The 57,671-nt window shown below is 38.2% G+C and carries 37 protein-coding genes (2 of these 37 running past the window's edge); 13 read left to right on the top strand and 24 right to left on the bottom strand.

From position 1 onward, the window contains the following. Positions 1–145, bottom strand: the start of a protein-coding gene (locus ACTJKN_RS16985; protein ID WP_055903221.1) for a MarR family winged helix-turn-helix transcriptional regulator. Its footprint begins 290 nt before the window's first position; 145 of the gene's 435 nt are visible here — the first part of the coding sequence; it begins with the start codon at positions 143–145; its stop codon lies beyond the left edge, outside the window. Positions 146–255: 110 nt separating this feature from the next. Here ACTJKN_RS16985 and ACTJKN_RS16980 point away from each other — a divergent pair, with 110 nt between their 5' ends. Then, on the top strand, positions 256–1,233 hold the full coding sequence (locus tag ACTJKN_RS16980) for a hypothetical protein (protein WP_440826850.1): 978 nt from the start codon (positions 256–258) through the stop codon (positions 1,231–1,233). A gap of 246 nt (positions 1,234–1,479) precedes the next feature. Here ACTJKN_RS16980 and ACTJKN_RS16975 read toward each other — a convergent pair whose 3' ends face one another. From ACTJKN_RS16975 to ACTJKN_RS16950, 6 genes are all read right to left on the bottom strand, one after another. After that, complete coding sequence (locus ACTJKN_RS16975) at positions 1,480–2,802, bottom strand: DUF6089 family protein (protein WP_440826848.1); 1,323 nt, start codon at positions 2,800–2,802, stop codon at positions 1,480–1,482. Positions 2,803–3,207: 405 nt separating this feature from the next. Next, on the bottom strand, positions 3,208–4,917 hold the full coding sequence (locus ACTJKN_RS16970; RefSeq protein WP_440826846.1) for a DUF885 family protein: 1,710 nt from the start codon (positions 4,915–4,917) through the stop codon (positions 3,208–3,210). Positions 4,918–5,033: 116 nt separating this feature from the next. Next, positions 5,034–7,370 (bottom strand): GAF domain-containing protein, encoded by a 2,337-nt coding sequence (locus tag ACTJKN_RS16965; protein ID WP_440826844.1) that lies wholly within the window; start codon positions 7,368–7,370, stop codon positions 5,034–5,036. Between the two features lie 79 nt (positions 7,371–7,449). Next, a complete protein-coding gene (ggt, locus tag ACTJKN_RS16960) occupies positions 7,450–9,171 on the bottom strand; it encodes a gamma-glutamyltransferase (protein WP_440826842.1) in 1,722 nt (573 codons plus the stop codon). 92 nt (positions 9,172–9,263) lie between these two features. Next, entirely contained in the window at positions 9,264–10,685 is a 1,422-nt protein-coding gene (locus ACTJKN_RS16955) for a TlpA family protein disulfide reductase (protein ID WP_440826841.1), read from the bottom strand. A 55-nt stretch (positions 10,686–10,740) separates the two neighbouring features. Beyond that, positions 10,741–12,510 (bottom strand): AMP-dependent synthetase/ligase, encoded by a 1,770-nt coding sequence (locus tag ACTJKN_RS16950; RefSeq protein ID WP_440826839.1) that lies wholly within the window; start codon positions 12,508–12,510, stop codon positions 10,741–10,743. A 253-nt stretch (positions 12,511–12,763) separates the two neighbouring features. On the opposite strand from ACTJKN_RS16950, the gene ACTJKN_RS16945 reads away from it, so the two are divergent. Beyond that, positions 12,764–13,228 (top strand): hypothetical protein, encoded by a 465-nt coding sequence (locus ACTJKN_RS16945; protein WP_057933119.1) that lies wholly within the window; start codon positions 12,764–12,766, stop codon positions 13,226–13,228. Between the two features lie 126 nt (positions 13,229–13,354). On the opposite strand, the gene ACTJKN_RS16940 is transcribed toward ACTJKN_RS16945, so the two are convergent. Next, a complete protein-coding gene (locus tag ACTJKN_RS16940; protein WP_440826837.1) occupies positions 13,355–13,792 on the bottom strand; it encodes a hypothetical protein in 438 nt (145 codons plus the stop codon). 120 nt (positions 13,793–13,912) lie between these two features. Beyond that, a complete protein-coding gene (locus tag ACTJKN_RS16935; RefSeq protein WP_440826835.1) occupies positions 13,913–15,691 on the bottom strand; it encodes a M61 family metallopeptidase in 1,779 nt (592 codons plus the stop codon). Positions 15,692–16,118: 427 nt separating this feature from the next. Between ACTJKN_RS16935 and ACTJKN_RS16930 the strand changes: the two genes are divergently transcribed. The 6 genes from ACTJKN_RS16930 to htpG all read left to right on the top strand — a co-directional run bounded on the left by ACTJKN_RS16930 (position 16,119) and on the right by htpG (position 25,759). Next, entirely contained in the window at positions 16,119–17,216 is a 1,098-nt protein-coding gene (locus tag ACTJKN_RS16930; RefSeq protein ID WP_440826833.1) for an efflux RND transporter periplasmic adaptor subunit, read from the top strand. Between the two features lie 2 nt (positions 17,217–17,218). Further along, the gene (locus tag ACTJKN_RS16925; protein WP_440826831.1) at positions 17,219–20,329 is read left to right on the top strand and encodes an efflux RND transporter permease subunit; all 3,111 of its coding nucleotides are present in this window, start codon (positions 17,219–17,221) and stop codon (positions 20,327–20,329) included. A gap of 1 nt (position 20,330) precedes the next feature. Further along, complete coding sequence (locus ACTJKN_RS16920) at positions 20,331–21,641, top strand: TolC family protein (protein ID WP_440826829.1); 1,311 nt, start codon at positions 20,331–20,333, stop codon at positions 21,639–21,641. Between the two features lie 17 nt (positions 21,642–21,658). Further along, positions 21,659–22,522 (top strand): N-acetylglucosamine kinase, encoded by an 864-nt coding sequence (locus ACTJKN_RS16915; protein ID WP_440826827.1) that lies wholly within the window; start codon positions 21,659–21,661, stop codon positions 22,520–22,522. A 116-nt stretch (positions 22,523–22,638) separates the two neighbouring features. Further along, positions 22,639–23,031: a response regulator gene (locus ACTJKN_RS16910; RefSeq protein ID WP_230144492.1), complete on the top strand. Its 393-nt coding sequence runs from the start codon at positions 22,639–22,641 to the stop codon at positions 23,029–23,031. Positions 23,032–23,872: 841 nt separating this feature from the next. Further along, a complete protein-coding gene (gene htpG / locus ACTJKN_RS16905; RefSeq protein WP_440826825.1) occupies positions 23,873–25,759 on the top strand; it encodes a molecular chaperone HtpG in 1,887 nt (628 codons plus the stop codon). A gap of 146 nt (positions 25,760–25,905) precedes the next feature. Here the strand turns inward: htpG and ACTJKN_RS16900 are convergent, their stop codons facing one another. Further along, complete coding sequence (locus ACTJKN_RS16900; RefSeq protein ID WP_057933126.1) at positions 25,906–26,400, bottom strand: type I restriction enzyme HsdR N-terminal domain-containing protein; 495 nt, start codon at positions 26,398–26,400, stop codon at positions 25,906–25,908. Between the two features lie 21 nt (positions 26,401–26,421). Further along, the gene (locus tag ACTJKN_RS16895; protein WP_440826824.1) at positions 26,422–26,796 is read right to left on the bottom strand and encodes a hypothetical protein; all 375 of its coding nucleotides are present in this window, start codon (positions 26,794–26,796) and stop codon (positions 26,422–26,424) included. Positions 26,797–27,174: 378 nt separating this feature from the next. Here ACTJKN_RS16895 and ACTJKN_RS16890 point away from each other — a divergent pair, with 378 nt between their 5' ends. After that, on the top strand, positions 27,175–27,918 hold the full coding sequence (locus tag ACTJKN_RS16890) for a LytR/AlgR family response regulator transcription factor (protein ID WP_440826823.1): 744 nt from the start codon (positions 27,175–27,177) through the stop codon (positions 27,916–27,918). A 49-nt stretch (positions 27,919–27,967) separates the two neighbouring features. Here the strand turns inward: ACTJKN_RS16890 and ACTJKN_RS16885 are convergent, their stop codons facing one another. Then, a complete protein-coding gene (locus tag ACTJKN_RS16885; protein WP_440826822.1) occupies positions 27,968–28,108 on the bottom strand; it encodes a hypothetical protein in 141 nt (46 codons plus the stop codon). A 52-nt stretch (positions 28,109–28,160) separates the two neighbouring features. Further along, complete coding sequence (locus ACTJKN_RS16880; protein WP_440826820.1) at positions 28,161–28,310, bottom strand: hypothetical protein; 150 nt, start codon at positions 28,308–28,310, stop codon at positions 28,161–28,163. 146 nt (positions 28,311–28,456) lie between these two features. Between ACTJKN_RS16880 and ACTJKN_RS16875 the strand changes: the two genes are divergently transcribed. Beyond that, on the top strand, positions 28,457–29,572 hold the full coding sequence (locus tag ACTJKN_RS16875; protein WP_440826818.1) for a sensor histidine kinase: 1,116 nt from the start codon (positions 28,457–28,459) through the stop codon (positions 29,570–29,572). Here ACTJKN_RS16875 and ACTJKN_RS16870 read toward each other — a convergent pair. The 4 genes from ACTJKN_RS16870 to ACTJKN_RS16855 all read right to left on the bottom strand — a co-directional run bounded on the left by ACTJKN_RS16870 (position 29,569) and on the right by ACTJKN_RS16855 (position 49,089). Beyond that, positions 29,569–32,367 (bottom strand): thiopeptide-type bacteriocin biosynthesis protein, encoded by a 2,799-nt coding sequence (locus ACTJKN_RS16870; RefSeq protein ID WP_440826817.1) that lies wholly within the window; start codon positions 32,365–32,367, stop codon positions 29,569–29,571. The genes ACTJKN_RS16875 and ACTJKN_RS16870 overlap by 4 nt on opposite strands. Before the next feature lie 210 nt (positions 32,368–32,577). After that, positions 32,578–34,578, bottom strand: coding sequence for an OmpA family protein (locus ACTJKN_RS16865; protein ID WP_440826815.1), 2,001 nt, complete (start codon positions 34,576–34,578; stop codon positions 32,578–32,580). An 8-nt stretch (positions 34,579–34,586) separates the two neighbouring features. Continuing rightward, positions 34,587–35,588, bottom strand: a complete 1,002-nt coding sequence (locus tag ACTJKN_RS16860) for a PorP/SprF family type IX secretion system membrane protein (protein ID WP_440826813.1) — start codon at positions 35,586–35,588, stop codon at positions 34,587–34,589. 37 nt (positions 35,589–35,625) lie between these two features. Beyond that, the gene (locus tag ACTJKN_RS16855) at positions 35,626–49,089 is read right to left on the bottom strand and encodes a putative Ig domain-containing protein (protein WP_440826811.1); all 13,464 of its coding nucleotides are present in this window, start codon (positions 49,087–49,089) and stop codon (positions 35,626–35,628) included. A 240-nt stretch (positions 49,090–49,329) separates the two neighbouring features. Between ACTJKN_RS16855 and ACTJKN_RS16850 the strand changes: the two genes are divergently transcribed. The 3 genes from ACTJKN_RS16850 (at position 49,330) to ACTJKN_RS16840 (ending at position 52,469) form a co-directional block, all read left to right on the top strand. After that, positions 49,330–51,921 carry a hypothetical protein gene (locus ACTJKN_RS16850; protein ID WP_440826809.1) on the top strand — a complete coding sequence of 864 codons (2,592 nt, stop codon included), beginning with the start codon at positions 49,330–49,332 and terminating at the stop codon, positions 51,919–51,921. 74 nt (positions 51,922–51,995) lie between these two features. Then, positions 51,996–52,259 (top strand): hypothetical protein, encoded by a 264-nt coding sequence (locus ACTJKN_RS16845; protein ID WP_440826807.1) that lies wholly within the window; start codon positions 51,996–51,998, stop codon positions 52,257–52,259. A gap of 45 nt (positions 52,260–52,304) precedes the next feature. Beyond that, entirely contained in the window at positions 52,305–52,469 is a 165-nt protein-coding gene (locus ACTJKN_RS16840) for a hypothetical protein (RefSeq protein ID WP_440826805.1), read from the top strand. Positions 52,470–52,650: 181 nt separating this feature from the next. Here the strand turns inward: ACTJKN_RS16840 and ACTJKN_RS16835 are convergent, their stop codons facing one another. The 7 genes from ACTJKN_RS16835 to ACTJKN_RS16805 form a co-directional block, all read right to left on the bottom strand. Beyond that, complete coding sequence (locus ACTJKN_RS16835; RefSeq protein ID WP_440826803.1) at positions 52,651–53,490, bottom strand: OmpA family protein; 840 nt, start codon at positions 53,488–53,490, stop codon at positions 52,651–52,653. A gap of 108 nt (positions 53,491–53,598) precedes the next feature. Further along, positions 53,599–54,258 carry a DUF2461 domain-containing protein gene (locus tag ACTJKN_RS16830; RefSeq protein ID WP_440826801.1) on the bottom strand — a complete coding sequence of 220 codons (660 nt, stop codon included), beginning with the start codon at positions 54,256–54,258 and terminating at the stop codon, positions 53,599–53,601. An 83-nt stretch (positions 54,259–54,341) separates the two neighbouring features. After that, positions 54,342–54,740, bottom strand: coding sequence for a DUF983 domain-containing protein (locus ACTJKN_RS16825; RefSeq protein ID WP_440826799.1), 399 nt, complete (start codon positions 54,738–54,740; stop codon positions 54,342–54,344). 4 nt (positions 54,741–54,744) lie between these two features. After that, positions 54,745–55,017 carry a hypothetical protein gene (locus ACTJKN_RS16820; RefSeq protein WP_440826797.1) on the bottom strand — a complete coding sequence of 91 codons (273 nt, stop codon included), beginning with the start codon at positions 55,015–55,017 and terminating at the stop codon, positions 54,745–54,747. Positions 55,018–55,113: 96 nt separating this feature from the next. Further along, complete coding sequence (locus tag ACTJKN_RS16815) at positions 55,114–55,941, bottom strand: hypothetical protein (RefSeq protein ID WP_440826795.1); 828 nt, start codon at positions 55,939–55,941, stop codon at positions 55,114–55,116. 80 nt (positions 55,942–56,021) lie between these two features. Beyond that, the gene (locus tag ACTJKN_RS16810) at positions 56,022–57,377 is read right to left on the bottom strand and encodes a DUF4302 domain-containing protein (protein ID WP_440826793.1); all 1,356 of its coding nucleotides are present in this window, start codon (positions 57,375–57,377) and stop codon (positions 56,022–56,024) included. Positions 57,378–57,385: 8 nt separating this feature from the next. Further along, positions 57,386–57,671, bottom strand: partial view of a substrate import-associated zinc metallohydrolase lipoprotein gene (locus ACTJKN_RS16805; RefSeq protein WP_440826791.1) — the 3' portion only. 1,091 nt of this gene lie beyond the right edge of the window; the window shows 286 of its 1,377 coding nt (coding positions 1,092–1,377); its start codon lies beyond the right edge, outside the window; the stop codon is at positions 57,386–57,388.

The raw sequence follows: 57,671 nt of genomic DNA, 5'->3' as shown, positions 1-57,671 counted from the left end.
CAGTTCCCTCGGCATCATCTATATTAATAAGCATATAACCAATGGCCTGGGTAATCCCGAAACTTGATGCCATTTGATTGTACTTATTAAACATATTTTGCCAGGCAAACTTAACGTGGTAATCTATGGTTTGTTGTTGTTTCATTTTTGCTAATTTATTATGCTTGCATAACAAAGCTAATGAATGTATTTTGTTAATGCAATAGAAAAATTCAAAATATTTGTCAAATTTTTCTTATCATAGTCATACACAAAATGAAAACACTTAATATGTTAAAAGTTAGAGGAATTCTCCTGTTTAGCCTATTTATTTTATGGGCTACAATTTGTAAAAGTCAGGTATCTTATTTCGGAGCAGCTCTTTTAAACAGTCAAAAATTAGAGACATTTAAAAAAACAACAACCTTGTTTACTTTGCAGTATGCTGATTATGCTGAGCTGGAAAAATTTGATCAGGCCATTAAAAAAAACTGGACAATTACACCTTATAAAATTATTAAACCCGAAGAGCTTGCCCGTTACGATACGCTTTCAAATTACTCTTTTTTTTATTTTGATGGTTATGCCGAAAAGCTAGACAGTACAACCAATGTAAATATCGTTTATGCGCTAAAATTAATTACGCCATCTAAAAAACCCAAGGTAAAGGAAGAAAGTATATTGGCAACAGTTACACTTTTTGCTGATCGGAACACAAATCTGCTGGTTCAAACACAGGATCAACAATATGGCACAAAAAGAAGTATAAAAAATAATATTTTATCAAACTTCTACAACAAGTCTAGTTTCCTAAACTGGTCTCCAGGCTTTTTAACGGGTTATTTAAAACAGATTAATGATGGATTGCTCGCAAACGAGAACTGTACTTTAGATTACCAATTTTACAATAAAGTACGCTTACCTGAATTAGCAAAGGAAACACTGTATGTGCCTGAATACATTAAGGAAGTGTTTTCTTCAAGACTGGCACTTTTACCACCATCAGGCATTATTGCTGAACCTTATAACTATAAACTCAAATTTGTATCATACAAGGTTCTTGATAGTTTAATTTTGAATACCGAAACGGGTATCAAGTATTTAGTTTACACTCAACGTTCTAATGATAAAATAATCAGTGTTTATGATAGCAAGGACGATAAGATTATTTATCAACGGTTTTATCCACAATCTCCAAATTTTGAAATGAATGATTTAAGCGAAATCAAAAAGGTAATTGTTGCGCTTAAATAAAATGTCTTTAAAACATCTTTGAGTAAATACTTTTGGACATTTTAACAATAGTGCCGTCACCCTGAACCGAGCCTTTGCGAGTTAACCGAAGGTAATTCATTCAGGGTCTATTTTGCAAGAAAGATGCTGATTCCGAACATTCGGGACAGCATGACGATCTAGCGAAAATATGATATAAATAAAATCTATTTAAAACAAAAAAGTCCCGATTTTCATCAGGACTTTTTAAATGTTATTAAAAACAGACTAGTAAAGGGTAAACTCTACACGACGGTTTTGTTGACGACCAGCTGCTGTTTTATTGGTAGCAATTGGTTGACCCATACCATAACCTGTAGCCTCAATACGTGATGCATTTGCGCCTTGAGAAACTAAATAAGCCTTTACAGATTCTGCTCTATCTTTCGATAAACGCAAGTTTAGTTCTTTTGAACCTGTATTATCTGTATGGCCAGCTAATTTCAAACTAAAGTTTTTCTGGATTAATAATGCAGCAACTCTGTTTAAAGAAGCATAAGATTTAGAACGGATGGTTGCTTTACCTAAATCGAATTCTAAGTTTTTAATCGCTTCGTTAACAACTTTACGATCTTCTTCTGTTACGATTACTTTTTCTACAACTTTTTCTGGGGTTTTTAACGGGCAACCAGAACCATCAACAACAGTACCTGCTGGTGTATCAGGACATTTATCCAATTTATCTGCAACACCATCACCATCCGTATCTTTTAAGATATCGTTTAGTTCTGAACGTAATTTTGCATTATCAGCTTTTTGGGCATTTAAATCAGATTTTAAACCTTCTGCAGTCTGTTTTGCTTTTAAAGCTTCATCGTAAGTTAAAGCTACCGGGTTGTGGAAAGCCAATTGTTTTCCAGTACCTAAAGCAAACTCTAAACCAGCATAAGCATAGTTGTATTTATCGTTTCCGTTTTTGTAGTAACCATCTAAGTTATCACCATCAACAAAGTTGATTGTCCAACCTAAATCTAAATTAACCGCATCAGAAATTTTAAATTTAGCACCTAATCCCACAGGAATAATTAATTCGTTGATGTTATCGCCACCACCAAATTCCGAAGTTCCTGCTGCGGTAGTAATTGTAGGTTTGTAAGCTGCAATACCAGCACCAGCAGAAGCATAAAGCTGCAAAGTGTTCTCTTTTTTAAACATATCGATATTGAACATGTTTACTACAGCGTTTAAACTTCCTGAATAAGATAACTCTGTATCGAATGCTCTTATCGGAGAGTTGTTTACTACACCGCTTTCATAAGGCTCGGTATTATCGCCCTTTAATTTACCACGAACTCCATCTAAACGAAGAGAGAAATAAGGTGTAAATTGTTTTTTAATGTAAAGGCCATAACCTAAACTTGATTTGTTATTACTGAAATCATTTTTTCCACCTAATGGTGATAATGGAGTAAGTACACCAGCATTTACACCGATAGACCATGTTCTGAACGTTGTTGTTGAAGTTGCAGGGCTTTCTTGAGCTGAAGCAACCGACCCGATGAGTAAACCAGCGAGGGCAACCGGTAGTGTTTTAAATAGTTGTAGTTTCATAAATTTTCTTTTAACGTTGAATAAGCGTTGGCACTCCTATTACAATAGCCATACCAAAAATACAAGCATGTAAAAATACTTATCAACTTTTCAACACTAATTGCCGATGCGATACACAAACAAAACTAAAAAATAAGTTATAAATAGTAAATGTGTAGCTTTTAATCCGCTTAGACCTTATTGGTCTTCCAAAATCAAAATCTTTATTTTCGGGCTTTAGTATCTGTATTTCCTGTTAACATTTACGAATGGAAGTAATTGTCAGCACTCTTCTTGTTGAAATGATCAATGCCAATTTATCAGGTTGGGCGAGTCGCTCCTGCGAATTATGGGTAAATATTTTTCATTCCTTTTTTTGATCATCTATTGCCTCATGCTGTAAGCACATCGCCAAAATAATGTACACTATTTAATTTCGCCGGCAAATTTCCACCGGGCACTGAAATTTTCAGGTAATTGCTGATTGGTTAACAAGGCCCTTGCCATTTCTACAGGCATATTATTTTCGCGGAGTATGCGACTATGAAACTCGATATTGGTCATTTTACCACTTTGTACCAGTTCTTTGTGCAATGCCCTGAACTGCAATCCACCTAACATATACCCAATTTGATATAAGGGTCCATAACCTCCGGTAAATGATCTACGTACTTCTGCTTCTGCATTGGCACGCTCAAAACCAACGCGATCTACTAAAAAATCGATACACTGCTGAGGTGTCCATTTGCCTAAATGGTAATTCATCGAAAAGATAATACGTGCACAACGGTGCATGCGCCAAAAAAGCATTCCAATTTTATCTTCCGGTGATTTTGCAAAATTCTGGTCCCATAGCAACATCTCCCAATACAATGACCAGCCTTCTGTCCAGAAAGGCGTACCAAATACCTTGCGGTAAGGTTTGTAGCGGCTTTGCATAAAATACTGAAGGTTGTGCCCGGGAATAAGCTCATGAAAAACTACAGCTCTGGAAAAATGCCTGTTATTGCCACGCAAGGTCATCATTTTGGCATCCTCGGTCATGTCTTCAGTTGGATACGCAATTAATACAGATTCACCACCCAAGAAAAACGGTGCAAACAATTGTTCCTTCGGACTTAACATGCGCATGCGCCAACCTTCTTTAGCCAGGGCTGGAATGGCGATAAGTTTATTTTTCTCTACAAAGTTTATGGCTTCATTGGCCAGTTCATAAACCAGTTCAGGCTGTTTCCCCAATTCAGGGTAATCTGTTTTTACTTTTTCCAGTGCTTTTTTCCAGTTGTTACCGAAGCCCATTTGTTGTGAAGCTTTAAGCATTTCGGCATCACACCAGGCAAATTCCCTCATGGCAATGGCCTCAATCTGCTCAGGTGTATAGGCAATCATCTCATCCTTTAAACTGCTTAATAAAGCTGTTCTTCCTATCGGATTGCCAATAATGCCACTTCCATCGTCTTTGGCATTTGACGGTTTGGCTATTTTCCCCAGCGCAGCAGCATAATCTTTTGCGGCACCTACTACATCGGGATAAACTGCCTTGGTGGCTTTGGTAAATTGTGGATCATAACCATCATAAAATTTATAGGCTTCGGTAAATACAGCCAGGTATTGGTTAACGGTTTCCTGCGCCCAGGAAGCCTGTGCTGGTGTAACTGCCAGGTCTTTGTTTTCTACCGCTTTTGTGGTTTTCTGAATAGCCTCTTTCAGTTGTTCGAATTGTTGCTGGGTGGTTTTACCATCTTGTTGCTGACCAATTCTTCGCTTTGCTTCAAAATCCAATAATATTTCGGCAAAAGGCAAAGTAAAAATGCTGCTTCTAAATTCAGCGTATTGCTGTTGCAAACTTGCCGAATCTGATCGGATATCGCGTTTAAGCAAAATATAATCTACCCTTTCATTTACAGTTAGCTTGTTAAAAGGCAATGCCTTTAATTGTTTTTGCCATTCAATATAAAAGCGTTCCATCCGCTTAAAGTATTCCCCCGATCGTTTGAGCGTATATTTACGGTTAAGCATGGTCGCGTCTGATTGATATTGATTAATCAGCGGACTTACCAGGCTGGCTTCATTAGTTTGAGCGTGTAATTGTAGGGTAACCGTTAGAAACAAAAACAGCTGGAATAGTTTGCGCATAGCGATTGGGGCATGTTTGATTAGCTAACGCAATATAGCTAAACCGCTAAGTATTTGCAGCAGGGTGCCTGTGTAACTTATTGAAGATATTAGATTAAAGGTAGCCTAATAAAATATTATAAAATGGTTAAGCGCAATGCCTTTAATCCACTTAGTCCCTGTAAATCTTCCAAATCAAGATCTTCAGTTTCAGGTTTCAGTACACCAGTTTCCTGCAGGTATTTTACAAATGGGAGGTAATCGTCAATATCTCTTTTATTGAAATAGATCAATGCCAGTTTATCGGGCTGGGTAAGGCGCTCCTGCGAATTGCGAATGAGTATTTTATCAATCCTTTTTTTGATCATCTGATACCTGATATTGTATGCACCTTCCACATCGAATTTTCGCTCGTCGATCCTAAAACTAATATCTATTGGATGGTTGTGAATAAAGATAAGTTGTGTAGTAGCCAGCTTAACGGTCAGATCGGGCTGGAGCTGCTGAACCATTTTGGCAATCTCAGCCATTGATGATAGTTGCCATAACCGTAAATTTTTAAGATGGAAGTGATTAAAAATCCGATCGGGTGCAATAGACTGTCCGATATAGATATCGTATTCAACACCATCCGTCCTGAATTTTTCGAAATAACAGGGATAAGAATCTTGCAGTTTTTCGCGTTCGCTTTCAAAATAATTGTTAATGGCTGTATTGATCAGCTGCATAGATGTTTCCAGCGCCTGACGATGTTTATACACTTCGCCATGAGGCATCGAAATGCGGTCGAGGTATTTACCGATTACCTTTTGGGTATTAGGATGCGATTGGGAAATGAGCTTTAGGTAATCGCTGGTTTCTTCTTTAAGAAAAATATTAAGGCTGTTTTCATCAGTTGTATTCAGCTCATCGCCCTGCAAAATATCACTCCATTTATTGCAGTTAAAGATAATTTCTACCAGCAAAGCATCACTATAAGTTTTGCCCAGCTCTTCCAGTGTTTCACGAAACAGGCTCAGGTGCAGGCTCAGATCGGCCTTACTGGCTACATTACGTTCAGTAGTAGAATTTCTAATATCTATTGCGCCATAAAAAGGGTAAACATCTGCAAAACTAATATCCTCGTTACGCTGCGGCAAATTCCTTTTCTTATTGTAAAGGTGATGCCAGGCTGCTTCATTAAACTTCCATTGTACAGCAGGCTGGATAGAGGTATATTTTTCTTTGATGATGTTTTCAATCTCGAGATTAAACTCATCGATATAGACCTGTAAGAGTTGAGCAATTGGTGCTAAGACGGGCTCCAATAAAGTGATTTTCTTTTCATCGAAAGTTTCTCCAACCCAGGTATGCATGCCCAGTACACCAACCAAAATTTGGTTGTGAAATACAGGTATGAGCGCCATCGATTTTACATTCAATTCCCTAAACCTGTCTAACCATGGAAACATCTCTTTGCTTTCGGCCCAGATATCAGGCGAGTAAAAGGAATTCGGATTTGCAGCATAACCTTCGGCAATCTGCCGAAAAGCTTCAGGACTTAAAGTTTCTTCACCCCACACCGAAAATAACAGGCCACTCCCTCCTTTTACATACCCATAAACCATTTTGTTGTTTACCCTTACGAAAGGAAAAAGATCGAATTGGATATTAGCATTTTGTACCAGCACTTTAAGCGATTGTATCACTTCTCCGTAAGCAACACCCTCGCTGCCCGGCACGCGGCTCAACCTTACACTTTTAATATTTTCTACGGCCTGTTTGGCAGTAACATCAGTAATGGTAAGCACCGAAATACCCCTAAGCTCAAAAAGTGTTAACGGTAGCACTTGCTGTAGCTTATCCAATCCAGATTCTTCACTCAAATATAGTTGTAACTCGCGGTAGCTAAGATCGGGCAATGGCTGCTTAGCCTTTACTTCGATAAAACTGGCATTTACACCAATATGGAAGTAACCTGGCAAGCCAGTATCAGCATTGATCCCTGAATAGTATTTTTCTTTTAAGGGTGCGTGGAACGCATATAGTTCGTTAAGAATGAATGAGTAGATAAAATGCAGGCGATCATGCTGATGTTGCTCTAGCGTTTTCGAACCGACAAAACTATTCTGATCTTTTTCTTCATATTCGAGTAATTCGTACATCAGCTCCGTTCCATAAAAAGTAATGGGCTGCATTGGTGCACAAAGCCCCCATGCCTGATGGTCTTCTGTTAAAAGTGTTGGCGAAAGACAGGCATACAGATGTTCCAACAGTAATTCGTGCTGATAAATATCTTCGATAGCGATAACCTGTTCATCAATCCCCTGTTTTTTAAATTCTTTTAAGGCATTACTATAAAGAATAGATTTTACGGTCCTTTCTTCTTTAATTTTTCGCTGCAGGTATTTAATAAAAGGGCCAAAAGAGATAGCCGAATCTACCTGGGGCGAATCTGGGTAATTTCGGGCATGATTAAATATGCGCTTCTTCATCTCCTTAAATTTTAAACCACAACTAATTGAATTGCAAAAGATTGATTAACGCTAAGATAAAAAATAGATTGAGAAATTGCTACCAGCCAATGGCCTTATCATCTCCCCTTGGGTCGGCACCGCCCTGATAATTGCCCCATTTAGTTTTTAAGATGGCATCAACCCTGCCGATTGGACCTCTGGGCACAATTTTATAGCCTTTTGCTTTTAATTTTTCTATTGATAAGCTATCGATAGCATCTTTTTCTATATACACCTCATCTGGTAACCATTGGTGATGAAACTTTTTAGCAGCTACGGCCGACTGCATCGACATGTCAAAATCGATTACATTTATAATGGTTTGAAATACGGATGTTATAATGGTTGAACCACCTGGAGTACCCACTACCATAAATAATTTTCCATCTTTCTCTACAATGCTTGGTGTCATAGAGCTTAACATTCGTTTATTGGGTGCAATTGCATTGGCTTCGCCACCAACTAAACCGTACATATTCGGTGCACCCGGTTTAACGGAAAAGTCGTCCATTTCATTGTTCAACAGAAATCCGGCTCCTTTTACGGCAACTAACGATCCATAAGAGCCATTTAAGGTGGTGGTGATAGAAACGGCATTTCCATCGCGGTCTACAATAGAGAAATGTGTAGTTTCTTCGTGCTCTGCCCCTTTTATTTCGCCGGCCAAAACAGCGCTACTTGGTGTTGCTGCTGCCCAGTTAAAGTTTGACATGCGTTTTTTATTATAATCGGTGCTCAACATTTGTTGTTGTGGAACAGCATAAAAATCAGGATCGCCTAAATGTGTTGCCCTATCGGCATACACTCTTCTTTCAGCTTCTACAATTACCTGAACTGTAGAGTCTGCATTATGCCCCCACTTTTTTAATGGAAAATTCTCTACACTTTGCAACAATTGAATCAGGGCAATACCTCCACTCGAAGTTGGCGGCATAGTAATAACCTTATAACCTCTATAATTGCCCGTTATAGGTTTACGCCAGGTGGCGTGATAATTTTTTAAATCTTCTTTTGTAATAAGTCCTTTTCCCCGCTGCATTTCTGCCACAAGCGAATCGGCCACAGCGCCTTCATAAAAACCAGCCCTACCTTTTTCCTGGATCAGTTTTAGCGTATTGCCAAGCTCTTTTTGAACCAGAAGATCATTTTCCTGCCAGGTACTTTCTAAATTTACGAAGGCCGTTCCATCGGGATTAAAATCCATGAACTTTCTATGCAAACCATTCAATTCGCTTGCCTGCCGCTTGGTAATTTTGAAACCATCTTGCGCCAAATTTATCGCAGGCTGCAATACCTGTGCCCAAGAAAGTTTGCCATACTTTTTGTGTGCCTCTACCATACCATCTACTGATCCTGGTACGCCAGCGGCTAAATGTCCATATAAACTTTTATCAACAATTGGATTACCGGCCGAATCGAGATACATATCTCTGCTGGCTGCCGCAGCTGCTTTTTCTCTAAAATCTAAAGCATTTATTTCGCCGTTTGCACCACGGTACACCATAAAACCGCCCCCACCAATATTTCCCGCATTTGGGTAAACCACAGCAAGTGCAAACTGAACAGCAACAGCTGCATCAACCGCATTTCCTCCCTTTTTTAAAATATCTATACCTACCTGCGATGCTTCCGGATGAGCAGAAACCACCATCCCATTTTTATATTCACCACTATTGTTTTTACCCAATTGTCCGGTTACGCAACCAGCTAATAACAGCAAAACACTTAGGTATATTAACGATTTTTTAATGTTATTGAGGGGCTTTATAGTTTTCTGCATCTTTATATATATTTCTGATTACCTCATTATTTTTCTAAGTAATCATTTTTTTAATTTTAATTTTCGGATAGAAAAACACTTCCTTCTGGCAGCTATAAATATTTACCAATTTGTGCATATAATTTTTCTTTATCACTTGGCCTTAAGGCATTGTCAACTACTAATTTCCCATTTTTGATAATTAAATAGCGGGGTATTCCGTAGCTCCCGTTATTTCCTAATTTATCGCTCAAATCTTTTCTCAGGGCTTGATTAGTTCGAACATGATTGCCAGAAAGTTTAAAATATTTTATCATTTCTTTCCATTGCTGCGCAGCATCATCTTTATCTATGGAGATAAAAAGCATGTCAACCTGTTTTGCTTTGAGAAATTTCGTCAGATCCTTACTATATTTAAATTCTTCTTTACATGGCCCACACCAGGTTGCCCAAATATCAACAAATACCGTTTTGTCTTTAAATTGACCGATTAAACTATCCAGGCTATTTACTTTATCGTAGTTGGCCAATATTTTTTGCTCAGGTTCAAAATCCTTCTTTACTTCGTTATGGTAGGCTATAATTTTACTGGCCATTGGTTGCAAATATGGTGTAAAATTACTTTTAGGATAACTGCTTTTAAATGAATCGAACAAATCGACCAATACTTTCTGATATCTATTTTGTAACATCTCCTCATATAGAAAAGTAGCCAGCAAAAACTCTTTCATTTTGCCTGTAAAATTATCTTCAAAGGTTTTATATATAATTTTAAAGCTAGTATTCTCATCTTTTTTAGGCAATTCAGCTCCTTTTTTTAGCGGGATATAGTAATTGAGATAAGTATTTGCGTAATATTTGGCGTGGTAATAAAAATCTGGGTAAAAAGCATCCTGAAGATTGTTCATTGAATACTTTTCATAGGCATCTGCCCACATTTTATCCAAATCGTTATTTATTTTTTGCTTTGTGCTTAAAACTATCATTGGGATAGCAGCTTGCAAAATTATCTGTTCAGTTGAAAAATACCTTTTTATTTCGTTATAAAAGTTTGCGGAAATCTTTTGTTTTGAAAATAGCTCAGTATAAGGCTTTAGTGCTTCATTCTTATCATTTTCTAGCAATTGATACAAACCAGCTGTAGTGCTATCTTTCTTATAATAATCTCTGGCTCTGTATTGATAAAAATCGGCATTCGTCTTGTTAAAAAGTAACATCCCTTCCTTATTTTTATCGCTCTGTACCAAAATACCTTTATCGAAAACTAAATGCGTAGTACCTGGCTCTATTAATACTGTATTATTGTTAATTCTTAACCAAGCAAGTTTATTAATCTTTAAAGAATAGTTTACTGTACTATCATCGCCAAATTTAATCTCTTTTTTTGCGGGATAAAACCATGTATCATCTACAGGGAACTGGATAATTACCGTATTATTTTTAGCATTTAAACTTTTAATATTAAGTTTTGCTTCTTGCGCAAAAGAGTTTATTGCACCTGTAATAAGTAAAATAAATAAAATTATGCTTTTCATAATTTTGGCTGTTATTAAGGCTATTTTTTTCACTAATCCTTACTTGGAAATCTTTCTAAGGTTTATAACCTTCCGCGTCTTTATATATCTTTTCGATTACCTCATTGTTTTTCTCGGTAATCACTTTTCTTTTCAAACTTAATTTTGGGGTAAGCTCTCCTCCATCTATGCTCCACTCTTTTGGTAACAGCGCAAATCTTTTTACCTGTTCCCATTTACCAAAACCTACATTTGCCGCTTCGATAACCTCGTTATATTTAGTGAGTACCTGTTCGTTTTTAATAATCTCTTCGTTCGAGGTAAAAGTAATGCCTTTTCTTCCAGCCCAGGTTTTTAAGGTTTCGAAATTTGGAACAATCAGTGCAGAAGGGAACTTTCTATTTTCGCCCAAAACCATAATCTGTTCAATAAAAATTGATTCTTTATATTTATTCTCCAGCATTTGTGGGGCAACATATTTACCGCCTGCTGTTTTAAACATCTCTTTTTTACGGTCAGTAATTTTTAAAAAGCGACCGTCAACCAGTTCGCCAATATCTCCGGTATGGAACCATCCCTCCTTATCCACTGCTTCATCGGTTAAATCAGGTCGGTTATAATAACCTTTCATTACCTGGTGCCCACGGGTTAAAACTTCGCCATCCTGCGCTATTTTAACTTCCACACCTTTAATTACTTCCCCAACGGTACCAAACATGGTTCCGCCGAAATGATTAACCGTAATTACAGGTGAAGTTTCAGTTAGTCCGTATCCTTCAAAAACAGGCATACCAGCGGCCCAGAAAATTCTGGCCAAACGTGGATTTAGCGCCGCTCCACCCGATACAATCACCACAATTTCACCGCCCAGTGCTTCCTGCCATTTTTTAAAAACCAGTTTACGGGCAATCCCCAGTTTGAAGTTATACCAGGCACCTGCATCAATTGTATATTTTTCGGCCAAAGCTACCGACCAAAAGAAAATCCCTTTTTTAATCCCAGTTAGTGCTTTCCCCTTCTCCATTATCTTATCGTACACTTTTTCGAGAAGCCTTGGAACGGTTGAGAACACATTGGGTTTTACATGCTGAATATCGGCTACAATGGTTTCCATACTTTCGGCATAATAAACTCCTGTATAATTAAACAGATATAAATAAATGATCATCCGCTCGAAAATGTGCGAAAGCGGCAAAAAGCTTAACCCTTTTTTAACGCCTTCAGGTATCACCACAGCCGAGTTAACAAAATTAGCTACCAAGTTATGATGCGTTAGCATTACGCCTTTTGGCGTACCCGTAGTGCCAGATGTATAAATTAGGGTCAATACGTCTTCAGGGGCAACTTTAGCACGATATTCTTCTAAATCTATATCTGTACTCACTTTGCCCGATTCAATTAATGTATTCCAGTTTTCAACTTCAGTAATTTCGTTAAAACTATATATCTTAATGGCTGGGTTAATTGCATCGGCACAAGGCTTAATTTTTTTATACAAATCTTCATCGGCTACAAAAATAATGGCGATTTCTGCATCTTTTAAGATAAACTGGATATCGTGCTCGGCCAGGGTTGGATACAAGGGAATCTGATAGGCACCGATCTGGTTGGCTGCAAAATCGGCAATATTCCACTCAGGCCGGTTGTGCGACATAACAGCAACCCTACCTCCTTTACCTATGCCCTGTTTAATTAATCCGCGGCTTAAGTTATCTACGGTAGTACAAAAATCGGTTGTACTATAATTTATCCATTTTCCGTTAATTTTTCCGCTGATGAATTCTTGCTTTGGATTTTCGAGGCTATATTTCAAAAGATCAAAAACCCGTTTAATTTCTGCCGCCATATGAATTGTTTATTATTTGGTTAAGTTAAAAAATCAAACATAAAGATTAACATCTATATGCCTTTTTAATGAAAATAATACCTCGTAGTTAATAAAACGCTGTATTTACTTTTCGTAAAAAAATATTAAATAAACTTAGTGATTACAAAATTACTATGCAAGCATTGTTTTTTATCCTTGTGGATTTTTACCAAAAAAACATAAACGGCATTAAAGTTGTTAGGCAGATAATTATTTACAAAACATTTAAATTATGAAAAAGTTATTTACAATTTTAGGATGCATTGCATTGTTTGCCCTTACTACAACAAACGTTAAAGCTCAAAACTATAAAACCGGACTAGGTTTAGGTATTGACTTTGGTGATGGTGCTACATTGGTTGGTCCTTCAGTTAGGCATCACTTTAGCCCTAAAGCCGCTCTTCAAGGTGAAGTTTTATTTGGTGGAAACTCTACTATTATCCAGGGATTTCTTCAATACAATTCATCTATCCCGGGTGCAAAAGGTTTAGACTGGTATTTAGGTGGTGGTCCGTCGATTCAATTGTATGATGGTGGTTCTAGTTTTTACCTTGTTCCGATGGTTGGTTTAGATTATAAATTCTCTGGCGCACCATTGGCATTAGCTTTAGACTGGAGACCAAGACTTTACATTGGCGACAACGATAGTGATTTTAACGCTGGAAGATTTGGCCTAGGCTTTAGATATACTTTTTAAGCGGAGGGCGTTTGGCGCTGAGCGCTGAAAGACTAAGCTAAAGTATAAAGGCATAAAAAAATCCCGTAAGAAATTAATCTTACGGGATTTTTTTATATAAACAGGTTCCAATTAGGATTTAATATCCTAATTAGTATAACACAAAGTAACCCGTGTCCGATAGCTCATTGCTACTTTTTTATGGTTACACTGTGCGGGTTCCCATTTCGGACAGGCCTTTAATAATTCTATCATGTTACGATCCAATTGTGTATAATTTTTAGCCACTTTCTGATAAATGCCTATGTTTTTAACATGGCCAGTACCATCAATTACAAAAGTTGGAAAAACAACTGATTGCAAGGGCTCTTTATCTGTTCCTTTTAATGGTACTTTAGAGATAAACTTATAAAAGTTAGCAATTCCTCCAGGGAATTCGGGCATTTCATCAACATCTGTATACACGAATAGGTGCAATTCTTTATCGTAATAGCCCTTACAAGAAGTTTGCTGTACAAAACCTTGCTTATCCTTTAAAAAAGAAAAGCTTAAAAGACATAGTATAAATCCTAAATGTTTTATCATATACTGGTTTGTAACTGAATAAATATCTTAAATAAAAAGATCCCGTAAGATTTATTACGGGATCTTTTTATGAACTTTTAAATATTAACTGCAAATTGAAAACTTTTAACTGCGAACTGCCTAAATGCCTGTCCATTTTTTTAACACTGCTTTTTGAGCTGGTGTTGCATTTTCGTTTACAGTTGCCTTTAAGCGTACACTTGGATTTTCTTTCAAGCTTAAAGAAATTTCTTTTTCAATCCCATCGCGGATTACTTTAACTGTTAGCTGATCGCCAATTTTTTTATCAGCAACGGCAGGTAAAATATCCAGCGAAAATTTCGGTTCTTTTAATTTCACATTTTTCAGTGCATCACTTAATGATAAGCCATCAATCAGTACAATTACATCGTTAACATTTAAACCACTTACCCAAGCTGCTGAGTTTCTGGTAACCGAAGTTACTTCTAGCCCTTTAGTAGCCAATTGAACTGCTGCGCCACTAACCGGTTTACCAGGTGTTGCATTTTCTGTAGAAACATCAACACCGGCATATGCGAAATATTTTACATAGTCTACATCATCTACACCGTTTACATATTTCGCCCAAAAGTTAGTAAAGCTGATTCCTGATATTTTTTCAACCATTGCTTTAAACTCTGCATCGGTATAACCACGTTTTAAGGTTTTGCACTGCAGATACATGGCTTTCATTACATCATCTAAACTTTTAGCACCTTTGGTGGCATTGATGATTTCGAGATCCATCAAAATACCGATCACTTCTCCTTTATTATAGTAAGAGATGGAATTGTTTTTTGAATTTTCATTCGGGCGGTAGCCAATAATCCATGCATCATAACTAGATGAAGCAGCCGACTGATATTTAGCACCAGGGGTATTTAAAACTGTAGCCACGCCGCCAGCCAGATCTTTCAAAAATTCGTTTACATCGGTAAAACCTGCTCTGTGCAAGTATTTATTTTCGTAATACGAAGTAAATCCTTCTGCTACCCAAAGATTGGTCGTGTAGTTTTCGTTGTCATAATCAAAAGGGCCTAATGCTACCGGACGTAAACGCTTAACATTCCAAAGGTGGTGATACTCATGTGCTACCAGTCCTAAAAAGCCTTTATAACCTTCTACAGTATTGTAAGCATTTCTTGTAGCACCTAAAGTGGTAGAGTTTAAATGCTCTAAACCGCCCCCACCTTTTAAGAAATTATGAACAATGAAGAGGTAATATTTATTGGGATTTTCGCCATAAACTGCAGTTTCTTTTTCTACAATTTTAGCCATATCTACTTTTAGTTTCTCTTTATCGTAATTACTACCGCCATACATGGCTACTTCGTGACGAACGCCAGAAGCTGTAAATTCGAAAACATCCTGATTACCCACTTCAATAGGGCTATCGTAAAGAATATCAAAATCGCTAGCTTTATAGGTGAATTGCGCTCCGGCAACAGGCGTTAAACCAGTAGAAACTTTACTCCAGGTATTAAAGGGAATAATTTTTACAGTACTTGGCGATTTGATCATGCCATCAGGATGCATAAAAATCCCTGTTGGAGATAAGAATGCATGAGATTCGTCGATAAAAGGCGTACGTACCGAGATTTCGAATGCATAAACACGGTAATTGATCTGGATATTGGCAGCCTTGGCAGAGAAAATTCTCCAGGTGTTTTTCCTTACTTTTTCAAATTTTACGGTTTTACCTGCTGCAGTAGCCTTAAATTCTTCTACACTTTTTTCAAACTCACGAACCAAATAAGAACCTGGTGTCCAAACAGGCATTTTTACATCTACATAATCTTTTGCCAAGCCAGAAATATTCATCTGAACTTCAGCATAGTGTGCCTGTGGTTCTTTAAAAGAAACCTCAAAGCCTATTTTTACCTGCGCCTTCGCTGCCATAATACACGTTAGTAGTAAAACTAAACTTAAAATTGATTTTTTGTTAAACATATTGATATTGACTGTGTTTTGTTGCAAATTTAGATTTATTGCCGGGGTTTTGGAACAAAATAGCTAAATGTGGTGTAAAATAGTTGTTTCCGTCAGATTGGTTCATGACTAATGGTTAGTGGTTTTTTAGCCAATATAACCCTAAAAATCGATTGGCTTTCTCATCTCTAACTTGGTTATGGTGATATAAAGGCTAATTATATTGTATTTTCAGGCAGATTCACTCCAAACTGAAAACTGCCAACTCCAAACTGAAAAGCTGTAACATCCTTAATACAACAAATTTAGGACTAAACTATTTGAATATTTTTACGCTCTAATTCTGGAATATTAATCTTATTTTAATGTTCGGAAGGCGCACGACACAAAAAGAAACATGAAGAAAAGGTATATTATCTATGCTGTTTTAGCTATAGGCTTGGCTTATTTGGTCTATTACAGAATTAATGCAAATAAAAAACTCGAAGGGAAAGGCGGAGCATCTGCCGGGGCAGGAAAAGGTAAAGCTGGTGGCAAAGGAGGCGCATCTGCACCATTGGTAGTTGACGGAATCATAGTAAAACCGGTATCGTTTGATAATGATCTGGAGGTAACTGGTGCTATTGATGCAAACGAATCTGTTGTATTAAAAAGTGAAGTATCAGGATTGGTTACAGGTATCTATTTTCAAGAAGGTACAACAGTATCGAAAGGAAGTGTACTGGTAAAAGTAAACGACAGAGATATCCAGGCACAATTACAGGATGCCCTAACCAAGCAAAAACTTTCGGGCACAAACGAGAACCGGGCAAAACAGCTTTTGGCCAAAGGAGCAATCAGTCAGGAAGAATATGATACAGCACTAGCCGACTTAAAATCGTTGCAGGCGCAGGCACAATTAATCAGGGCACAACTGGCTAAAACGACCATCCGCGCACCTTTTACAGGTAGAGTGGGTTTACGTAGTATTTCTGCTGGAACATATTTAACACCGGCCACCGTAATTGCCAATTTGGTGAGCACGAACCCGGTTAAAATTACATTTTCCGTTCCTGAAAAATATGCTGGGCAGATTAAACTGAATTCGGAAATTACTTTTACTACTGATGGTTCTTCTAAAGAGAATAAAGGAAAGGTTTATGCTATCGAACCTGGCATTAACGCTGCAACCAGAACATTACAGATCAGGGCTCTGGCTCCAAATACCGATAATCTTTTATTACCTGGCTCGTTCGCAAAAATTAAACTGGCTTTAAACACCCTTCAAAATGCTATTCTTATCCCTAACGAAGCAGTTGTTCCTGTTTTAAAAGGTAAGATTGTTTATATCCAAAAAGATGGAAAAGCACAAGAGGTTAAAGTAGAAGCTGGTACGCGTACCGATGAAAATATTGTAATTACCTCGGGATTAAAAGCTGGCGATACGGTGTTAACTACCGGATCGATGGCGCTAAAAAAAGATGCTCCTGTAAAAGTTCATTTGGTTAAACAATAATTATGAGCATCTCAACCACGAGTATAAAAAGACCGGTTCTGGCCATTGTGATGAACTTATTGATTGTCCTTTTCGGGATAATCGGCTATACCTTTTTGGGTGTGCGCGAGTATCCATCTATCGATCCAACAGTGGTTTCGGTAAGGACTTCCTATCCTGGTGCCAACTCAGATATTATCGAATCACAAATTACCGAACCTTTAGAAAAATCGATCAATTCAATTGATGGTATCCGAAATATTTCTTCATCAAGCAACCAGGGAACAAGCAATATCACCATAGAGTTTAACCTCGATAAAAATATAGAAGAAGCCGCGAATGATGTGCGTGATAAAGTATCGCAGGCTGCCCGTACCTTACCTAAAGATATTGACGGTTTACCGGTAGTAAGTAAGGCCGATGCAAACTCTGACCCGATTTTATCAATGACCATCCAGAGCGATAAACGTAATACACTGGAGTTAAGTGATTTCGCTGAAAACGTAATTGCTGATCGTATCCAAACCATTCCGGGTGTAAGTAGCGTACAGATCCAGGGGCAAAGGAAATATGCCATGCGTATTTGGATGGATCCGAATAAACTAAGTGCGTACGGCTTAACTTCACAAGATATTGTTACCGCTTTAGATAATGAAAACGTAGAGCTTCCATCAGGAAAAATCACTGGAGCTACTACCGAACTAACGGTTAAAACTTTAGGAAAACTGACCAACGAAAGCGAGTTTAACAACTTGATCCTGAAAACAGATAGCAACCAGGTAATCAAATTAAAAGATGTAGGTTATGCCGTTTTAGGGCCTGAAAACGAGGAAACCATTCTCCGCGAATCGGGCAGACCGATGGTGGCCATCGCCATTATCCCTCAGCCAGGAGCCAATTACCTCGATATCAGTAAAGAATTTTACAAGCGTTTTGACAAGTTAAAAGCCGATATCCCTCAAGACATTAAGCTAAAAGTTGCATTAGACAATACGCTATTTATCAAACGTTCGGTAACCGAAGTTGCCGAGACCATTGGTTTATCATTGGTACTGGTAATTTTGATCATTTACCTTTTCTTTAGAGATTGGGCTATTGCCTTTAGACCATTGATCGATATTCCGGTATCATTGATTTTCACTTTCTTTATCATGTACGCCTTCGGATTTTCAATTAACGTATTGAGCTTGCTGGCCATTGTACTCGCTACGGGATTGGTGGTAGATGATGGTATTGTGGTTACCGAAAATATCTTTAAAAAGGTAGAAGAAGGGATGTCGCCTTTCGAGGCAGCCATAAAAGGATCGAACGAAATCTTTTTTGCTGTAATTTCGATCTCCATTACCCTTGCAGCGGTATTCTTACCGGTAATTTTCTTGCAGGGATTTGTTGGCCGCTTGTTTAGAGAGTTCGGAGTGGTAATTGGTGCAGCAGTATTGGTCTCGGCCTTTGTATCGCTTACTTTAACACCAATGTTAAATGCCTACCTGATGAAAAAAGGAGGACATAAACCATCCAGGTTTTACAATTGGACCGAACCCTATTTTGTAAAATTAAATGATGCCTACGAATCGAACCTGAATAAATTTTTGGATAAAAGATGGTTATCCGTTCCAATCATTTTGGTTTGTATGGGCTTAATTTTCTTATTCTGGAAGATTTTACCAAAAGAAACCGCTCCGTATGATGATAGAAGTGCGATAAACATTAATGCGACTACTCCAGAGGGTGCATCTTTTACCTATACGGATAAGTTTATAATGAAACTGAACCAATTGGTTCTCGATTCTGTTCCCGAAAAAAATGTGAACATTACCATTACCTCGCCAGGTTTTGGTGGCTCAGGCTCGGTAAACTCTGGTTTTGTAAGGATGGGTTTAACTGATCCTGAAGATCGTGAGCGTTCGCAAAAAGACATTGCAGATATGCTTACCCGCATTACAAAGAAATATACCGAGGGCAAAACCATTGTAAATCAACAACCAACGATCTCAGTTGGTCGCCGTGGAGGGTTACCGATCAGTTATATCATCCAGGCACAAAATTTCGAAAAATTAAGGGAGAAAATTCCTTTGTTTATGGATGCCGTATCGAAAGACCCAACATTCACCGTTTCGGATGTGAACCTGAAATTTAACAAGCCTGAAATTAATTTAACCATCGACAGGGATAAAGCCAAAAATTTAGGCGTTTCCATATCTGCTATTGCCCAAACCTTAAATTTAGGTTTAAGTGGTCAAAGGTTCTCGTATTTCTTTATGAATGGAAAACAATACCAGGTAATTGGCCAGTTCGATCGTGGAGATCGGAAAGATCCATTAGATTTGAGCTCGGTTTACGTACGTAATGATAAGGGCGAATTGGTTCAGCTCGACAATGTGGTTACTGCTAAAGAAGAAAGTAGTCCGCCACAACTGTACAGGAACAACCGTTTTATCGCAGCAACTGTTTCGGCGGGTTTAGCACCGGGTAAAAGTATTGGTGAAGGTATTGATGCCATGGACGCCATTTCTAAAAAAGTATTAGATGAAACTTTCTCTACTGATTTAAGTGGAGAATCGCGGGATTTTCAAGAAAGTTCTTCAAATACCTTCTTTGCATTCGGCCTGGCCCTCCTATTGGTTTATTTAATTCTTTCAGCGCAGTTTGAGAGCTTCAAAGATCCGATTATTATCATTTTAACCGTACCTATGGCGGTTGCAGGTGCATTTTTATCGTTATGGTTATGTGGCCAAAGCTGGAATATCTTTAGCCAGATTGGTACCATTATGCTTATTGGTCTGGTAACTAAAAATGGTATTTTAATTGTTGAGTTTGCTAACCAGTTAAAAGAAAAAGGTATTCCAATCCCCGAAGCCATTCGTGAAGCTGCTGTTTCGCGTTTGCGCCCAATTTTAATGACCAGTTTGGCCATTGCCATTGGTGCCCTACCTATTGCATTGGCTTTAGGAGCTGCCGCAAAAAGTAGAATGAGTATGGGAACCGTAATTGTTGGCGGTACCTTATTCTCTTTGGTTTTAACCTTATTTGTAATCCCAGCCATTTACTCTTACTGGGCTAAACCATACAAACCGAATAAAGAGTTGAAAGAAGCCCATCGTTTTGAACAGGAAGCTTTACATATAGAAGAATAAGATGAGCAAGAAATTAAAAATATTTATCCTACTGCTAAGCTTATCCCTTTCGGGCTTTGCACAAGAACAGCTGAGCTTGCAGGAAGCCCTTACCATTGCTTTACAGAATAATTACGACATTAAAATCAGTAAAAACCAGATCGATATGGCAAAGAACAATGCCAATATCGGCAATGCGGGTATGCTGCCCAATTTAACTGGAAGTTATACCAATGGTGGAAGTATCCAGAACACCCGCCAAACTCCCGCGACTGGTCCTGACCGGGTAATTACAGGAGCAAAAAGTACCAATAACAGTTATGGAGCCGATTTAAACTGGACCATTTTTGATGGTTTTAGTATGTTCGCCAATTACGACCGCTTAAAAGAGCTGCAAAAACAGGGTGAATTAACTGCACGCTTAACCATTTTAACCACTGTAGCCGATGTAATTACCGCCTATTATGATATTGTAAGACAGCAGCAATTGGTTATAGCAGCTGATAGTGCTATGGATGTTTCGGTATTACGCACCAATATTGCCAAAACAAAACTGCAGCTTGGCCGTGGTTCTAAACTGGATGTATTAACCGCACAGGTTGATTATAATACCGATACTTCAAATTACCTACAAACTAAAAATGCCTTACAGGTAGCTAAAGTTCGATTAAACCAACTGATGGTAAGAGATATAGGCACTTCGTTTTCTGTTGTTAATAACATTGGTGTAGACAAAGGTATCCTCTTTAGCAAAATGGCCGAAATGGCCGAGCAGCAGAACCCGAATGTACAAAACGCCTTCATCAATCAGCGGATCGCTTCCCTGACCTTAAAATCAGTACGTGGGGCAAGATATCCTTCTATCAGCTTAAACTCCGGATACAGCAGGGCGAACAGTACCAGCCCTACGGGCTTTAACCAAAAGTTTGCTGCAAACGGATTCACTTATGGGGTTACGGCAAGCCTTAACTTATTTAATGGCTTTTTACAGCGTCAGCAAGAACGCAATGCAAAGATCGAGATCGACAATTCTATCCTGAATTTAAACAAAACCAAACTTGATGTAAACGCACAGTTGCTTACCGCCTATCAAAATTACAGCACCTACCTTGATCTGATTAAATTAGAGCAACGAAATGTAGATATTGCAAAAGAAAACCTGGATATTACTTTGGCAAAATACCGTTTGGGCAGCATAGCTCCTTTAGAGTTAAGAGAAGCACAACGAAATGCGATAGATGCACAGAACCGTTTCATCGAAATGCAATATCAGGCCAAAATTGCCGAAACAACACTGAAAGAAATCAGTGGAAATATAAATTTATCTAATTAATTTTTATATTTAGTCCCATGATACTTGTTGCAGATAGTGGCTCATCAAAAACCGATTGGATGGGCTATCATAATGGCGAAACCATTAAATTTAACACTCCTGGAATAAACCCTTATTTCTTAAGTGAGCAAGAAATTACCAAGTTGATTTCTAAAAATGAACCCTTATTACAATATGCGAGTGAGGTAAAAGAAATCTACTTTTTTGGAGCGGGTTGTTCTTCACCCGACAAACATGAAGTAGTCTCAAATGGCCTGTCAGCTGTGTTTGGCAATGCTTTTATTTCAGTAGATCACGATCTTCTGGGCTCGGTATATGCTACATGCGGAAATGCCGAAGGCTTAAACTGTATTTTAGGCACCGGATCGAATATCTGTTATTTCGATGGAAAGAAAATTCACGATGGCCACCATGGCTTAGGCTATGTACTTGGCGATGAAGGTTCTGGTACTTTTTTTGGAAAAAAAGTGCTTTTAAGCTACATGTACAATAAAATGCCATCCAACTTAGCGGCAGAATTTAAAAAATCTTTCCCGGCAGAAAAAGAACAGATTATTACCAATGTATATCAAAAACCTTTCCCTAATATCTATTTAGCAGGTTTTAGCCGTTTCATGGCCAGCCATACAGACCATCCCTTTATTCAGGATATTTTAAGAACTGGCTTTCAGGAATTTGTAGATACGAATGTTAAAGATTATCCTAAACATAAAAACGTTCCATGCCATTTTGTGGGCTCCATAGCTTATTATTACCAGGAAACATTAATTTCGGTGTTATTAGAAAACGGCATTGAACCTGGAAAAATACTACAGAAACCTATCGAAGAGTTATTTAATTTTATCTTAAATAAAGAAGGCATCGTACAACAAGCGAGTTAAAATCGAAGTCTAATTTTTAGCTACTATAAATTTATTGTTAAAATATCCTTAAGATTGTAAACATAACAACATAAACTTTTGTTATATTTTTTAACGGCATATAAATGCTAACACATATGAAGAGAATACTGGTAGTAGACGATGATATTGAGGTTTTAGAAACCATACAATTAATACTGGAAATCGGAGGATTTAAAGTTTCGGCACTAAATGATGGTGAAGAAATCTTTAACAGGATTGAAAAATTTAGTCCTGATTTAATCTTACTGGATATTTCTCTCGGGCATATCGATGGGCGTGTGCTTTGCGAGCAGTTAAAATCAATTGAAAGTACCTCGAAAATTCCAATTTTACTGATTTCTGGTTTATACGATCCAAAAGATTTTACGACCTTAAACTACGGTCAGGACGATTTCTTATCAAAACCATTCCAAATGGATGTATTGCTTAAAAAGATCAGTAAAATTCTTTCACTGGAAGAAGATAAACCAAGTTTTCTTTTAAATTAAGTTAATCCAACATTAAAATATTTAGCCAAGAGGATTTTTAAATCTTCTTGGCTTTTATTTTTATAAAAATCTATCTTAAAACAACATCATATTACCAGTGAAGCAAGGTTAAAATCTTTGCTTGGTAAAATATTAGCGGTGGTCTGTGAGGACACAGACCACGGAATTGAAATACAGGCTATGGAATAGGCGCTATGAGTGGAAACCCCTCCTACTGGCACAGCACAACCTGATCTAAACCCGATGGCACGAATGCCCGATCCTTCAATCGGCAGCAGGTACAGCGGGACGAACATTAATTGAAATACTGACTTTGCTTTCCAAATTATTATAACTGTGTAATTAAAGCAACTAGTGGTCAGTGAGACACAGACCATGGAACCGAATTAGCTACGTGAGGAAAAAAGGTCTTCGACTCCGCTCAGACAGACAACGACTATATTAAACTTTAACAACATAGTGGAAATACAGACTATGGAATAGACGCTATGCGTGGAAACCCCTCCTACTGGCACGGTACTACCTGATCTAAACCCGATGGCACGAATGCCCCCGATTAAGCACTGCTTTTTTATTATACTATTATGTACTTGCTTGTTTTACAGGTTTTCATCGGGGCAGCAGGTACAGCGGGACTAACACTAATTGATGTACTGGCTTTGCTTTTCAAATCATTATTTAAACTGTCTAATAATAAAAACAACCAGTGGCCCGTGAGACACAGCGTATGGATCAGAAATTGGCTTCGCAATGATGACTCACGCGGCTGTCATTTTGGCAAACAAATTCTTTTGGAACAGCCCTTGTTATGCAGGATATAGATTAAACAATTTATTTACATATGAGCATACAAGAAAAAGGAAATATCTCCATACATACCGAGAATATCTTCCCGATAATTAAGAAGTTTTTATACTCTGATAACGAAATTTTTCTTCGTGAGTTGGTTTCTAACGCAGTAGATGCAGTCCAGAAAATTAAAAGACTAGGTTCATTAGGTCAGTTTAATGGCGAAGTTGGTCAACCATTGGTGCAAGTTGCGGTTGATAAGGATGCAAAAACCATTACCATTAGCGATAATGGTTTGGGGATGACTGCGGAAGAGATTAAAAAATACATTAACCAGGTTGCCTTTTCTGGCGCAAGTGAGTTTGTAGAGAAATTTAAAGATGCTAAAGATGCCAATGAAATCATCGGTAAATTCGGTTTAGGTTTCTACTCGGCCTTTATGGTTGCAGATTTAGTTGAGATTCAAACATTATCATACCAGGATGGCGCTGAACCTGCACGTTGGGTTTGCGATGGCAGTACGGAATTTGAAATTACTGAAGGCACTAAAACTACACGTGGCACTGATATTATCCTCCATGTAAACAAAGACTCGGAAGAGTTTTTGGAAGAAAGTAAACTGCAGGAAATTCTTGATAAATACGCTAAATTTTTACCTGTTCCAATTAAGTTTGGTACTAAAACAGAATCGGTTGAAGATGGCGTAGATGAAGAAGGTAAAGCAAAGTATAACGATGTTGAGGTTGATAACATCATCAACACCACCAACCCGATCTGGACAAAAGCTCCTGCAGATTTGTCAGACGAGGATTATTTAAGCTTTTACCGCGAATTATATCCATTTAGTGAAGAACCATTATTCTGGATCCACTTAAATGTTGATTATCCTTTTAATTTAACAGGCGTACTGTATTTCCCTAAATTGAAAAACGATTTCGAAATGCAGCGCAACAAAATTAAATTGTACTCTCGCCAGGTATTTATTACCGATGAAGTTAAAGATATTGTTCCTGAGTTTTTGATGTTATTGCACGGTGTAATCGACTCTCCGGACATTCCGTTAAATGTATCGCGTAGTTTCTTACAGGCCGACAGCAACGTTAAAAAGATCAACAACTACATTACTAAAAAGGTTGCTGATAAATTAGGTGAATTATTTGCTAAAGACCGTAAAGCTTATGAAGATAAATGGAAAGATATTGGTCTTTTTGTAAAATACGGGATGATCAGTGAAGAGAAGTTTTATGATAAAACCAAAGATTTTGCTTTAGTTGGAAACACTAAAAATGAGCTTTTCACACTCCCTGAATATAAGGAGAAGGTAACCGCATTACAAACTGATAAAAACGGCACGGTGGTTTATTTATATACCAATGACGCTGCTAAACAAGATGCATTTATCCAATCGGCCAATAAAAAAGATTACGATGTTTTAGTATTGGATTCGCCAATCGACAATCACTTTATTAATCAATTGGAGCAAAAACTAGAGAAAACATCAATCAAACGTGTTGACTCGAGTGTCGCCGATAAATTAATTGAGAAAGATGAGCAGAACGAGCATGTTTTAACAGAAGATCAGGTAAAAGAAGTAACTGCTATTTTTGAAAAAGCCATTACCAAACCAGGTATGCATGTAGAAATTGTGGCTTTACATCCTGAAGAATTACCAGTTACCATTACGATGGATGAATTTATGCGCCGGATGAAAGATATGGCTGCAATGGGTGGCGGAATGGGCTTTTATGGCCAAATGCCAGACAACTATAAGGTTGCCATTAATGGAAACCATAAATTGGTAAGTAAAATTTTAAAAGCTGAAGGAGAAGAGCAGCGTAACCTGGCTAAACAAGCGGTAGATTTAGCACTTTTAGCACAAGGTATGTTAACTGGTGCAGAATTAACAGCTTTTGTAAGCAGAAGTGTAGAATTAATTTAATCTGGAAATTCTGTTATAATTTAAAGGGGAGAAATCGGATCGGTTTCTCCCCTTTTCTTTTGCGAGGGGCATAAAAAAAAGTCTTGATCAGATCAAGACTCTTAGGTAAGAATTTTCGGGAACTCTTAGATTAAAATTAATATTGTTTAGCTTGCTATTGGTGCTTGCTTTTGATCTACATTGAAGTAATCTTTATGATCTTCGATCATTTTGGCAATCGTAGCCGCTTTAGTATCAGTTATTTTAAATTCGAACAATGGCTCTTGATTTTTCTTTGATCTCACCATTTTCTCTGTGTAAAAGCGGTATACCAAACCATTGGTTAATAAACCATATTTAGCTTTTGTTTTACGGAAATACTTAGATAAGCGTGAATCATGGATATCTAAATTTTCAGCATGGTGTTTACATTCTACCAAAATTGTTGGTTCGCCATCTTTCATAATGGTGTAATCAACTTTTTTACTTTTTTTAACCCCGAAGTCTAGAACAGCTTCAGATTGAACCTCAGAAGGATCAAATCCTAAGATTTGGATAAAAGGCATAACTAACGCATTCCTGGTTAAATCTTCAGATTGAACCTGTGGAAGCATTTTCTTAATTCTTACGGCAAACTGCCCGATTTCGTCTTTCAATTCCATGATGTTATCTATTTTAGGTAGTTAGTTTTTTAAATTGTATTGATTAAATACCGAGTTTGCAGTAATAATAATTTGATCTAAACTTTGTTTATCAAAAAAATTTCTGTTTAACATATCAATCATATAAGTCAATTTATTGATATCATTTGCCCGCATGGTGAATTGAAAACTTTTCATACCATCTTTTATTGCCTGCTGAACGTAGTTACGTACAACCAGGAAAGATTTTCTGAATGCGTATTCGCCATCTAACTGGCCCTTAACAAGGTTTTGTCCATCAAGATTGCTATATTCATTTTGCATTCTCTGGTACATATCTGCGTTGATTCCTTGATTTTTCAGAATCCCCTTGTAGTAGATTTTATTAAGTAAATACTCGTATTCGTTGTGTTTCATGTGGAGGCTTGGTAGATGTAGGGGAATGTTTCTTTGCTTTTCGGTACTTTTGTTTTTTGGTTTTTAATGATCTTTAACCCAGTATTGTATGGCCTGTTTTTAATTTTATTATCTACAGGCTACACAAGATTGGGCAGGCAGATGTTTTTTACAATTAATAGTTTTCACTACTAATTATTTTGTTTTTGGCAAACAGTATAAAGATTATAAAAAGAAGGGGGCTAGCTAATTTTTTTACATCAACCACCCAGAATATTACACGAAACCTGTGTTTTTTTTAGACGAAACCTGGGATAAGTTTTTTTTAGTGCATTTGTTAATTCAATTCATTTTTATTTAACTTGCATTCAAATCAAATAAACAAACATATTTATACTCATGAATCTAAAATGCGTTGTTATAGACGACGAGCAACATGCAATTGAAGTGTTAACTGACCACATTGCAGAAATGCCTGGTTTAACAGTTTTTAAAACTTTTACCAGCCCTGTCCAAGCACTTACTGAGATCAGTATTGAGGACGAAATTGATTTATTGTTTATGGATATTGATATGCCAGGAATCAATGGATTGGAACTGGCTAAAAATATCAGAGAAAAAGCAAAATATTTGATTTTCACTACTGCTCATCCTGATTATGCCCTGCAGGCATTTGATGTACAATCAGATCAGTACTTATTAAAACCCATTTCCTTTGCAAAATTTGCACTAGGTATTGATCGGATTTTAAAAAAGGAAGCAAATAATACCAAGGTTAGTACGAAAGAAGCTGATCAGGTGGCTGCCCTTTATATAAAAGGCGACCATAAATATGCTTTTTCTAACATCGCCATTGATGAAATACTTTACATCAAAGCGCTACAGAATTATATACAGATTATTACTAAATCTGAAACCCACACTACCTACCTAACACTCAAGGAAATTGAAAAGGCCTTAGAAAACCACGCATTTATCCGTGTTAATAAATCGAACATTGTTGCTAAAGCGGCAATTAAAAAAGTAGATGGAAATATAATCCGTTTGGTAAATAATGAAATGATCCAAATTGGTGAAGGTTATAAAGAAACTTTCTTCGCCTATGTACAGAGCAGTTTACTTAAATCGAACCGGAACCAGTAATTAGAACCACATCCTTTCTCTCATTTTAGATAGTAGATTAGTTCGGAGACTAAAATTCCATAATGAAACTTGTCATTACCGTATGGCTTTGATCTCCTGTTGGATTAGTTTGATAGTTGTTTTGAACTTTGATGTTTTTATAAACAAAAACAGTTTTTTTAGAAAGTTTCGGAGTATTTTGAGTTTTCATAGTATAATTATTAAATATGAGGATAACTTATTAAAATAAATTAATTATGAAATTAAAATTCCATGATGAAACTTGTCATTACTGTGTGACTTTGATCTCCTGTTGGGTTAGTTTGATAGTTGTTTTGAGCTTTGATGTTTTTATAAACAAAAACAGTTTTTTTAGAAAGTTTAGCTGAAGTATTTGTGTGTTGAGTTTTCATAATATATTGTATTTAAATTCTTATTGTTATCGTTATTATTAATTTTCTGTAAAGATGCACCTCAAAATCAGACCCAGCCACTTTTTTACACAAACACCTACTTTTGTAAGATAAAAACCCTATTTCAATAGATTAAAAAGAAAAAAATGAACTTTTTACATATAAAAAAATTCTACGAAAAGTACAAGTTTCACTTATTGGTATGGAGTCTTTACATCATTTATGAGGTATTTATTCTTGGTTTAGCAACGCGTAGTTTCAGAGAACCCGGAGCTTATCTACTGGTTTACATTGTTAATATTTTAACATTTTACACCTATGGTTTTTTACTAAAAAAAATGATAAATACGGGATCTAATCCCATAAAAATTTTGAAGATTACGGCACTTCTTGTTGTTATGATTTTTGCATACGTAGTTTCTACATTTCTTCTTATTATCTTATTTGAAAAAATAGGTTTAATTGAAGAAAATCCATCAAGATCCTTTGATCGGGAGTTCATATTACCTTGCATCTATCGTTCAATATTATTTGTTGGTTATTCTACGGGCTATGTTTATATCATCAAATCATTTCAGGATCAAAAGAAGGTAGAAGCGCTTGAAAGACAAAACCTGGTTACCCAGATAGAGAAACAGGCACTAGAGAACAACCTGGTGCAATCGCAAAACAATTATCTACGGAGCCAGATCAATCCGCACTTTCTATTTAACACTTTAAACTTTATTTATAACGACGCCCGCAAAAAGGCACCCATGGCGGCAGATGCAATTATGAATCTGGCCGAAATGATGCGTTATGCACTAAAACGTCCTGAAGCATCAGAAATGGTTCCACTAAGTGAAGAAATTGAGCAAATTGAACACCTGATCAATCTCCATAAACTCCGAACGGCTAATACAATTAATCTGGAACTTGAGGTAACGGGCGATATGTTCGGATTAAGATTTCCACCGCTTATCTTATTAACTTTGGTTGAAAACATATTTAAGCATGGAAATGTTTCACACTCTACTCAACAGGCCCTTATTAAAATTGCTTACCAAAATGACAATCTTAATATCCGTACCATAAACATGATTAATGATAATAAGGGCAAACAGGCAGAAAGCCATCATGTTGGGATTGACAATATTAGCAAGCGCCTTAGTAATTTTTATGGCAATGATTATGTATTCCGGTATTACAAAGACCCGCTTAACCGGTATATTACTGAAATAAATGTAACTGTTGTTAACCCCTTGGCCAGGTTAAACCGTTAAGCTTTCATTGCATTTTGACGCTGGATATCTTTTAGCAGAAAATAATACATAACCATTTCATGTGTCCGCTGATCTTTGCTGAAAAGTCTGTTTACGTGCATATGCATTAAATCGGTTAATAATTTTAATGCGTTTTCAGGAGCACATTGTTTAAGAATTTTGATAAACGAATCCGAAAACTTATTGAACGCCTGCTCCTGCGCGGTTGTTAAGGCCGTCCACTCTGTTTTACGAAACTCCTGATAATGACTGTTTAATTGTTTAAAATCAGCAGCATCTAATCGATGTTCCTCATTAAAGCTATCAGACATTATTCTCACAGTCTTATTGATGGCTAGCTTATCTATAATGTTAGACCCGATAATGTTTGAAATCAAAAGACTACATAATTTATATTTGTTGAAATCATCAGTCTGAGTTTGTAAAAGCGATAATACAAATTCACTATCTACAGCAAAATGCTGCTCAACATCTTCGATCATGTTGCTGCCATAACGCTCTAACTCACGTTTATAGGTTTTAATCTGTACATCAGACACCAAACCTGAATTTAAAAACAACTCCAGATCATCCATGAGTTTTGATGTTAACAGCTGCCCATCCCCTGGATTGTTTAGCTGAGCCCTAAACCTGATGTGGTTTCCATTTTCATTGTAGCGGATAAAAAACCACGATTTGACCTGATCAGTATGAGTGGATATGAAGGGTGCAATTACTTCTGTCAAAATCTGATCACCGCGTTGCTGGTGGCAATATATTTCGAAATACAACCATTCTTTACCCAGCAGGAAAAATCGTGTTACCTCAGCATTTGCCGATGTTTTAGCCAAACCACGATAAATTTGTTCGCCATGACCTATACTTAAAACAAACTGAGCTAAATAGGGTTTAGTTGCTTCATCAACCACAATACTGTTTTCTGGCAGGAACATTTCTTCTATGTAAGTACTTCCCTGTTTTTGCAGGTATTGCAGAAAAGCATTTATATCATCGTCATTTTGTAGTGCAAAGCATAATGTTTGATCGGATATACCTGCTTTAAAATATTCGCTAACGCCTAAATTTTTCAGGTATGACCTACAGTTGGCAACGGATAGCGGCTTTTGATCGGCACCTAAAATGGCTTCTTTTTTAATTCTCCATTTATTACTGCTTAAAACTATATTTTGATATTGTAACCTTGGATAATAATCCAAATCAGGGAAAACAGTATCAAGTGGAAAGGAAAGATTTGTTTGTAAGCCTTGATATTGCAAATCGCACAGTAACCTAAATACAGAAAGATCTGAACGGATGTAGTTGTAAGCAGAAGCCATTCTTGGTACGAGCCGTTTATTTAAATGCTTAGAGCGAAGAATAATCTCTGTGCCCCGAATTGAAATCTGTATATCATTTAAGGCAAGTGGCGATGATGAGGTATCAAAATTTAAGATTGATAATTGATGCCCGTAAATCAGTTTTCGCCTGTTTACATTATCTACGTTGGCCTCTACCATATAAGCCACATCAAAAAATAGAACCTCGGGGTTTGCTTGTTGTTCTGCACCCGCAATGTCTTTGGCATATTGTGTTACATCATCGGCTGCCATTGTAAATCTTCCACTTAATGCATTTGATGTTGCTCCACCTATCTGTTCGATAAAAATCAAATCGTTATGAACAGACATTACCATGCTAAATGAATTGGGTAAGGCCGCTAATTTCTGATTCGGCGTTAAGGTAAGTTTATTCAGATAAACAGTTTTACCTTTTTCGAAGTTTTGTTCCGTCAGGAAGGTTTTTAACGCCGTTTTAATATTTTCTACCTCCGCTTTTTTCGGCGGCTTTGTATTGAAACGTGTGATAAACTCGCTGTTTTGACCAGCTTGTTCCAGCTCATCGTAGCCTACACCCATTTCTGGATCCAGTGCCAGTAATAATGGTACTTCCTGATCTTCAAATTTCTTTTTAAACCTGATCTGAAACTGGCTAAGGGCATCACGATCTTTTACGGGCATCACACCATGGAGCATATTGATCAAACCTGGAATAGCCTGAAACAAACGTTCATTAATACCGCCCGATAAAACTGTGCGTTGCGCGATAAGATATTTTGGCAACTCAGCCGTAGCGGTGAGCCCTAAACGTTCGAAATAATCATCCCCTATAATATTGGGATCGTAATTGGTGAAAATAAGCTGTAAATCGTGCATATCCTGCAGCAAGCCAAACAGGTTTTCGGTTTCAGCGTCATTTAAATTTAATTGTTTTGCCAGATCGTTAAGCCTAATCGGTATTAAGCAAGCAGCTAATATTTGCTTTACAAAGTCGTCTTGATCTAACTCAGCCAGTTCAAAAACACCATCGGTACAGGCTATATACCGGATACTGTTTGGTGTTAAATAATAACTGCTATTACTAAATATGAGGCAGTTCTTTCGCAGTACTTCTGCCAATGGCAATTGAATATTATTCTTATAAGGCCAATCAACCAGTTCGCGTACCTTTTGGGTTTCTTCAACTACTATTCTACTTTCTGATGATTTAATGGCATTGCTTAACAAACTAAAACCGGCAAAAGTACCATATGGTGTTGACCGGAATTTCGAACGGTTAAAATATTTCCAAATGGTAAAATAAACTTTAGGTGGAAGATCCTTTAGTTCGTTTGCCTTTACTTCTTTTATGGTTTCGTAAAATGTTGCAGAAGATATTGCTATTGCCGCTTTTAATTCCTCCCAGCAATCTGCAAGTTCAGATTGATATGAAAATTTAGGTGTTCTAAAAATTACGGTTGGTTGGATATTAAGTTTCATTGAATTTAAATGGTGAGCGAAAATTACAAAGATTAATTTAAAAAGTTATCAATTGACAGTTTCAGTTTGCAGTTCCATACGCACAATCCTTTAATATTGCATTAAAATTCAGGGGCACATAGGTCTGGTTACAAATCCCCGACCAACTTAATATAAACCAAAAAGCCATCTTCTTTTAGGAAGATGGCTTACCGGGACGTTAATTGTATTTTATTTTTTGGTTACTTTAAATTCTGTTCTTCTGTTTTTTGCTCTTCCTTCCGGATTATCTTTTTTCTTGCGTTTCACTACGATTTCGTTTGGTGCAATCGGCATTGATTCTCCATAACCTTTAGAAGTCATTCTGGCAGCGGCAATTCCTTTACTTTCTAAATAATCTGTGCAAGATTTAGCTCTTCTGTTCGATAGATCTAAGTTATACTCATCTGTTCCAATGTTATCGGTATGAGAACCCAACTCGATTTCCATTTCTGGATTATCTTCCATAATCGGGATCAGGAAGTCTAACACTTTTTTAGAAGGCTCAGTTAATTCGGCACTGTTAAATTCATAATAAACGTTATCCAAAGCCATAGGGATACCTAATTTGAAAGGACTTAAGCAATAATCTTTATAAATCAAGGTATCTGCTTTTGCCAATTCTTCGTAAGGATAGTTTTTAGTAATTGCGAAATAATTATCTTTCGCAAAAAGCAATTTGATTGGTCTTTTCGAATCTACTTTAAACTTATATATACCATCAGTACCTGTGGTAATTTTCTGAGCACCTTCTACATTGGTAAGCGTTACATTTGCCCCTGCTAACGGCAATTTAGTTTTACAGTCAGTTAAAATACCTGCGATTGAGAAGTATTCTTTTTTCACTTCAAATACCTCTAAGCAGCATGATGATTCGCGATCAGAACTGATATATCCCTTTGTTCCCTTATCATCTGTTGCAGTGAAGTAAAGATCATCTTTTGATGAGTTAAACGGATAACCAGCATTTTTTGGCTTGGTCCAATCCACAAGATCACCTTCTGATTCAAAGAAATCGAGACCACCAAAACCTACTCTACCATCGGTACTGAACAATAACTTTTTGGTTGATGGGTTGTAGTATGGTGCACGTTCATCATCTTCAGTATTAATGGTTGGGCCAAAGTTCACTGCCTGACCTAAAGATCCATCTTCACGAACGGTACAATACCAAAGATCGTACTTACCATAACCACCGCTTCTATCAGATGAGAAAAGCAGGAATTTACCGTCGCTGGTTACAAATGGTTGGGTTGAATTAAAATCTTTACTGTTTACCTGTAAACCAACCGGTAGTGGGTCTGCCCATTTATCACCTGTTTTTTTTGAAGAATAAATGGCATATTTTTCTTTATCCTTCCAGCCCGTAAAGTACACTGTATTTCCATCAGGAGTAAAAGTAGCCGCAGCAACTTCCATGTTTTTAGGGAGACTGATATCGATTTTTTTCACTGCAATATCAGCCAAAGTTAATTCGCCCTTAGCTGCATAAATATTATTAAGGAATGGATTGGTTTTAGTAGATACCTGAACTTCTCCGGCAGCTGTTTTAACCATGTCTTTTTTACTACCTACAGCAACCGGACGGGATGAAGTAAAATACAGCTCGTTGTTGATTTTAACAGGCGCATAATTAGAGCCTAAACCATTTACATTACCAGGTACTTTTTTAACCTGTACCATGCGTGGAAAACGCATTTCTTCAATCGCAAATTTGCACGATTCTATTTCCTTTTGGGCGTCTTTTACCAAAGCATCACCAGGATTTTTTTGGATAAACTGCTGAAAAGCATCGATAGCAAGGTTAAATTTTTTATTTGCCCTTAAGCTTTCTGCATAATAAAATAGCGCCTTTCTAAAACGTGTATTGGTAAAGGTGATCGCTATGGCATAATATTTTTCAGCCTCGTTAAATTCTCTATACAACCTACTAGATTCTGCAAGGTTATAAATCGATCCTTCATAATCGTCTATCACTTTATCATCAGTCGCTGATTTTCTTTCCATACCGTACGGTAAAATGGCCTGGGTACTATCTCCAGTAATTTTTAAGGCTTTTTTATAAAAAGTAGATGCTGCATAGTAGTCCTTATTTTCGAAATAAGTATCTGCAACCTTTTTATAATTCACCACATACTGTGCGTTTGCAAAACCGCCAAATGCCACTAACAAAAAGAGTAATATTTTTTTCATTTGATTAATTATAAACGTGGACAAAAGAAGTTTGGACCAATAAGACCGTTACGGCCAATTAAGGATATCGAAAGCTCTAAACCACCGTTACTGTTAGAAGCGCGGTTGAAAGTAGAGGTATTAATATCGTAACTTAACCCGAAAACCATATTCTTTAACTGTAGGCCAACAAAGGCAATTGCAGCATCTTTATTACGGTAGTTACCACCAAACAGAATGTTTGCTGATGGATTAACATTAAGCTGTGCATAAGCACCTAACGATACCTCGTTTGTGTTACCCTGGTACATAAACAATGCATTAGGTACAATATCTAATAACTCTGAAGCCTTGATCCGTGCACCGCCATGTGCAGTAAAACGAACTGGGATACGTGAATTTGAACCAGAGAAACGATCCATAGGGCGGGTTAAGTGTGCGGCACTTGCGCCTAAGAAAACGTTTACGTTTTTGTTAGGGTTACCATCAAAATACATGATACCTGCATTTACATCAGGGACCAAAGAAGATTGAGATGAAAGTGTTTCGCCGCTCATCATACCACCATCATAACCTGAAATCGGATTAAACTGGTTACCAAATCTAGCTTGAGAAAAATCGAAACTGCGGTTAATGATACCAGCTTGCAAGCCGAAACTCACCATCTGTAAACCTTCAGCACCAAACCTTAAACGGTACGAACCCGATACCAGCGCAGACAGGTAGTTAAAATCTAACTCCCCTGCCCTTTGGTTTAAAATGGTTGCACCAAACGCGAAGTTCTTTTTCGGCGCCATATCAAAAGATGCACCGCCCGTTAAAAAAGAACTGTTTAGTGCACTCCATTGTTGTTTAAAGTTTACAGTTGCCCGGTAATCGCCGTCTATTACCCCGGTTAAGGCCGGGTTAAGGTATAACGGATTTGCATAATATTGTGAAAAATGCGGATCAGTTTGTGCAAAGGACTTAGCTGTACACAGCAGCAATCCTAGCACTGCAACATATATTTTTAAAGCCGATAGTATTTTCATGGTCTTTGATTTTATCTGTTTATTATTAATCCTCTTCTTATCTAATCAGCGTTACTGTACCTTTTCTTAATGATGTTGTTCCATTGGTGAACGTAATGTCAACCATGTACACATAAACTCCGATCGGTTGATTTACTCCTTTGAAAGTTCCATCCCATCCATTTGCTACATTATCTGACTGGAATATCAATTGACCCCATTGTGTGAAAATACTCATCTTGGCGCTTGATATGGTATTACCATAGATTAAGAAGGTATCGTTTTTACCGTCGTTATTCGGTGTAAATGCATTTGGTATGTAAACCTGATCTCCAAAAGGATTAGCTGCTTTACCAGTTACCGGAGTAGAATTTGCACTGGTTTGGCACTCAATCTGACCTCTGGCCCGTACAATAATGGTTACACTTTGATCTGGTTTCAAGCCTGTTACTAAGTAAGTTGTTCCGGTTGATCCGCTTGTTGGGTTCACCCATGTTAAGCCATTATCTTGAGAAACTTCGTAAGCAGTAGCGCCTGCAACTGCAGCCCATGCAAAGGTTACACTGTTTGGTGTTGTGCTTTGCACCACTACCACTGGTTTTTCTAATACCGGTAGTACATTAACCGTAACGCCTGTTCTTGTTGGACTAGCACAACCACCCACAGCTATTGCCTCTACATAGTAGATTGTGGTAGCAGTTAAGTTTGGTGTAGTAAAGGTTACACCTTCTGCTAGTACAGAGCCTCCAGAGCTTGCAGCATACCATCTGTAAACTAATCCTGCTAAAGGATTATTAACCGTTAATATGGTTGAGCTACCTGCACAAAGTGTTCCATTTGCTGCTGTTACAGATGCTGGTGCAATTGGTACTGGTAGTGCAATTACATTTACCGGTGTTCTAGATGATGAGATACAAGTTCCATTTGCACCTTCAACATAGTATGTGATGTTTGCATTAACCGCAGGAGTGGTAAAGTTTACTCCTGTTCCAGCCAATGTTCCGCCCACAGCTGCAGTATACCAATTATATGTTACACCTGTTTGTGGACTGGTTACCGTTAATACAGCTGGGCTTCCGGTACAAACATTAACCGATGTTGAAGCTACCGTTGGTACTGTTGGTTTTGCGTTAACAGTAACCGTTACTTTAACACGGCCACCGTTGTTGTTACAACCTCCAGTTCCGATTGCTAAAATGTAGTAATCTGTTGTTGCAGCTAAGGCTGTTACATTGAATGTTGTGCCAGTGAATAATAAATTACCACCAACCGCTGCAGTGTACCATTCGTAAGTAACACCTGCCTGTGCATTCGTTACTGTTAAGGTGGCTCCATCACCTGCGCATATGCCTCCATTTGGAGCAGATACCACTGGGTTGTTTGGTAATGCATTTACTGTAATGGCTACTGCCCTTGCTGTTGCTGCAGTATTTTCGCATTTATTATCACCTTTAACCGTTACATAATAAGTTGCACTTGCAGTTAATACTGGTGTAGTAAACACTGGACCAGTAAATACTACTGTATTTAATGTAGCATCACTATACCAGGTAAATATTGGGTTGGTAACCGTTGTACTTGTAGCTGCTAATGTTGCTGCTGTACTTGCACAAACTGAAGTTGATCCATTCACTGCGATATCTGTTGCTACTGCGTTTGGACTAACCGTAACAGTTACTGTTTTTGCATTTGCAGCTGTGTTTTCACATCTATTGGCACCCTTAACGGTTACGTAATAAGTTTTAGTAGCTGTTAATACCGGAGTGGTAAATATTGGCCCGGTAAAGGCTACACTTGTTAATGAAGCATCATTGTACCAGGTAAATATCGGGCTGGTAACCGTTGCAGAACTTGCATTGATTACTGCTGTTCCAGAACCACATATTCTAGCTGGTGTTGATAATGTGATATCGGCAGCTGTTGCACCTGCATTTACATTAACGGTAACCACTTTTGCATTTGCAGCAGAACTCTCACATCTGTTATCGCCTTTTACAGTCAGGTAATATTTAGTTGTTGCAGTTAATGCTGGTGTGTTAAAGGTTGCTCCAGTAAATACCGGCGTTGTTAAAGCAGCATCGCTGTACCAGGTAAATATTGGATTGGTTACTGTTGTAGTGCTGGCCACTAAGCTAGCTGACGATCCTGCACAAATGGTTGCATCTGTTGCAGTAACATCCGTTGCTGAGGCTACAGAGTTCACCACAATATTAACAGATTTAGCTGTGGCAGCACTGCTTTCACACTTGTTATCGCCTTTTACAGTTACGTAATAAGTAGTGTTGGCAGTTAATGTTGGCGTGGTAAATACTGCACCTACAAAAGCTACATCAGTTAAGGTTGCGTTGGTATACCAGGTAAATACCGGGTTAGTAACTGTTGTGCTACTTGCCGTTAGTATGGCTGCAGATCCTCCGCAAATATTTGTTGATCCATTTACAACGATATCACTTGCAACTGCTACTGGGTTAACTTTAATGGTTACTGCTGCTGCATTTACTGCAGTGTTTTCACATCTGTTAGCACCTTTTACTGTTACATAATAAGTAGTAGTGGTAGTTAATACCGGTGTGGTAAATATTGGTCCGGTAAAGGCAACACTTGTTAATGAAGCATCGTTGTACCAGGTAAATATTGGACTGGTTACAGTTGTTGAGCTTGCATTGATTACTGCTGTACCCGATCCGCATACCAATGTAGGCGTTGATAAGGTAATATCTGCAGCTGTTGCACCCTGATTAACATTTACAGTTACCACTTTTGCAGTGATGCCTGAGTTTTCACATTTGTTATCGCCCTTAACCGTAACATAGTATTTAGTTGTTGCCGTTAATACCGGGGTAACGAATGATGTACCTACATAAGCTACCGAAGTTAAAGCAGCATCGTTGTACCAGGTAAATGTTGGGTTGGTAACGGTTGTTGTACTTGCTACCAAGGTAGTACCAGATCCTGAGCAGATTGTTGCATCAGTAGCTGTTATATCGGCAGCGGTAGAAACCGGACTAACTGTTATGGTAATTACCCTTGCTGTACCAGGTGCATTTTCACATTTATTATCACCTTTTACAGTTACATAATAAGTAGTGGTGCTGGTTAAGGCTGGTGTAGTATATGTTGCACCAATGAAACTTACATTGGTTAATGCAGCATCACTATACCAGGTAAATACTGGGTTTGTTACTGTTGGAGATGTTGCAGTTAATACTGCCGATGACCCTGCGCAAGCTACTGTGCTTCCGCTAAGAATAATATCGGTAGTAGTTGCCAAAGGATTAACGGTTACTGTTACCGCTTTGGCATCTGCAGCACTGTTTTCACATTTATTGGCACCTTTAACACTTACATAATAAGTAGTAGTGGCAGTTAAACCAGTTACTGTGAAAGTTGGACCTGTAAATACTACACTTGTTAATGATGCATCGCTATACCAGGTAAATACCGGTTGAGTAACCGTAGTACTCGAAGCCATTAACATTACGGTAGAACCTGAACAGATTTGAGCATTGCTTACCGCAATATCTGCAGAAGTTGCAAACTCTTTAACTGTTACGGTAACAGCCTTAGCATTTGCAGCTAAATTCTCACACTTATTGTCACCTTTTACGGTTACATAATAAGTAGTGGTTGCAGTAAGTGCAGGTGTAGTAAAGCTAGCGCCTACATGAGCCACTGTAGTTAAAGCAGCATCGCTGTACCAGGTAAATACAGGATTGATTACTGTTGTTGTTGAAGCAGACAGTGCAGCAGTAGATCCTTTGCAGATTGATGCAATTCCATTAATGGCGAGGTCTGCATCAGTAGCTGCAGGATTAACCGTAATGGTAATCGATTTTGCAGTAGCTGCTGTATTCTCACATTTATTATCGCCTTTAACCGTTACATAATAAGTGGTGGTTGCAGTAAGTACCGGCGTAACGAAGTTAGCACCAGTAAATGCTACTGTGGTTAAAGCCGCATCACTGTACCAGGTAAATACTGGGTTGGTTACGGTTGTACTTGTTGCATTTAAAGTAACTGAAGAGCCACCGCAAACGGTACTTGTTCCAGCTAAGTTAATATCAGCTGAGCTAGCAACAGGATTTACCGTTACAGTAACCTCTTTTGCATTACCTGCTGTGTTTGCACATTTATTTGTTCCGCTAACGGTAACATAGTATTTGGTAGTTGCGGTAATGGCTGGCGTATTAAATACTGCACCAACAAAAGCAACCTGTGTTAAAGCAGCATCAGTATACCAGGTAAATACCGGACTGGTTACTGTTGTACTGGCTGCAGTAAGCACCGCTGTACCAGAAGCACATAATGATGTTGTTCCAGTTACTGTTAAATCGGCAGCAACAGCTGATGGATTCACAGTGATGGAAACCTTAGTACGTGTTGAGTTTGAACAACCTGCTCCGCTTACGGCTTCCACATAATAATCATGTAATCCCACGGCAAGCGATGCAGGCGTAGTAAAGCTACTGTTGTTGGTTACCAACATGTTTCCGCCTGTAGCCGCATCATACCAGTTATAAGTAATACCTGCAACAGCCTGTACACTTAAAGTAGCAGGTGAACCGATACAAGTTGTGGCCGGGTTGGTAGCCGATGGAATCGGTGTTACTGCCGGAGGTAAAATAGTTACCGTTACTTTGGTTCCTACAGTCTCACAACCGTTAGCCGTAGCCGTTACCGAATAAGTATAAGTTCCGGCAGTTAAAGTTGGATCTGTTGTGAAAGTTGCTCCGTCTTTTCCTGCCTGATAAGTTGAGCCCAAGTACCATTTGTACACTACACCAGCTTGTGGGTTCTGAACACTTAAGGTTGCAGATGATCCTTGACAAGCGCTTGCTGTAGCAGCAGTAACTGTTGGCGTGGTAATTACACGTTGTGCATAATCAAAATTAACAGATGTTAATGCCCCTAACAAACCTGAGCTTAATCTTAACTCTGCTCCATCAAATTTACTTGTTGGCACGAAGGTTAATATAGCTGATGTTCCGCCCGTTAATAGTTTTAAGCTGATTAATGGGTTAGATATAGAAACCGCATCGTTATTGCTGGTTGTACCTTGGAAAGTAGTTACTGTTAAATTATTTAACACGCCTACCGAAAGCAATGTACCTGGAGTGGTAATTTTCACCCTTAAAGTATCGCCTACATTTGATAATCCTGTAAAGCCAACCTGGTGATAAACAGATGCGCCAAGTAATCCTACTGGGATAACCAAGCTAGATCCTGTATTGATATCGTTATCAACCGCAAAAGTAGGGTTGAAAACTCCAGCCAATAATGCCACACCTGTTACACCACTTGCAACAGTTGTTGTCGCCGCTCCACAAGGTGTAGTTATCGGGTTACCATTAGGAATTACAGTAACGGTTACAGTTGCCCTGCTTGTTGCAGTACAACCACCAGGAATAGTAGCTTCCACATAATATGTAGTGGTTGCACTTAATTGCGGTGTTATATAAGTTTCGCCAGTAAATACTGGAACTACACCATTTGCAGTAGTGTACCAGTTAATGGTTGCTCCTGCTGTACTCGATGTTGCTTTTAATACTGCAACAGAACCTTCACTAATGGTGATTGATGGTGGTGTAATTACCGGAACATCGATAGTTCCCAATATAATTTTAGCCTCAGTTCTTGTTGATGAGCTACCACAGCTATTTACTGCTGCTACAAAGTAACTTCTATCAGCATTGATTAATGGTGTTGTAAAGTTATCACCAGTAAATAATACAGTTGTAGATGTTGCGGTATCGTACCAGTTATAGGTTGTGCCTGCAATTGGGTTTTTAACCTGGAAAGTAACTGATGTATTAGGACAGGTATTTACAGATGCCGAAAGTAGATCTGGTGTTACCGGAGCTGGGTTTGTAGTTACATTAACTACTGTTTTATAACTCACACAACCAGTTGCAGAAACTGCTGCAACGTAGAATTTAGTGTCGCCTGTTAAAACTGGTGTAGTAAATATGATACCGTCTTTACCGGTTAAGTATGTACCTGTAGCATCGTACCATCTGTAAGTTAAGCTTGCTGATGGGTTGCTTACTTCAAGCTGTGCAGTTTGGCCAACACAAGCCGTAACATTTGCTGATGCTACGGTAGGCGCAACCAAAATCCGTTGCGCGTAATTTAAATTGATTGATGTTAAAGCACCTAATAAACCTGAGTTTAACCTAACTTCTACTCCGTCGAAAACATTCGTTGGAACAAAAGTGATTAAGGCCTGTGTATTACCGCTTAACAACTGAATATTGATTAAGTTATCATTTAACAATCTAGAATCACCATTACTGTTGGTTCCAACATAAGTGGTAATTGCAGCGTTTCCTAATAACGAAAGTGATAATAGTTTTCCTGGAGATGATACTAAGACACGTACCGTATCGCCCACTTTAGATAATGATCCAAAACCAACTCTTTGATAAACTGATGCACCAAGCGCGCCTACTGGCATTACCAATGAAGATGCGGTTTGGGTATCGTTATCAATCGCTAATGCCGGGTTAAATACACCGGATAATAAAGCTATACCGTTAACACCGTTAACCTGTGTTGTTGCCGCCTCGCAAGGAACCGGATTTGGAGATCCGTTACCATCAACTGTAACGGTAACCTGAACGCGGCTTGCTGATGTACAACCATTTGTAGAAACCGATTCTACATAATAAGTTGTAGTAGCTAATAACGGTGGTGTAACATAAGTTGCACCTACATAAACCGGTGTGGTTGAAGTGTTTGAAGTGTACCAGTTGAAAGTATTGGTTGCATCTGCAGAACTAGCAGTTAAAATTGCTGTCTGACCTGCGCTAACTGTTGATGAACTTGCAGTTACTACTGGTAAAGCCGGACGAGGATTTACTGATACTGTAGCTGCAGCACGTGTAGTACTTGTACAGTTTCCTTGAGATGCTTCCACATAATAAGTAGTTGCCGCTGTTAATGCCGGTGTTGGGAATACCGCGCCAGTGAATACTAAGTTTCCACCTACCGCAGCATCGTACCATTTATAAGTTACAGCAGCATCTGGGTTGGCAACCGATAAAGTTGCTGATGATCCTTCACACACATTAGCTATTGTTGCCAATACTGGTGTTGGTAATGCTGGTGTAACTGTTACAGTTACCGGAACTCTTGTTGAGTTCGGGCAACCGCCTTTGCTCACCTGAATATAATAAGTAGTGGTAGCAGTTAAAGCAGGTGTAGTAAATGTTTCGCCAGTTGCCAATTGTGTACCACCAGTTGCTGCATCGTACCAGGCCAATGTTGTACCACCGTTTGCAGTTGCAGCTAATGTTGCAGTACTTCCGGCGCAAATGGTTTGTGCACCAGCAGTTACTGTTGGGCTAGGATAGATTACAGTTGCACCATAAACATCTAAACTGGTTAGTGCCGATACTAATGCACCAAAACTTACTTGTACCCTATCGTAAGCACCTCCTGCCAATATAGTTGCAGCAAAACGGTTACCTGATAAAAGTCGAAGATTTAACAGCCCACCATTTAATTGTACTGTTTTTACAACCGTAGTACCATTTAATATGGTAACGGTTACGTTGTTTAATAAACCAACATCAGCTAAACCGGTCGGTAAAGCTAAATCTAAACGAAGACTATCAGTAGCTGTTCCAACTGTTGGGAAAATCAATTGTTGATAACCCGATGCACCAACACCTACAGAAAGTGATATTCTGGTAAAGTTAGAAGGATCAGCATCAGTAGAATTTCCAGCGCCGCTTATTCCACACAATAAACAAATTCCGTTTATACCTGTGTTTTGCGCATTGGCAGCGTTACAAGCAGTACCACCACCATTGTTTAATACAGTAACAGTAACCGGAACTCGGGTTGCACTATTACAACCACTTGCATTTGTTGTTTCTACATAATAAGTTGTAGTTGCCGATAATACCGGAGTAACAAATGAAGTACCTGTCCCTACCTGTGTTCCGCCTGTTGCAGCATCGTACCATTGAATGGTATTGCCCGCATCTGCAGTTGCTAACAATGTAGTAGACTGACCAGCATTAATTACCTGGTTGTTTGTGGTTACTGTTGCAGCAGTTGCTGGTGGGTTAACTGAAACATTAACCGCAGTTCTTGAACTTACTGCAGTTCCAGATACTGCTTCTACATAAAATACCGTTGGGGCAGTTACTGCAGGTGTTACAAAAACGCCTGTGTTATTGGTAACCAATGGTGTACTTCCGGTAGAAGCATACCAGTTATAAGTTACGCCAGCTTGCAAATTGCTAACGCTTAATGTCGCTGGGCTTCCAGCACAAACCGTTGCTGCAGCAACTACCGGCGCATTAACCGTTACAGTTAAGCTATAAGCCGTTGTTGCCTTGTTTCCGTTTGCATCTGTTGCAGTTAAAGAAATCGTAAAGGTCCCACCTAAAGTTGGTGTTCCTGTAATTTCTCTTGTTGCAGTATTAAAACTTAATCCCGGAGGAAGGTTTGTTGCTAAATAAGTATACGGAGCTGTTCCACCTGTTACTGCTGGTAAGGTTTGTGTTGGGTAAGGTGTACCCACAATACCGTTTGGTAAAGTTGCACCTGGCAATGATAAAACACCAATTACTTTAAGTGCATAGGTATTACTTGCAGTTCTGCCTTCACTATCTGTAGCGGTAACGCTGATTGAATAATTTCCGGCCTGTGTAGGTGTTCCAGAAACTTCTCGTGTTGCTGGATTAAAAGTTAATCCTGCCGGAAGGTTGCTTGCTACGTAAGTATATGGACCAACACCACCAGTTGCCGATGGTAAGGTTTGTGTAGCATAAACTGTTCCTTCTGTTCCATCAGGCAAGGTTGCTGCCGGTAACAATAAAGGATCAACCACTACGATTGTATAGTTATTGGTTGCTGTTTTTCCATCAGCATCGGTAACCGTTACCGGTACTGTGAAAGTTCCAGATTGTGTAGGTGTTCCTGTAATTTCTCTTGTAGCCGGATCAAAGGTTAATCCCGGAGGAAGACCAGTTGCCGCATAAGTATAAGGTGTTGATCCACCTGTTGCAGATGGAATAGTTTGTGTTGGATAAACTGTTCCTGTTGTTCCGTTAGCTAAAGTTGCCGCCGGTAAAACCAATGGATCAGTTACTTTAATTGTATAGTTAGCAGTAATGGTATTGCCATTGGCATCTGTTACTGTAACCGGAATGGTAAAGGTTCCAATCTGAGTTGGTGTACCTGTAATTTCTCTTGTTGCCGGATTAAAGGTTAATCCCGGAGGAACACCTGTTGCCGAATAAGTATAAGGTCCGGTTCCACCTGTTGCCGCTGGAATTCCGTTTGTAGTATAGGCTGTACCAGTTACACCGTTAGGCAATGCTCCAGGAGCCAAAGCCAATGCTGGCGTTACGGTTAAAGTAAAGGTTGAAGTTGTGCTACAACCTTTAGTATCAGTCGCTACAACATCGAATGTTGGATTACCTGCTGCTGTTGGTGTTCCACTTACCACGCCACTTGGCGATAAAGTTAAACCAGCTGGCAAAGTACTGCCTGCAGCTAAAGTATAAGTATAACCAGGTGTACCACCAGTAGCAACCGGAAGTTGTTTACTGTAAGGAGATGCAATTGTTGCATTGGTTAAAGTTGTGCCTGCAAATACAATTGCCGGGTTAACGGTAATAACCACCGGAACTCTTGTTGTGTTAGAACAAGTTCCTTTGCTTACCTGAACATAATAAGTAGTTGTTGCAGTTAAGGCCGGAGTTGTAAAGTTTCCACCGGTACCTACTTGGTTTCCGCCTGTTGGCGCATCAAACCAGGCTAATGTAGTGCCACCATTTGCTGTTGCACTTAATGTTGCAGTATTACCTGAACAGATAGATTGTGCACCTGCTATAAATGTTGGGTTGGGATAAACTACTGTTGCACCATAAATATCTAAGCTGGTTAAAGCCGAAACTAATGCACCAAAACTCACCTGTACCCTATCGTATGCACCACCTGCTAAAACAGTTGCAGCGAAACGATTTCCGGATAAAAGTTGAAGATTTAATAATCCACCGTTTAATTGTACTGTTCTTACTACCGTAGTACCATTTAATACGGTAACGGTTACATTGTTTAAAAGACCAACATCAGCTAAACCAGTTGGTAAAGCTAAATCTAAACGGATACTATCTGTAGCAACACCTGTTGATGGGAAAATTAATTGTTGGTAACCTGTCGCTGCAACACCTACAGCAAGAGAAATCCTGGTGAAGTTGTTGGCATTCGCATCAGTTGAGTTACCTGCGCCATTTACAGCACATAATAAACAAATACCATTGATACCTGTATTCTGACTATTCGCTGCATTACAAGCTGTTGCACCACCACCGTTAATTACAGTTACAGTTACCGGAACGCGACTTGCACTTTTACAGCCATTGCTGCTTGTAGTTTCAATGTAATAAATTTTGGTTGCTGTTAAAGCTGGTGTAGTAAATGACGTTCCTGTTCCAACTTGTGTTCCTGCTGTTGGTGCATCAAACCATGCAATAGTGTTGCCGGCATCAGCTGTTGCAGTTAATGTTGTGGTCTGTCCAGAGTTGATTACCTGGTTATTGGTAGTAACTGTTGCTAAAGTTGCAGGTGGATTAACCGAAACTGTAACCGATGTTCTAGAACTGATAGCTGTTCCAGAAACGGCTTCAACATAAAATACAGTGGCTGAGCTTATTGCAGGCGTTACAAAAGTTCCGTTATTACCAGTTACTAATGGAGTATTTCCTGTTGATGCATACCAGTTATAAGTTACACCAGCCTGAAGGTTGCTTACTGTTAAAGTAGCAGTGCTTCCGGTACATACTGTTGCAGAAGCCACAACCGGGGCATTAACCGTTACAGTTATTGCGTAAGTGGTAGTTGCTTTATTATTGTTGGCATCTGTAGCGGTTACAGAAACATTATAGGTACCACCTTGTGTTGGTGTTCCGGTAATTTCTCTTGTAGTAGGGTTGAACGATAATCCCGGAGGAAGGTTCGTTGCTACATATGTATATGGTGATGTACCACCAGTTACTGCAGGTAATGTTTGTGGTAAATATGAAGTGCCAACAATTCCGTTCGGTAAAGTTTTTGTAGGCAAGGTTAACGTTCCAATTACTTTAATTGGATAAGTGTTGCTTGCTGTTTTACCTTGACTATCGGTAACCGTAACATTTATTGCATAATTACCCGCCTGAGTTGGTGTACCAGTAACTTCTCTTGTTGCTGGATTAAATGTTAATCCTGCAGGAAGATCAGTGGCTACATAAGTATATGGTCCAACACCGCCTGTTGCAGCTGGCAGAACTTGTGTAGCATAAGCCACACCCTCTGTTCCATCTGGTAAGGTTGCCGCTGGTAATGCCAACGGACTATTTACAGTAATGCTATAATTTGTAGTTGCCGTTTTTCCATCAGCATCGGTTACCGTAACTGGTACGGTATAAGTTCCCGGTGTTGTTGGTGTACCAGTGATGGCTCTGGTTGACGGATTAAAAGTTAAACCCGGAGGAAGACCTGTTGCTGAATAAGTGTAAGGCGTTGTTCCACCAGTTGCACTTGGAATAATCTGCGTGGTATAAGCTGTTCCTGTAGTGCCATCAGCTAAAGTTGCTGTAGGTAACAATAAAGGATCAGTAATTTTTACTGTATAATTCGAAGTAATGGTATTACCGTTTGCATCAACAACTGTAACTGGTATAGTATATATTCCAGGTTGAGTTGGTGTTCCGGTAATTTCTCTTGTTGTTGGATTAAAAGTTAAACCTGGAGGAACACCAGTTGCAGTATAGGTATACGGGCCTGTTCCACCGGTTGCAGCAGGAATAGTCTGTGTTGGATAAACCGTTCCTGTTAAACCATCAGGCAATGCACCTGGAGTAAGTACCAATGCTGCCGTAACCGTTAAATTATAAGTTGCAGTTGCTGTACAGCCTTTGGCATCAGTTGCAACAACTGAAAAAGTGTAAGCATTGGCTACCGTTGGTGTTCCGGTAATTGCACCGGCTGATGATAAAGTTAAACCAGCTGGCAATGTACTTCCTGCTGCTAAAGCATAAGTATAACCTGCTGTTCCGCCTATAGCTACATCCAATTGTTTTGAGTACGCAAAACCTGGTGTGGCGTTGGCTAATGTTGCGCCGTTAAAAATAATTTGTGGGTTAACTGTAATTACAACAGGAACCCTTGCCGATTCTGCTGTACAGCCTATTCTTCTGGCAGCAACATAATAAGTTTTAGTTGCGGTTAATGCCGGTGTGGTATACGTACCATTATAGGCAACCGTTTGCAATGCTGTTCCACCTTCTACTGCATCGTACCAAATCAGCTCGTTGGTATCTGGCGTAGTTGCGTTTAAAGCCACTGTACTATTATAACAAGCGGCAATTGCAGTGCTTGCTGGTGTTGGCCTGCCCGCAGAGCGGATTAGACCATAAACATTAAGCGTCTGTGTAAGGTTTACTGCTACCACCGAGCCTAGTGTTACCTTCACCCTGTCGTATACTACACTTGCTCCAGGAGAAAAAGGTATCGATACTGGCTGCCCACTATTTAATAAACCCAGTAAATCTAGATTTAAGGTAGTTGGAATGGATCCGGTATATACCTGAGTACCGCCATTATATGCTGTTATTGAAATATTTTGTAAAAGTCCTGCTGTTAGTAAAGCGGGGCTGGAACTAAGTCTAAGATTAATATCATCACCAGGGTTTGACGGTGTTGCAAAATAGAAATTTTGGCTAATGGATGAGCCTACCCCTAAGATGCCTAAACTGAGTTGAGAATAATTATTTGGATCTGCATCAATAGCCCTTTCGCTATTGGTTACACCCGAACTACCCAATTGCAAGGCATCAAGTGTAATACCTGTACCTTCATATCCTGTAGTAAATGCTTGTGCACAAGGATCAGTCCCTGAAGTATAAAATGAATAATAAACCTTTGTATTATTAGCAACAGAAAGCAAAAGCGCATTGGTTACATCTTTTATAAACACCCTATCGTAAGCCTGTGTAGGGGTTATTGCGATGTAAAAGAAACCATTTGCATCTTTTACCAGTCGTAAATTATTTGCAGAAAACCCGTCTACACTGTTCCCGCCTGTTGGAGGTACTGCTGTAGCACCATTTTTGGCGCCTACCTGGAACGAATGGTTTCCTAGAACTACTGTCCCACCTACATTAGCCAATAGCGTACCTAAACTACCGCCTAGTAACCTGTTCAGGATATCACCATCAAAATCTATTCTGATATAGGATGTAACTCCCGCAGCAACCGAAGCCGGATATTTTAATTCCAGCTCGCCACTAAACGACCCTATACCAACAGCAATTCCACCATATGAATTAACTGTAGCAAAGTTATTGTTGTTTAATGTTGCATTTGTTGCATTATCAACATGATCTGATTTGGTAACAGTATTTGCAAAAATTTTAGTTTGCGCATACGATTTGGCGGAGAAGAGCGTTAATAGAATGATGATTGCAATTAAGGTATTGCTAATTATCCCTATGCGGGACGAGTAAGTATGAGTTTTCATCATGTCAGGCGTTATTTTAGAAGACTTACTATGTACTAATGCTGTGTTTGGTAAATGCTTTTTAGTGCATTATATAATTATGACAAATCTAAATCTAGAATAGCATCCTATCCTATCCATTGCTATTCATTTTTATGCAATCCATTTCATTCATTTTATTCATACAAGCCATTCTTGGTGAATAGATTTCTTCAATTGTGAAATTATGATGACATTAGCGGTAGTCATCCCATCTGTCAATTAATGAATGCTAACGATCTCCTTATCGAACTCAGGAAGTTTGTCCTTATAAAATCTGGTTTGAGAAATATCGACCCAGCTCATTGTAAGATTATTTCCGAGTATGTATTTCAAGAAACCAAAAACTACGTAAGTGAAACAACCATCAAGAGATTCTTTGGCTTTGCAAACACCTTACATAAATTCTCTTTATTTACTTTAAATAGCTTATCACAATATATAGGCTATAACGATTGGGACTCATTTTGTAAAGACAAGGAAAACCAAACTACCTCCGTTCAAAGTATCTGGCAAGATTTAAAGCTAAAAGCACATGCCATTACAGAGATATCGTTAATTGCAAATAAAAATAATTCCGGCGTTCCATTTAATGCTACCGCCAACAGAAGTTTTTTTTACCCTGATTTTGATTACTTCTTAAAAAACAACTACCAGTTTACAACCATAAGTGCTCAACCTGGTCAGGGAAAATCGATACTGCTTGCACACATGGTAGAGTATTTTTTCTTATCAGAAAATGCCCTCTACAAAAACGATATCGTTTTATTGGTTAACTCTAGCAGTATCAATACCATTATCCAAAATGGAGACACTTTAAAAGACTGGTTTTTAAAAGAATTTAAATTCGGGAGCCTTACCGAGTTAATCAGTTTTTTCAAAAAAAACCCCGAAAAGAGAGAAGGCCGCTTCATTATTATTGTTGATGGTATTGATGAACATTTAGCAAGAAGTAATTATTTTAAAACGTTTATCGACTTTTTATACAGCATTGAAGAAAACAACTTTGTTAAGCTCGCATTTGGCCTGCGAACGAATAGTTGGATTAATCTTCAACCCGCTATTTACGGTTCTGCATCTTTAACTAAAGCCTGGTATACGGGCTTATTTTATGATGAGGAAACCCTAAGCAATGTACCATCGTTAAATGTTGATGAGGTACTCTATACCTTAAGCAATATAGAAAACAAAATTATCAACCGGGCAGATGTAAGCCTTCCCCTATTAACTCAGTTTAAAACACCATTCTGGTTACAGGTTTATTTCAAGCTCAAAGATGAGAACCACCATCTTGAGCTGAGTAACCCTTTATTACGTTATGAATTAATTAGCTATTTCTTAGAAAAACGCGTATTCCTGGCAAAAAAAAGCACAGAAAAAGTATTTCTCCTTAAAAAAATAAGTGATAGCATTTCAGAAGGAAATAAAAAATTAAGGGTTTCTAAAGAAAAAATCCTGAGTTATATCAACTGTTATCCCGATGCATACGAAGAACTTTTACATGCCGGGATCATCATCGAAGAAAAAAGGCTAAGTACAGCCATCCCTACAGAAATTGTCCGCTTTTTAAACGACGATATTTATACCTATTTCCTATTTATACAAATTACTGATAAGTTTGAATACAGGCCTTGTAAATCATTTTTCGAGCATATATTAAACAGTTTCCCTGGCCAAACCTCCCTGAGAGACTATATACTTAACTGGGCAATTAGGTTCTGCATCACCAGAAATGAGATTGCAGCTTTAAAAAACATTTTCAGGCTACCATTTACCAACAGTGAAAAAAACAGTGCTTTCGATTTTATCTGTTATGTATCTAAATACGAACTTGGCAAACCCAATTCTAATTTCAATAAGTTAAGCATTGGTGTCGATTTTATCGACATTATGGCTACAGGGCGAACCATGAGCAACCTGTATAAGGAAACCATCAAAACCATTTCAGAAAACGTACTCAATGAAGACATTCAGATTATGCTGCATGTAATAGAATGCAACGTTAATCTTATTGATGTGGATAAAGTGGCCTTAGCCAATACCATGCAGCTGTTAAAGCGGAACTACAAAAGATTAAATGAGCTGTTCCCTATTAACCCTTATGATTTAATTCTTTATTTCTACAATAACCTGGTTAATAAACCTAATGAGAGTAAAACGCTAGAAGATAAAATAATAAAACTTTGCCAGGAGATAGATGAGAGTAAACCGCAGAAAAACGAAGAGATCACTTCTGCTGAAATACTCTCTTACCGATTGGTATTGATTACTTTATTTTCTCAAAAAAGCTATGCAGAATGCCACCGCTTTATCATGGCTATTTTGAGTAAGTATCCCAATATTTTTTATGTGAGATATTCCGTTTTCTCGCCTTTTTTATTGCTTCATTTAGGTCAAACCTATATCAAGCTTAACTATTTTAAAAAAGCACAGCGCATTATACAATTTGTTGATAAAATCATCAGCAGCGATTACACCTACTATACCAATTTTATATTGGCCAGCTTTAGTGTATTTAAAGCCAACTTTTACAATGCTACACATAATTACGAACAGGCACTTGTAGAAACTAATATCGGTTTGGGCATTACGGGAAAGAATGATTTTAAGATGTTCGAGATTGCCCTGTTATTAAGTAAGATCGATACCTTAAAACATACCGAAGAATCAGAAGAAGTATCTAACGTAATTAAAGAACTGCTAAACTATTTAACGGTACATAAACTCTCTATGCCCGATTATTCCAACCTAAGCAGTCACGAGTTCGAACATACTTTTAAGATTTTAAAATCTTACCGCCGGCACCAAAACCTATAAAAAAGCCCTGCGACTGTTGCAATGCTTTTCCTAACACAGGTCACTCATTTCCTAAGTCTAAAATGCTTTTTTTTATGGAGCGGAAGGCCTGTATAAAACACTATGTTTCTTCCCGTTTTACGCTTTTACGCTTTCCCGAAAGTTCGGGACCTCGTTGCTGCCGGGTAACGCTGCAACCGGGCCTAACGGGCCAAAACAGTCTTTCATTTTCGGGGATGCAGGGTGCAAACCCCTTGTTCATAAACCCGATTGGAACGGATGCCGATTTTCCTTCAAAATTGGCAGGAGGGAAAGCGGGACTGCAAGCCTCCAAGAACCTCAAGCCACTCATTTCCTAAGTCTAAAATGCTTTTTTTTGGAGCGGAGAGCCTGTATAAAACACTATGTTTCTTCCCGTTTTACGCTTTTACGCTTCGCTTCCTCGTACCTCGTTGCTGCAGGTAACGCTGCAACCGGGGCTAAATGGCAAAAACAGTTATTCATTTTTAGGGCTGCAGAGTGCACAAACTTTGTTCTTAAACCCGACAGCAGCGGCAGCCTCCGATTAAGCACCGATTTATGTTATATTTTGGTGTGCTTGCTTGTTTCACAGGTCTTCTATCAGAGCTACAGCGAATGGCGGGGCTGAGCGCATCCAAGAACCACAAGCCATTAGTTTCCTGATTCGAAGAACAGTGAATATGTTTATTTCGGTTTGGTGAGACACCAAACCGATAACGAATTATATCCTTATTTAATCAGGTTATAAAGTTCATCCAGCTTAGGAGAAAGTACAATCTCTATCCTTCTGTTTTTGCTTCTTCCATCTGCATTTGCGTTGGTACCCAACGGCTGGAACTCGCCCTTACCTGTAGCCGTCATCCTTACACTTTCTACCTTCTCATTCTCTGTTAAATAACGTACTACAGAGGTAGCCCTTAACACACTTAAATCCCAGTTATCTTTAATCTGCCCCAGGTTATTTATTTTCTGGTTATCGGTATGGCCTTCAACAGCAATGTTTATCTCGGGTTGTTGTTTTAATACATTGGCCAATTGGGTGAGGGCCTGTTTTCCTTTTTCATCGATAATAATACTTCCCGAAGGGAACAATAGTTTATCCGTTAGTGAAACATAAACTTTGCCATTTTTAATCTCTACGGTTAAACCGCTTTTGGTAAAGCCCAATAAAGCCTGTTGAAGTTTTTCTTTCAATGCATTGGTGGCCTCATCACGTTTACGCAAAACTTCTTCTACTTCTTTTAAACGTTTTTCGCGGGCAGCTAAATCTCCGGATAGTTTGGTAATTTCTGATGACGAATTATTTTTAAGCTTTTTATAGCTCGCATCCATTTCATTGTAATTGTTCTGCAGATCGCGAAGTTCTTCAGCCATTAAGGTAGTATCCTTTTTAAGCTTACCTACTTCTTTTTCTAAATTTTCGATTTTAATTAAGCCTTCATTAAAAGCAGTATATAACGAATCTTTAGTGCCCAATAAGGCTTTGTACTTTTTAGGTGAAAGCACAACACAAGAGCTAATTGAAGAGATAAATAAGAGCAGCGCAATTGCAAAAAAGGTATTTTTCATATTTTATTGTCAAGATTTGAGTATCAAGTATCAAGATCTTTTATAGCTTGAATATTGACTATCGGTTAATGATTATTTTGGTATTGGTCATTGAAAATTAACAGTTCGTTATTGCTCAATAGCATTCCGTAAAAATGCAACTAATGGTTGTACTGTTTTAAAAGAACTTATCAACTTATTAACGAGGTTTGGTTTTAAAAATTCTTCATCTTCGATTTCTGTGGTGGCCTCGAAGCTTTTCAATTTTAAAAATTCGATATTTGGATCTGCAGGATCATAACCCTTAGGTGCATTTTTAAGTGCATTATCAAAACCGAGTTTAAAGTTTTTCTTAAAGGCTGCGTTGTTAATAATTTCTTTAAAATCGCCAATATTATAATCAATCTCTTGCCTGATCAATTTTAAATGCGGTGCATCTGGCATCCAGTATCCACCGGCAATAAAGCTTTTCCCTGGCTTGATATGCAGATAATAACCGGGTTCGTTCCCTCCTTTTTTGGTAGAAAACCAGATGCCGAAGTTATTTTTATAAGGGTCTTTATTTTTGCTGAAGCGCACATCACGATAAATGCGTAAAAGGCATTTCTTTGGATCCATCTCTCCTGAAAGCATTGGGTCTACTTTGGCCAGCTCTGGGATAATACTTGCTACAAGCCTGAGTACATCGGCCTTTGCATGTTCATAAACTTCTTTGTTGGCGGCAAACCATTCGCGGTTGTTATTCTCCGCTACGTCTTTTATAAAACTAAGGGTTTCTTTTTTTAACATACAGCATGGGGTTAACTGGTTAATTGTTTAATCGCTAAATTTAACAATTAACCAGTTTATAGGATTTAAACGATTAACCAATACTACTTATCGTAATATGGCTTATACTTAATGTTCGGCGATAAAATATGGAGCAGTATAATTCTCGAATAGCGATAATTAAACGGATACAGGATAAAACAACCTGCAAAAATAACGATGAGATAATGCCAGAAAGTATCGTCGGTAAGCGGGCCGAAAATTAAATAGGTTAGAAAACTCGCGAAAAGCATTTCGATTACATTCATGGCATAACTTACGTACATAGCGGCATAGAAATAGCCTGGTTCAATCTCTATACGTTGTGCGCAATGCCCACAGATTTCTTTGGTATGCTGAATGTTCCAGCCATACATACTGCCTGTAAAAATATCTCCCCTACGGCAATGCGGACACTTACAATGTATAATGGCATAAAGTTTTGAGGTAGTTTGCTCAGACATGCTTTTAATTGAGATTAAAAGGTTCTTTTTTCATGTTGAGATGAATATTCTTTTTGCGGTATTTTTTATACCAAACCACGCCCACAATAACAGCCATTAAATAAGGAAGAGATAAAAGATATAACACTCCGGTATTTAAGCCTGCTGTTTGTGTATTTCCGTTTTTAACACCTTGCTCGGCATTAATGGTACACATAGAACATTGTGCGTTAACATAGGGTGTTATTGCACATGTAAACACCAGCACCAATAGGATAAAAATTGCTTTCTTCTTCATTTGATACAAATATAAGCATAAAACGATTGGAGGGGTTTAAAAATTATGTCATAAAAAAACCCGCTATTGAGGCGGGGTTTTAAGTGCTCCAAAAGATTAAGGAATAAGTAATTCATCCATATAATTTTCAGAGGCGTATGCGTAATAGTAGAATCTCGGAAGAGAGCTATGAAAGAGATTATTCAATTGATTCATTCTATTTCTAACTGCATCCATCATTGGATATCCGGCGGAATAAGTACTGAAAGGTATTGCACCATAAGCATCCCTGGAATTGCCCCAGCCATTAATTGCTATCCCGAAAAAATCATTTAATGCTGGAGAGTAAAGATTAAACGGGCTATTTAAAACCGTTTGGAATGTACTGTACATATCAAGAAGCAAAACATCTTCAGGCTCTAACATGCCGTTATTTGGATGATCCAATCGCAACATTAAAATTTTGGCTAATCTTTCATCGAAGTAGACATCTAAAAATTGTTGTTCTGTATTTGTAAGAGGCTGAATTATTATACTGGGCCCGCCAATCGCTGGATTTATACTATTAGAAATGAATTTATTCACAAGAGCTTTTGCAACTGCATCATTTGGTACAGGTTCTATAACGTATATATTAAATATTGGAACAGCAGGCATTGGATCTGGAAAGTGTACGTTACTGAAATCAGGCCACCATTTGGGCAAGCTCGTTTCACATTGCAAATAATCGTTTAATTTTAATTGTAATGAAAGGGTATCGGCTGGATCAATATATACGCCACAGGTACTGTTGTTGCCATAAGGTATCGATATTTTATTCTCGTGGAGTGATAGTGTGTTTTTATTGCTGACAGAATTATTTATAGGAATGACTTTTTCTTGTTTTTTACAAGAAGCAAATGACAACAACAAAAAAGTAGCAATAACCAATTTAAATTTTTTCATGAGCTTTAATTTAGTTAGTAAAGTTATAATTATTGGGAAAACCCCGCCATCGGGGCGGGGTTTAACGAAAGCGTGTTGAATTATTTTAATAAAAAGGTCATCACAATTGCAGGATTTTCCACACTTGTCATTCTACCATATAAAACACCCCCACTTGAGAAATAATCGAAAACTACGCGATTATTTAAAATGAAAGTATAAAATCTAGATAGCGGACCTGAAACATATCCACCCGATGGGGCTGAAAATTGCGTAAACTTATATATGCCACTAGCGTCTGTTGTGTAGGTGTAAGATGAAGTGGTTACCCATCCCCCAGTTTCGGTCGGCCCACTCTGACTACTCCTACCATTGATCAAAAACCTTTTGTTTACAATATTCCAATCCAAATCAATTCTACCATAATTAAAAGCAAAACCACCTGTAATAGCAGGTATTAAACCGTTATGGAAATAATTTAAAATATCAGCACCCGCTGCGGAAGTTCCCGGATAAATTGTTTTGTATTCAGATCTTAAACCTGAGTATTTCGATCCAAACAATAAGTGTAATGGAACCAATGGTACGGTGGAGTTGTTAACAATATATTCTTTACCAGTGCTATCATAAATCGCTAACGTATTGGCATCTTTCCATGCCATGCGCACAAATTTAATCCCGTTCCAAATCAAGCCGTCACCAAGAATAGAGACGCCATTGATAGTGTAAGCAAACTTCATATTTGCCGAAGCGATCGTTGTTCCATCAGCTAAAACTCCAGTTAAATCAATTCTCTTTCCTGAGTTCAGAGAGTTTGTAGAGTTTAAGGTTAATGTTACTTTCAACGTATTAGTGCCAGAAACCACTTCGATAAAAGGGTTTGCATTATTGACAAAAAACGCCTTGAATTTATCGATAAGCGTTTTATATTGAGCGCTTTCATATGCCGTTTTTTGTGCAGCAGTGGCCTTAACCATTTTAAGCACCTGACGATATTTTTTACCTGTTAAAATCAAGCTATCCGCGGTAGATCTTTCAAATAAAAACTCTACGTCACTTCTTAATCCTGTTCCGGTTACCCCACCAAATGAACTAGGATTTGGGTCACTCAATAAAGAGATGTAGTTATAAGTATCGAAAATTAATTCAGCACCTGCATTGGCTTTAACCCGATAAGTGGAAGGGGCAATTTTAGATGCAGATTCATCTGTTAAATCCCCCGCCATTTGAACAACCTGATTCGCACGATCAAAAGTCATGTAAAAACCGTAACCACCACCACCTGCAGTAGGCAAGGTAGCAATCCAGCCGTTTGGAGAAGAGGCCAAAATAGTATTCACCTCTTCAATTGACTGATTCATGCGTACCTCAGGGCGATCATCAAAATTTAATTCTTCTTCTTTTTTACAGCTTGCAAATGTCAGCAAGACCATAAATAAATATAATAATTTCTTCATAGTTATAATTATTGCCCTAATAGTCCATAGAAATAGTTGGTCGGTGTTCCAGATACATAGAAGCCACCATATTTATTATAATTATCTGCATTAATAGTTGTCGGCAACCAATCTGCAATAAAATTGTTATTAACAAGATAGTTAATCAGAGGTTGTGCTCCTGTTTGAATAACTGTGGCATTACCCCATGTTCCTGTTGTACCTCCAGCAGTACCTACTGTAAACCTTGTTTGTCCACTGGTTGCGTTTAATGCCATATTAAAATTATAGGTGGCTTCGAAGGCAGAACCTGCT

This window comes from Pedobacter sp. 22163 (assembly GCF_052045595.1).
GTDB lineage: Bacteria > Bacteroidota > Bacteroidia > Sphingobacteriales > Sphingobacteriaceae > Pedobacter.
The sequence above is the reverse complement of the archived record's forward strand: the minus strand, read 5'-3'. Positions and strand labels throughout refer to the sequence as shown.

Excerpts from the sequence above, each read along its gene's own strand:
- ACTJKN_RS16865 (WP_440826815.1), bottom strand. The coding sequence starts at position 34,578 with ATGAAAAAAATATTACTCTTTTTGTTAGTGGCATTTGGCGGTTTTGCA.
- ACTJKN_RS16910 (WP_230144492.1), top strand. The coding sequence starts at position 22,639 with ATGAAGAGAATACTGGTAGTAGACGATGATATTGAGGTTTTAGAAACC.
- ACTJKN_RS16940 (WP_440826837.1), bottom strand. The coding sequence starts at position 13,792 with ATGATAAAACATTTAGGATTTATACTATGTCTTTTAAGCTTTTCTTTT.
- ACTJKN_RS16815 (WP_440826795.1), bottom strand. The coding sequence starts at position 55,941 with ATGAAAAAATTTAAATTGGTTATTGCTACTTTTTTGTTGTTGTCATTT.
- ACTJKN_RS16970 (WP_440826846.1), bottom strand. The coding sequence starts at position 4,917 with ATGCGCAAACTATTCCAGCTGTTTTTGTTTCTAACGGTTACCCTACAA.
- ggt (WP_440826842.1), bottom strand. The coding sequence starts at position 9,171 with ATGCAGAAAACTATAAAGCCCCTCAATAACATTAAAAAATCGTTAATA.
- ACTJKN_RS16915 (WP_440826827.1), top strand. The coding sequence starts at position 21,659 with ATGATACTTGTTGCAGATAGTGGCTCATCAAAAACCGATTGGATGGGC.
- ACTJKN_RS16860 (WP_440826813.1), bottom strand. The coding sequence starts at position 35,588 with ATGAAAATACTATCGGCTTTAAAAATATATGTTGCAGTGCTAGGATTG.
- ACTJKN_RS16830 (WP_440826801.1), bottom strand. The coding sequence starts at position 54,258 with ATGTTAAAAAAAGAAACCCTTAGTTTTATAAAAGACGTAGCGGAGAAT.
- ACTJKN_RS16870 (WP_440826817.1), bottom strand. The coding sequence starts at position 32,367 with ATGAAACTTAATATCCAACCAACCGTAATTTTTAGAACACCTAAATTT.
- ACTJKN_RS16855 (WP_440826811.1), bottom strand. The coding sequence starts at position 49,089 with ATGATGAAAACTCATACTTACTCGTCCCGCATAGGGATAATTAGCAAT.
- ACTJKN_RS16885 (WP_440826822.1), bottom strand. The coding sequence starts at position 28,108 with ATGAAAACTCAAAATACTCCGAAACTTTCTAAAAAAACTGTTTTTGTT.
- ACTJKN_RS16900 (WP_057933126.1), bottom strand. The coding sequence starts at position 26,400 with ATGGAATTGAAAGACGAAATCGGGCAGTTTGCCGTAAGAATTAAGAAA.
- ACTJKN_RS16925 (WP_440826831.1), top strand. The coding sequence starts at position 17,219 with ATGAGCATCTCAACCACGAGTATAAAAAGACCGGTTCTGGCCATTGTG.
- ACTJKN_RS16835 (WP_440826803.1), bottom strand. The coding sequence starts at position 53,490 with ATGAAAAATACCTTTTTTGCAATTGCGCTGCTCTTATTTATCTCTTCA.
- ACTJKN_RS16950 (WP_440826839.1), bottom strand. The coding sequence starts at position 12,510 with ATGGCGGCAGAAATTAAACGGGTTTTTGATCTTTTGAAATATAGCCTC.
- ACTJKN_RS16820 (WP_440826797.1), bottom strand. The coding sequence starts at position 55,017 with ATGAAGAAGAAAGCAATTTTTATCCTATTGGTGCTGGTGTTTACATGT.
- ACTJKN_RS16810 (WP_440826793.1), bottom strand. The coding sequence starts at position 57,377 with ATGAAGAAATTATTATATTTATTTATGGTCTTGCTGACATTTGCAAGC.
- ACTJKN_RS16955 (WP_440826841.1), bottom strand. The coding sequence starts at position 10,685 with ATGAAAAGCATAATTTTATTTATTTTACTTATTACAGGTGCAATAAAC.
- ACTJKN_RS16875 (WP_440826818.1), top strand. The coding sequence starts at position 28,457 with ATGAACTTTTTACATATAAAAAAATTCTACGAAAAGTACAAGTTTCAC.
- ACTJKN_RS16945 (WP_057933119.1), top strand. The coding sequence starts at position 12,764 with ATGAAAAAGTTATTTACAATTTTAGGATGCATTGCATTGTTTGCCCTT.
- ACTJKN_RS16980 (WP_440826850.1), top strand. The coding sequence starts at position 256 with ATGAAAACACTTAATATGTTAAAAGTTAGAGGAATTCTCCTGTTTAGC.
- ACTJKN_RS16975 (WP_440826848.1), bottom strand. The coding sequence starts at position 2,802 with ATGAAACTACAACTATTTAAAACACTACCGGTTGCCCTCGCTGGTTTA.
- ACTJKN_RS16895 (WP_440826824.1), bottom strand. The coding sequence starts at position 26,796 with ATGAAACACAACGAATACGAGTATTTACTTAATAAAATCTACTACAAG.
- ACTJKN_RS16930 (WP_440826833.1), top strand. The coding sequence starts at position 16,119 with ATGAAGAAAAGGTATATTATCTATGCTGTTTTAGCTATAGGCTTGGCT.
- ACTJKN_RS16880 (WP_440826820.1), bottom strand. The coding sequence starts at position 28,310 with ATGAAAACTCAACACACAAATACTTCAGCTAAACTTTCTAAAAAAACT.
- ACTJKN_RS16920 (WP_440826829.1), top strand. The coding sequence starts at position 20,331 with ATGAGCAAGAAATTAAAAATATTTATCCTACTGCTAAGCTTATCCCTT.
- ACTJKN_RS16840 (WP_440826805.1), top strand. The coding sequence starts at position 52,305 with ATGTTTCTTCCCGTTTTACGCTTTTACGCTTCGCTTCCTCGTACCTCG.
- ACTJKN_RS16890 (WP_440826823.1), top strand. The coding sequence starts at position 27,175 with ATGAATCTAAAATGCGTTGTTATAGACGACGAGCAACATGCAATTGAA.
- ACTJKN_RS16845 (WP_440826807.1), top strand. The coding sequence starts at position 51,996 with ATGGAGCGGAAGGCCTGTATAAAACACTATGTTTCTTCCCGTTTTACG.
- ACTJKN_RS16965 (WP_440826844.1), bottom strand. The coding sequence starts at position 7,370 with ATGAAGAAGCGCATATTTAATCATGCCCGAAATTACCCAGATTCGCCC.
- ACTJKN_RS16935 (WP_440826835.1), bottom strand. The coding sequence starts at position 15,691 with ATGGCAGCGAAGGCGCAGGTAAAAATAGGCTTTGAGGTTTCTTTTAAA.
- ACTJKN_RS16825 (WP_440826799.1), bottom strand. The coding sequence starts at position 54,740 with ATGTCTGAGCAAACTACCTCAAAACTTTATGCCATTATACATTGTAAG.
- ACTJKN_RS16850 (WP_440826809.1), top strand. The coding sequence starts at position 49,330 with ATGAATGCTAACGATCTCCTTATCGAACTCAGGAAGTTTGTCCTTATA.
- htpG (WP_440826825.1), top strand. The coding sequence starts at position 23,873 with ATGAGCATACAAGAAAAAGGAAATATCTCCATACATACCGAGAATATC.